At 71.6% G+C, this 55,530-nt stretch carries 51 protein-coding genes and 2 pseudogenes (2 of these 53 only partly in view); 22 read left to right on the plus strand and 31 right to left on the minus strand.

The genetic code is table 11. From position 1 onward, the window contains the following. From ACIQWA_RS17000 to ACIQWA_RS17025, 6 genes are all read right to left on the minus strand, one after another. Positions 1–2,053, minus strand: the 5' portion of a protein-coding gene (locus ACIQWA_RS17000) for a glycoside hydrolase domain-containing protein (protein WP_402483138.1). 170 nt of this gene lie to the left of the window's left edge; only the first 2,053 of its 2,223 coding nucleotides appear in the window; it begins with the start codon at positions 2,051–2,053; the stop codon falls past the left edge of the window. A gap of 114 nt (positions 2,054–2,167) precedes the next feature. Further along, complete coding sequence (locus ACIQWA_RS17005; RefSeq protein WP_402483141.1) at positions 2,168–3,391, minus strand: ABC transporter permease; 1,224 nt, start codon at positions 3,389–3,391, stop codon at positions 2,168–2,170. Further along, entirely contained in the window at positions 3,388–4,062 is a 675-nt protein-coding gene (locus tag ACIQWA_RS17010) for an ABC transporter ATP-binding protein (protein WP_402483143.1), read from the minus strand. Before ACIQWA_RS17010 ends, ACIQWA_RS17005 begins: the two co-directional genes overlap by 4 nt. Next, the gene (locus ACIQWA_RS17015) at positions 4,059–5,399 is read right to left on the minus strand and encodes a peptidoglycan-binding protein (RefSeq protein WP_402483146.1); all 1,341 of its coding nucleotides are present in this window, start codon (positions 5,397–5,399) and stop codon (positions 4,059–4,061) included. Before ACIQWA_RS17015 ends, ACIQWA_RS17010 begins: the two co-directional genes overlap by 4 nt. An 11-nt stretch (positions 5,400–5,410) precedes the next feature. Continuing rightward, positions 5,411–6,097: a hypothetical protein gene (locus ACIQWA_RS17020; protein ID WP_402483149.1), complete on the minus strand. Its 687-nt coding sequence runs from the start codon at positions 6,095–6,097 to the stop codon at positions 5,411–5,413. 308 nt (positions 6,098–6,405) lie between these two features. Then, positions 6,406–6,927: a hypothetical protein gene (locus ACIQWA_RS17025; protein ID WP_402483152.1), complete on the minus strand. Its 522-nt coding sequence runs from the start codon at positions 6,925–6,927 to the stop codon at positions 6,406–6,408. Positions 6,928–7,445: 518 nt separating this feature from the next. Here ACIQWA_RS17025 and ACIQWA_RS17030 point away from each other — a divergent pair. Together ACIQWA_RS17030 and ACIQWA_RS17035 are read left to right on the plus strand one after the other, a co-directional pair. After that, a pseudogene (locus ACIQWA_RS17030) lies at positions 7,446–8,021 on the plus strand (transposase); the annotation flags it as partial. A 41-nt stretch (positions 8,022–8,062) separates the two neighbouring features. Then, positions 8,063–8,206, plus strand: a pseudogene (locus ACIQWA_RS17035) (hypothetical protein); the annotation flags it as partial. 289 nt (positions 8,207–8,495) lie between these two features. Here ACIQWA_RS17035 and ACIQWA_RS17040 read toward each other — a convergent pair. Beyond that, positions 8,496–8,942, minus strand: a complete 447-nt coding sequence (locus ACIQWA_RS17040) for a hypothetical protein (RefSeq protein WP_402483154.1) — start codon at positions 8,940–8,942, stop codon at positions 8,496–8,498. A 98-nt stretch (positions 8,943–9,040) separates the two neighbouring features. On the opposite strand from ACIQWA_RS17040, the gene ACIQWA_RS17045 reads away from it, so the two are divergent. The 6 genes from ACIQWA_RS17045 to ACIQWA_RS17070 all read left to right on the plus strand — a co-directional run bounded on the left by ACIQWA_RS17045 (position 9,041) and on the right by ACIQWA_RS17070 (position 19,508). Beyond that, a complete protein-coding gene (locus ACIQWA_RS17045) occupies positions 9,041–9,559 on the plus strand; it encodes a helix-turn-helix domain-containing protein (RefSeq protein ID WP_402483156.1) in 519 nt (172 codons plus the stop codon). Between the two features lie 71 nt (positions 9,560–9,630). Continuing rightward, positions 9,631–11,208, plus strand: a complete 1,578-nt coding sequence (locus ACIQWA_RS17050) for a hypothetical protein (RefSeq protein WP_402483158.1) — start codon at positions 9,631–9,633, stop codon at positions 11,206–11,208. Beyond that, complete coding sequence (locus ACIQWA_RS17055) at positions 11,205–14,372, plus strand: SNF2-related protein (protein ID WP_402483161.1); 3,168 nt, start codon at positions 11,205–11,207, stop codon at positions 14,370–14,372. The genes ACIQWA_RS17050 and ACIQWA_RS17055 overlap by 4 nt, the downstream gene beginning before the upstream one ends. Before the next feature lie 53 nt (positions 14,373–14,425). Next, positions 14,426–14,704: a helix-turn-helix domain-containing protein gene (locus tag ACIQWA_RS17060; RefSeq protein WP_402483163.1), complete on the plus strand. Its 279-nt coding sequence runs from the start codon at positions 14,426–14,428 to the stop codon at positions 14,702–14,704. Between the two features lie 431 nt (positions 14,705–15,135). Further along, positions 15,136–18,528, plus strand: coding sequence for a DNA polymerase III subunit alpha (locus ACIQWA_RS17065; RefSeq protein WP_402483166.1), 3,393 nt, complete (start codon positions 15,136–15,138; stop codon positions 18,526–18,528). Next, entirely contained in the window at positions 18,525–19,508 is a 984-nt protein-coding gene (locus tag ACIQWA_RS17070) for a DNA polymerase thumb domain-containing protein (RefSeq protein WP_402483169.1), read from the plus strand. The genes ACIQWA_RS17065 and ACIQWA_RS17070 overlap by 4 nt, the downstream gene beginning before the upstream one ends. Here the strand turns inward: ACIQWA_RS17070 and ACIQWA_RS17075 are convergent. Genes ACIQWA_RS17075 through ACIQWA_RS17090 form a run of 4 tightly spaced genes read right to left on the minus strand, consistent with a single transcriptional unit; the run spans position 19,441 to position 26,130 of the window. Further along, the gene (locus tag ACIQWA_RS17075; protein ID WP_402483170.1) at positions 19,441–22,113 is read right to left on the minus strand and encodes a TniQ family protein; all 2,673 of its coding nucleotides are present in this window, start codon (positions 22,111–22,113) and stop codon (positions 19,441–19,443) included. The genes ACIQWA_RS17070 and ACIQWA_RS17075 overlap by 68 nt on opposite strands. Then, on the minus strand, positions 22,110–23,240 hold the full coding sequence (locus tag ACIQWA_RS17080; RefSeq protein WP_402483173.1) for a TniB family NTP-binding protein: 1,131 nt from the start codon (positions 23,238–23,240) through the stop codon (positions 22,110–22,112). Before ACIQWA_RS17080 ends, ACIQWA_RS17075 begins: the two co-directional genes overlap by 4 nt. After that, positions 23,237–25,384, minus strand: coding sequence for an integrase (locus ACIQWA_RS17085; RefSeq protein WP_402483175.1), 2,148 nt, complete (start codon positions 25,382–25,384; stop codon positions 23,237–23,239). Before ACIQWA_RS17085 ends, ACIQWA_RS17080 begins: the two co-directional genes overlap by 4 nt. After that, entirely contained in the window at positions 25,381–26,130 is a 750-nt protein-coding gene (locus ACIQWA_RS17090; RefSeq protein ID WP_402483178.1) for a TnsA-like heteromeric transposase endonuclease subunit, read from the minus strand. The genes ACIQWA_RS17085 and ACIQWA_RS17090 overlap by 4 nt, the downstream gene beginning before the upstream one ends. A 127-nt stretch (positions 26,131–26,257) precedes the next feature. On the opposite strand from ACIQWA_RS17090, the gene ACIQWA_RS17095 reads away from it, so the two are divergent. Continuing rightward, positions 26,258–27,832 (plus strand): OB-fold nucleic acid binding domain-containing protein, encoded by a 1,575-nt coding sequence (locus tag ACIQWA_RS17095; protein WP_402483181.1) that lies wholly within the window; start codon positions 26,258–26,260, stop codon positions 27,830–27,832. A gap of 14 nt (positions 27,833–27,846) precedes the next feature. Here the strand turns inward: ACIQWA_RS17095 and ACIQWA_RS17100 are convergent, their stop codons facing one another. Together ACIQWA_RS17100 and ACIQWA_RS17105 are read right to left on the minus strand one after the other, a co-directional pair. Next, positions 27,847–28,404 (minus strand): Uma2 family endonuclease, encoded by a 558-nt coding sequence (locus ACIQWA_RS17100; RefSeq protein WP_402483183.1) that lies wholly within the window; start codon positions 28,402–28,404, stop codon positions 27,847–27,849. A 65-nt stretch (positions 28,405–28,469) separates the two neighbouring features. Then, entirely contained in the window at positions 28,470–29,303 is an 834-nt protein-coding gene (locus ACIQWA_RS17105) for a TIGR03084 family metal-binding protein (protein ID WP_402483186.1), read from the minus strand. Positions 29,304–29,474: 171 nt separating this feature from the next. Here ACIQWA_RS17105 and ACIQWA_RS17110 point away from each other — a divergent pair, with 171 nt between their 5' ends. Next, positions 29,475–30,311, plus strand: a complete 837-nt coding sequence (locus ACIQWA_RS17110) for a LuxR C-terminal-related transcriptional regulator (protein ID WP_402483189.1) — start codon at positions 29,475–29,477, stop codon at positions 30,309–30,311. Positions 30,312–30,327: 16 nt separating this feature from the next. Here the strand turns inward: ACIQWA_RS17110 and ACIQWA_RS17115 are convergent, their stop codons facing one another. The 3 genes from ACIQWA_RS17115 to ACIQWA_RS17125 all read right to left on the minus strand — a co-directional run bounded on the left by ACIQWA_RS17115 (position 30,328) and on the right by ACIQWA_RS17125 (position 33,129). Then, entirely contained in the window at positions 30,328–31,863 is a 1,536-nt protein-coding gene (locus ACIQWA_RS17115; RefSeq protein ID WP_402483192.1) for an AMP-binding protein, read from the minus strand. A 51-nt stretch (positions 31,864–31,914) separates the two neighbouring features. Continuing rightward, positions 31,915–32,280, minus strand: a complete 366-nt coding sequence (locus ACIQWA_RS17120; protein ID WP_360237350.1) for a MerR family transcriptional regulator — start codon at positions 32,278–32,280, stop codon at positions 31,915–31,917. A 78-nt stretch (positions 32,281–32,358) separates the two neighbouring features. Beyond that, positions 32,359–33,129 carry an SDR family NAD(P)-dependent oxidoreductase gene (locus ACIQWA_RS17125; RefSeq protein WP_402483194.1) on the minus strand — a complete coding sequence of 257 codons (771 nt, stop codon included), beginning with the start codon at positions 33,127–33,129 and terminating at the stop codon, positions 32,359–32,361. Positions 33,130–33,258: 129 nt separating this feature from the next. On the opposite strand from ACIQWA_RS17125, the gene ACIQWA_RS17130 reads away from it, so the two are divergent. From ACIQWA_RS17130 to ACIQWA_RS17140, 3 genes are all read left to right on the plus strand, one after another. Further along, a complete protein-coding gene (locus ACIQWA_RS17130) occupies positions 33,259–33,831 on the plus strand; it encodes a GNAT family N-acetyltransferase (RefSeq protein ID WP_402483197.1) in 573 nt (190 codons plus the stop codon). Positions 33,832–33,835: 4 nt separating this feature from the next. Further along, on the plus strand, positions 33,836–34,222 hold the full coding sequence (locus ACIQWA_RS17135; RefSeq protein ID WP_402483199.1) for a VOC family protein: 387 nt from the start codon (positions 33,836–33,838) through the stop codon (positions 34,220–34,222). A gap of 163 nt (positions 34,223–34,385) precedes the next feature. After that, positions 34,386–35,036 carry an NAD(P)-dependent oxidoreductase gene (locus tag ACIQWA_RS17140; protein WP_402483202.1) on the plus strand — a complete coding sequence of 217 codons (651 nt, stop codon included), beginning with the start codon at positions 34,386–34,388 and terminating at the stop codon, positions 35,034–35,036. An 18-nt stretch (positions 35,037–35,054) separates the two neighbouring features. Here ACIQWA_RS17140 and ACIQWA_RS17145 read toward each other — a convergent pair whose 3' ends face one another. After that, the gene (locus ACIQWA_RS17145) at positions 35,055–35,837 is read right to left on the minus strand and encodes a dioxygenase (RefSeq protein WP_402483205.1); all 783 of its coding nucleotides are present in this window, start codon (positions 35,835–35,837) and stop codon (positions 35,055–35,057) included. A 113-nt stretch (positions 35,838–35,950) separates the two neighbouring features. On the opposite strand from ACIQWA_RS17145, the gene ACIQWA_RS17150 reads away from it, so the two are divergent. After that, entirely contained in the window at positions 35,951–36,418 is a 468-nt protein-coding gene (locus tag ACIQWA_RS17150) for a MarR family transcriptional regulator (protein WP_360237449.1), read from the plus strand. Positions 36,419–36,435: 17 nt separating this feature from the next. Here the strand turns inward: ACIQWA_RS17150 and ACIQWA_RS17155 are convergent, their stop codons facing one another. The 3 genes from ACIQWA_RS17155 to ACIQWA_RS17165 form a co-directional block, all read right to left on the minus strand. Beyond that, the gene (locus ACIQWA_RS17155) at positions 36,436–37,716 is read right to left on the minus strand and encodes an RNA polymerase sigma factor (protein WP_402483208.1); all 1,281 of its coding nucleotides are present in this window, start codon (positions 37,714–37,716) and stop codon (positions 36,436–36,438) included. A 62-nt stretch (positions 37,717–37,778) separates the two neighbouring features. Then, positions 37,779–38,150, minus strand: coding sequence for a YciI family protein (locus tag ACIQWA_RS17160; protein WP_360237364.1), 372 nt, complete (start codon positions 38,148–38,150; stop codon positions 37,779–37,781). 171 nt (positions 38,151–38,321) lie between these two features. Continuing rightward, a complete protein-coding gene (locus ACIQWA_RS17165) occupies positions 38,322–39,821 on the minus strand; it encodes a PucR family transcriptional regulator (protein WP_402483211.1) in 1,500 nt (499 codons plus the stop codon). A gap of 394 nt (positions 39,822–40,215) precedes the next feature. On the opposite strand from ACIQWA_RS17165, the gene ACIQWA_RS17170 reads away from it, so the two are divergent. The 3 genes from ACIQWA_RS17170 (at position 40,216) to ACIQWA_RS17180 (ending at position 42,621) form a co-directional block, all read left to right on the plus strand. Continuing rightward, positions 40,216–40,701 (plus strand): molybdopterin-dependent oxidoreductase, encoded by a 486-nt coding sequence (locus tag ACIQWA_RS17170; RefSeq protein ID WP_402483214.1) that lies wholly within the window; start codon positions 40,216–40,218, stop codon positions 40,699–40,701. Between the two features lie 133 nt (positions 40,702–40,834). Continuing rightward, on the plus strand, positions 40,835–41,353 hold the full coding sequence (locus tag ACIQWA_RS17175) for a GNAT family N-acetyltransferase (protein ID WP_402483216.1): 519 nt from the start codon (positions 40,835–40,837) through the stop codon (positions 41,351–41,353). 230 nt (positions 41,354–41,583) lie between these two features. Further along, entirely contained in the window at positions 41,584–42,621 is a 1,038-nt protein-coding gene (locus ACIQWA_RS17180; RefSeq protein ID WP_402483219.1) for a sphingomyelin phosphodiesterase, read from the plus strand. Here ACIQWA_RS17180 and ACIQWA_RS17185 read toward each other — a convergent pair. After that, positions 42,614–43,693 (minus strand): LacI family DNA-binding transcriptional regulator, encoded by a 1,080-nt coding sequence (locus tag ACIQWA_RS17185; protein WP_402483222.1) that lies wholly within the window; start codon positions 43,691–43,693, stop codon positions 42,614–42,616. The genes ACIQWA_RS17180 and ACIQWA_RS17185 overlap by 8 nt on opposite strands. A gap of 156 nt (positions 43,694–43,849) precedes the next feature. Between ACIQWA_RS17185 and ACIQWA_RS17190 the strand changes: the two genes are divergently transcribed. Then, entirely contained in the window at positions 43,850–44,812 is a 963-nt protein-coding gene (locus ACIQWA_RS17190; RefSeq protein ID WP_402483225.1) for a DUF4436 family protein, read from the plus strand. Positions 44,813–44,841: 29 nt separating this feature from the next. Here ACIQWA_RS17190 and ACIQWA_RS17195 read toward each other — a convergent pair whose 3' ends face one another. From ACIQWA_RS17195 to ACIQWA_RS17215, 5 genes are all read right to left on the minus strand, one after another. Next, positions 44,842–45,597: a GNAT family N-acetyltransferase gene (locus tag ACIQWA_RS17195; RefSeq protein WP_402483227.1), complete on the minus strand. Its 756-nt coding sequence runs from the start codon at positions 45,595–45,597 to the stop codon at positions 44,842–44,844. 182 nt (positions 45,598–45,779) lie between these two features. Continuing rightward, positions 45,780–46,874, minus strand: a complete 1,095-nt coding sequence (locus ACIQWA_RS17200; RefSeq protein WP_402483229.1) for a WD40/YVTN/BNR-like repeat-containing protein — start codon at positions 46,872–46,874, stop codon at positions 45,780–45,782. Between the two features lie 154 nt (positions 46,875–47,028). Then, a complete protein-coding gene (locus ACIQWA_RS17205) occupies positions 47,029–48,474 on the minus strand; it encodes a dihydrolipoyl dehydrogenase family protein (RefSeq protein ID WP_402483232.1) in 1,446 nt (481 codons plus the stop codon). A 109-nt stretch (positions 48,475–48,583) separates the two neighbouring features. Next, a complete protein-coding gene (locus ACIQWA_RS17210; RefSeq protein ID WP_402483235.1) occupies positions 48,584–49,318 on the minus strand; it encodes an alpha/beta fold hydrolase in 735 nt (244 codons plus the stop codon). An 87-nt stretch (positions 49,319–49,405) separates the two neighbouring features. Continuing rightward, positions 49,406–49,795, minus strand: a complete 390-nt coding sequence (locus ACIQWA_RS17215) for a thioredoxin family protein (RefSeq protein ID WP_402483239.1) — start codon at positions 49,793–49,795, stop codon at positions 49,406–49,408. A 161-nt stretch (positions 49,796–49,956) separates the two neighbouring features. Between ACIQWA_RS17215 and ACIQWA_RS17220 the strand changes: the two genes are divergently transcribed. The 3 genes from ACIQWA_RS17220 (at position 49,957) to ACIQWA_RS17230 (ending at position 51,906) form a co-directional block, all read left to right on the plus strand. Further along, on the plus strand, positions 49,957–50,535 hold the full coding sequence (locus ACIQWA_RS17220) for a hypothetical protein (RefSeq protein ID WP_402483241.1): 579 nt from the start codon (positions 49,957–49,959) through the stop codon (positions 50,533–50,535). 61 nt (positions 50,536–50,596) lie between these two features. Beyond that, positions 50,597–51,157 carry a sigma-70 family RNA polymerase sigma factor gene (locus tag ACIQWA_RS17225; protein ID WP_402483244.1) on the plus strand — a complete coding sequence of 187 codons (561 nt, stop codon included), beginning with the start codon at positions 50,597–50,599 and terminating at the stop codon, positions 51,155–51,157. Further along, entirely contained in the window at positions 51,154–51,906 is a 753-nt protein-coding gene (locus tag ACIQWA_RS17230) for a zf-HC2 domain-containing protein (protein WP_402483247.1), read from the plus strand. Before ACIQWA_RS17225 ends, ACIQWA_RS17230 begins: the two co-directional genes overlap by 4 nt. Before the next feature lie 46 nt (positions 51,907–51,952). Here the strand turns inward: ACIQWA_RS17230 and ACIQWA_RS17235 are convergent, their stop codons facing one another. From ACIQWA_RS17235 to ACIQWA_RS17245, 3 genes are all read right to left on the minus strand, one after another. Then, entirely contained in the window at positions 51,953–52,657 is a 705-nt protein-coding gene (locus tag ACIQWA_RS17235; protein WP_402483250.1) for a hypothetical protein, read from the minus strand. A gap of 137 nt (positions 52,658–52,794) precedes the next feature. Continuing rightward, on the minus strand, positions 52,795–53,385 hold the full coding sequence (locus tag ACIQWA_RS17240) for a DUF1990 family protein (RefSeq protein WP_402483253.1): 591 nt from the start codon (positions 53,383–53,385) through the stop codon (positions 52,795–52,797). Then, a complete protein-coding gene (locus ACIQWA_RS17245; protein WP_402483256.1) occupies positions 53,382–54,224 on the minus strand; it encodes a YndJ family protein in 843 nt (280 codons plus the stop codon). Before ACIQWA_RS17245 ends, ACIQWA_RS17240 begins: the two co-directional genes overlap by 4 nt. Positions 54,225–54,381: 157 nt before the next feature. Between ACIQWA_RS17245 and ACIQWA_RS17250 the strand changes: the two genes are divergently transcribed. After that, positions 54,382–54,651, plus strand: coding sequence for a DUF1876 domain-containing protein (locus ACIQWA_RS17250; protein ID WP_360237401.1), 270 nt, complete (start codon positions 54,382–54,384; stop codon positions 54,649–54,651). A gap of 379 nt (positions 54,652–55,030) precedes the next feature. Here ACIQWA_RS17250 and ACIQWA_RS17255 read toward each other — a convergent pair whose 3' ends face one another. Next, positions 55,031–55,471, minus strand: coding sequence for a PPOX class F420-dependent oxidoreductase (locus ACIQWA_RS17255; RefSeq protein ID WP_360237405.1), 441 nt, complete (start codon positions 55,469–55,471; stop codon positions 55,031–55,033). Between the two features lie 29 nt (positions 55,472–55,500). Further along, on the minus strand, positions 55,501–55,530 hold the end of the coding sequence (locus tag ACIQWA_RS17260; RefSeq protein ID WP_402483260.1) for a cytochrome bc complex cytochrome b subunit. It continues 1,584 nt past the right edge of the window; 30 of the gene's 1,614 nt are visible here — the last part of the coding sequence; the start codon falls outside the window, past its right edge; the stop codon is at positions 55,501–55,503.

The following is a 55,530-nucleotide window of genomic DNA, read 5'->3' on the forward strand; positions in this document are numbered from 1 at the left end:
CGTCGCCGAGCGGCTTGCCCGCGATGTCCCACATGTGGACCAGGAAGACGCTGGTGATGTCAAATGTCTCGGAGTCGTACGCGCTCTTCCAGAGGTTGTACTTGTCCTGGTCGCTGGTCGGATCGGAGATGGCCCGACCAGTTATGAGGCCCTGGCGAAGGCAGTAGTTCCATGCCCCGACGAGCGCTGCGCCGCGCTGCTTGGCGATCCCCGTCGATGAGTCCTCGAAATGGCCGGTCGTGTTGAACGTCACAATGATGGTTTCCCAGAAAGCCTGGTCCGCCGGGTTGATGTGCCGCATCTCCCAGTACGCGGATGTCTGGACCAGAGCCTTTCGCAGGTTGTACCTGTTCGACAGCTCGGTGATGAGGTCGTCGTGGTCCACCACGGTCGACTGGAAGCACTTCCAGTGCTGGTAGGAGTAAAGACCGCCGTCGTTCGCGTAGCCGATGGACTCCATGTACTTTCCGACGTCCGTCTTCATGGCCTCGATGACGGAGGCGTCGAGCCGGGTATCGGGCTTCACTGGGCGAGGCGGATTGAAGGAGCCCTGGCCAGTGTCGCGGCCGGAGGCGATGTTGTTGTCGATCTCGATCTCGCCGGCTCCCGTCCCGACCTTGCGCGTCACGATCTGGTCGTACGCCCAGTCCGCCGGCAGGGGGTAGCCATAGTTGCCGGAGAAGCCGTAGGACATGTCGGAGACGAAGGAGGCTGTCGAGTGGCCGGCTTTCGCAACTCGGGCACACACGTTGCGTGGTCCGTACACGCCGATCTGGAAGCGATTGCCGTCGTCTGCGAGGGCATCCTGGATGCCCTTGAAGTGTGGCAACACACTCGAGGTGATGTCGGAGTCCATGGCGTCGAAGTCGACGGCGAAGAAGATCCGCGTACCGAGCTTGAACCCGTGGTCGAGCGCGGCGTTGACGGCGGCCTGGCCGGCCGTGCGGCCGGCCATGTAGGTGAAGTTCGAAGCGTTGCGTCCGTAGGTCTGGTAGATGGGGAAGCAACGCAAGCCGGCATCGACGATGGTCTGGAGTTCGCCTTCCTGGATCATCTTTTCGGGCAGGTGGTCGGGACTGGGCACCAGGGGGTTGGTGAGGTAGCGCCCGACGTAGGTGATGCCCTCGGCTTTCAGCGCCGCCGCCCGCGCGGGGGTGATCCGAGTGACGCAGTCGCACGCCGCACCCTTGCGGGCCTGGTCGCCGTAGGAGACCAGAAGAGAGGCCCAGGTCGAGAAGTCGCCGTTGCCGGTAGCCGGTAGACCGACGAACGACTGAAAATTGCGCACGACGCCCGCCATCGCGCTGTCGAAAGTGTCGGTGAAGGCGACCGGCTGGTCGTTGAGGATCATGGCAGCGGAGAACAGGGAGACCCAGGTGCCGCTCGTGCCCGGCGACACCGGGTGGGACTTGACGCCAGCCTGGCTGCCAGGGCCGAAGACGCCGTTCGCGACCCCGTCGGCCATCCCCAACTCGTATTGGATCGCCAGGAGCATGGACCTGGCGACGTCGCGGGAGTTGTGGCCGTCACAGGGGATGACGAAGAAGTCCTTACGGTTCAGGTACCGGCTGTTGAGCCATTGCTGGACGCTACGGATCGCATTCGAGCCGGAGTTCACGCTGACGTACGCGTCCATGTTCAGCAGCGCCTTGAAGACCTTGGGCGTCAGGTCGCTGCCGGGAGACAGGCCGGTGATCCCCATGTCGGTCTTCAGCTTCGTGATACCCGCTTGGACGCCCGGGTTGTAGACGCCATCCAGGCTGCCCCCGTCGTACCCCTTGCAGTACAGGGCGGACTGAATGATCTTGCAGAAGTTTTCCGAGGGTATGTTCCCGCTGTTCAGCGAGGGGTACTTGGCCGCCAACGCGGACAGAGTGGTCGGACCGAAGCTGTTCGACAGGCTCGTGATGCCAAGCTCGAGCTGCAGGGCTCGGGTGAGCGCGTACATGGTCGGCCAGCCGGTCTTCCCGTCCTCCTCCACGGTCATACCTATGCGGCTTCCATAGAACGCGTTCACGAAGCTCTGCGCTCGTCGCACCATTTCGTCGGCCACTGCCGATTCCTCCTTCGTCTCACTGTGAGAGGTATCGCCCTTCCAAGGGCGGTTCGGGTTGATGGGTGCTGCGTTGGAACGGAGGGCGTCTTGGGCCGCACCTCGGGGAAGGCGCTATCGCCTCAGTGCCTCGGCAGGCTGGATCCTGGAAGCTCTCCACGCGGGGTAGGCCCCGGCCAGCAGCCCGGTGACCAGGCCGACGAGTGGGGCGGAGGCGATGGTTGCCGGATGCAGTACCGGGGTCCACTGTTTGACGGCGGCAACGGCGACGATGGTCACAGTTCCCAGCGAAGCCCCGACCAGGCCGCCCAGCAGGCCAAGCGCCATGGATTCGGCGAGGAACTGGGTGGTGATGTGCCGGGCTCTGGCTCCAAGTGCGCGGCGCAGGCCGATCTCACCGCTGCGCTCGAGGACGGCGACCAGGGTGGTGTTGGCGATGCCGACGGCGCCGATCACCAGGCAAACCGCCGCGAGGAGCAGGAAGAGTTGCCCGAGGTCGTTCTCCACGCCTGAGCGCAGGCTCCGAGGATCGGGCGGCGGGGTGGCGCGTAGATAGTCCGGGTGGTCCGGACGCAGGGCGAGGGGCACCTCGGAGGCGATCTGGGTGGCCGCGCCGAGCTGGGTGGTGATGAGCATTTTGGCCGGGTCGTCGGTGGGCGGTCCCCACAGGTCTTGGGCGGCGGTGCGCGGGACGATCACGGACGTCAGGAGATCGGGGCGGCGTTGGACGTCGGCGAGGATACCGACGACGACGAACGGTGTACTGCCGATGAACACGGCAGGTTGGCTCTGTAGATTCGTGATGCCCAGACGAGTTGCGGTGGCAGAGCCCAGGACGGCGACGTGTTCGTGGTGCTGGTCGTGGAACTCGTCGTAGACGCGGCCTTGTTGGAGGGTGGGAGCGACCGCGCGCAGGGCTCCGGCAGAGGCTGCCGTCAGCTGGGCCTGACGGTCGGTTGCGGTGTACACGGCTCCGGGCGGGCCGCTGGCGATGACCTGTCCGGGCTGGAGCCTCACGTGCCAGGAGACGCCGGCGGCGGTCACCCCGTGGAGCCTCTCCACCTGCGCGTCGGCGTCGGCGGGGAAGGCTGGTCCTGGCTGCCCGGGCAGGCTGGGCGCGATGTCCTCGACGGTAACCTCGGTGGCCGTCAGTTGGCTGAAGCGAGCATCGATCTGGGAGGCGGCTGTGCTGGTCAGACCCGTGACCGCGATGAGCGCCCCGACACCGAGGACGGTACCAACGGCGGTGAGTACCGAGCGGGCCGGACGCTGCAGCACGCCGGCTACGGCCTCTGAGGCGAGGTCTCGCAAGGACATGCGGGATCGAGGAAGCCTCATGCCAGCACCCTGCCGTCGCGGATGGTGACGGTCCGTTGGCCTCGACAGGCGACCTCGGGGTCATGGGTGATCACGACGATGGTCATCCCCTCCCGATGCAGACCGTCGAGCAGGTCGAGGACGGAGGCGGCGGTCTGGGAGTCGAGGTTGCCGGTTGGCTCGTCGCACAGCAGCAACGACGGTTCGGCCGCAAGCGCCCTTGCGATAGCGACCCGCTGACGCTCACCACCGGACAGCCGGGTGGGCAGCGCGTCCAGCCGGTGACCCAGCCCGACCCTGCGAAGGGTCTGTTCCGCACGCTGCTTGCGCGCTCCCCGCGGAGTGCGTTGGTAGACCATGGCCAGTTCGACGTTCTCGCGGGCGGTGCGGTGGGAGAGCAGGTGGAATGCCTGGAAGACGAATCCGATCCGCATGCCACGCAGCGCGGTGCGCTCGGCGTCCTTCACGGCTGCGGTGTCGATCCCGTCCAGCAGGTAGCTGCCGGAGGTCGGTTCGTCCAGGAGGCCGATGATGTTGAGGAAAGTGGACTTGCCCGCGCCGGAAGGGCCGACGATCGTGACGTACTCACCCTGCTGGACCGTCAGGTCGCAGGGGCGTAGCGCCACCACCTCGGGCGGGCCCGGGTAGGTCAGACCGGCTTGGCGGAGTTCGATGACGGGTGGTGTGCTCACGGAGTCCTGCCCACCACGACCTTGTCACCGGGGGCCAGCGCCGCACCGGCCTCGGGCGTGACCGCGACGAATCCCCCTCCCGAGGCCCCGGGCCGCACCGGGACACGGCGAAGGCGCCCGTCGGAACCGAGCGCGGTCACGCTGGTCTGGCCGTCTGCGCCCGCCGAAATGGCTGCGGACGGTACAGCGAGGACTGGCCCGTCCGTGGAGGAGGCAGTGATCGAAATCCGCACTTCTTTGCCGGTGAGATCGGCGGGCAGAGGGCTGTTGGGGGCTATGCGCAGCAGATAGCCGGCGGCCGGGCCTGGCTGCTCACCTTTGCCGACTGGTGGAGCATCGGTGACTGCTTGCACGGCTCCTGGCACTTTCAGCCCGCTGTCCTCAGAGAGGATCTCGGCTTGCTGGCCCGCTTTCAACAATGCCTTCTCTTGCGCGGACACCTCGGCGACTACGACGGGGGCGCCGGTGGAGAGGGTCAGCATCTTGTCACCGGGGGCCTTGCCCACGGTGGCCACGACCGTGTCCGCCCGTACGGGCAGGGTGCTCAGAAACACCACTTCCGACATCGGCACGGTCACGACGGTTTGAGGTTCTTGAGCAGCGGCGGGTGCGCCGGTCGGAGTCGCTTTCGCATCGGCGCCCTTGTCGCCGGCACTCGGCGGAGGGGTCCTCGCCGCGCCTGCCTTGTCGTCGGGGCCGCTCGTGGCCAACCGGACAGGGCTGTACCCGATCGACTTGTAGAATGCGAGCACCGCCCGCTCCGTACCTGCCCCGAACGCCCCTGCAGCGTCCGGAGCCGTGCGGTACCCAAGCGAGGCCAGAGCCTTCTGGAGCTGTGCGACGTCCTCGCCCTTGGCTCCGGTCTGCAAGTCTCGGTACGCCGGCATCGCGCCCGCGAGCGTGAACACGGGCCGACCAGAGATTTCGAACAGAACTTTGCCGTAGGAGACCTGATCTCCGGACTGGACCTTGACCTTGGTGACCACGGGGCGTGATCCCGGGACCCCTGAAGAGGCCGGCACTGAGATCTCCGCGGTTGACGCGGCGGCGACCTTTCCGCGGGTCACCAGGGTGTCCGCGATCACTCTCTGCTCTACCTGCGCGGTCAGAGTGTCCGGGGCCGGAGGAGCGGTCTCCGCCGCGATCTGCGCCGGTGACTTCAGCAGCGTGGCGGCCGCAACTCCCGCCGCACCGACGAGAGTCGAGCCGATCACGACGGCGACCAGCCATCCTCGCCGACGCGTACTGGAACGCTCCCGGCGGCCGGTCGTCTGAACCGTCGAATGAGAATTCCCCGAGTCGTTCTCGTCGGGGGCGGGAGTACTGCCGTATGCCATCGACCGCTCCTCTAACGCTTGCCGGCCAGGATGGCGTTCACGTTCTTCATCGCCGCGTCGAGCTTGCCGCGCCCCTCCTGCAGGGCCTGGGCGTTCTTCTCCAGGGCGGCCTTCTGCAGGCGCGCCTCGGCCTCGTACCAGACGAGTGCCACATTGCTTCGGCTGCGGCACTTGAGGTCGGCCGTCGCGGTGTCGATCTCCGTCTTCGTCACGTCACGGCCGAACTTCGGGTCGTCCACGGCGTCCAACGGCTCGCGGTAGCTGTAGCCGCTTTCCTTCATGCACCCCGACCACTGTGTGAACGCAGCGGCGACCTCCGGTTCCTTCTCCGCTTTGGTGAAGGCGTCGTTGGCAAGCTGCTCGGCGAGCCGGAAGGCGGCCTGGGCGTCACCGATCTTCTGCTTGCTCTGCTGACCACAGCTGTTCTCGGCCGCTCGCGCCGCACCGCGGGGGTTTCCTGCGACCGCGGCCTCTACCGCGGCATCGTGCGCCGCCTTCTCCGCGGCGTCAGGGTGGTAACCGTTCTTCGAGACGAGCGCGGCATCGTGGATGCCGTACCGCAGGTCCGTGAGGGTCTTGGGGCCTACCTTGGGAAGCTCTGGCGGCGGGGCCCAGTTGCCGTACCCGGCCTTGTGCATGCAGTCCTCGGTGAGCGCGCTCATCGCCCGCCCCAGCTGGCTCTGCTCGTCGTCGGTCATGAAGTACGCCTCGAGCGGCAGCTTCCACGTCGCCGGATTTCCACGGTCGAAGTCCGCCGAGTGTGGCTGCGTTCCGCCCGGAGTATTTTTTGACGACACCGCAGAGCCTGATTGATTCTCCGGCGAAGGGGATTCGCGAGAGCATCCCGCAGCCGCGACGCACACCAGAACAGCGCCCACCGCCGCTAAACCTCGCCGCCCGATCATCATGATGGTTCCTGATATCTCGCTAGAATCAACAAAGGCATGTCCATAATTACCCGATAAGGTGTTGTGCCGGGCGGCGATACCGCCCGGCACAATCTCGGTCAGCTCCGCCAGTCGAAAGAGGCGTTGTTGTTGTAGGTTTCCTTCAGCCTGAACCAGCTCGACATCGGAGTGAGCGTGTCCCGAGCGCCCTGGCCCCAGCTGCGGTAGAAGACCACGGCGTTGTACCGGGTGTTGCGGTTCTGTGCAGAGGCGGCGTTGTTCTTGACCCCGACGTTCGAGCCGTTGCCCCAGTCATTACAGAATCGGAGAGGCATGGGAATGGTGCCCGGATCGGATCCTCCGATCGGCTCGTCCGCAAAGTTGTTCACACCGGATTCGAAGTTTCGGTGCGACCCCGAGTACGAGGAGTTGTACCAGAGAGTGAAGTCGAAACTAGTGTCGGTGTGAGCCTTGCATGCCTCCGGACTCAGTTGGTTGCCTGCACCGCTCGCCTGAGCGGCCGGCGCCGAAAGAGCTCCGATCGCCAACGCCGCAGCGGTCCCGGCAAGGACCGTGCGAAGAGATCGCGAAATTGCCATGGTTTCCCCCTTCATGGTGTGCGGAAGTTCTTCGCAGTCCATGGAAATGGACAGACTAATCCCTTGGGGATGATTTGCCCATATGTGGCGTAGTGCCGCCAAGCCCCCTGCAGCCCGAAGCTGACATTTCAACCCCCCGGAAGAAATCACCATTGATTAGATCACATACAGATCGGGCAAAAGCTGTCGTTTCACTACTTCAGTTGGTAACGATCAGGTCTCTTTCATGCCAATCGGCCGATTAGTAATCCGCAAGGATGAACCAATCACCCGACTGGCGGGCGTGGAGGGCATGCAAACCAGCTGACCAACGGGTAGACAAACGACCTAGAGCGTCGTACCCTCCCGTCATTGCGCCCGCGGTCGGCACGGGGACGGTCGTAGTAGCGCCCCCCGGAAGCCGAAGCAGGGGCCGCAAGCTTCCAATCGCATAAGACATCGGCGCCCCGCAATACCTGGGTCTTGCCGGGCGCCGGACGAACTGATGAGCCAGAGCGCGAGGCTGGGAGCGTGTCTCGGTAACGGGCAACCCGGCTGCGTCTCGTGATCTTTCGTGCGGGATGACGATCGAGCCGCTCGAGGTGAAGCGGACGCCGGGTCGTGCGGCAGCGGCGGACAAGACGTTCCGGACGTTCGATCCACACCAGGTCCTGCTGCTGCCGTCTCTGGACGACTGGCTGCCCGATGGCCACCTCGCCCGGTTCGTGGCGGACCTGGTCAACGAGGTACTCGACCTCTCCCCGATCCTGGCCGGCCACACCGAGAACCGGGGCTACCCGCCGTACGAACCCTGGCTGACGGTGCGTCTACTGTTCTACGGCTACACCACCGACGTCCGCTCATCACGGGCGTTCGTGCGCAAGTGTTCCGACGACGTCGCGTTCCGGGGCCTGGCAGCCGACCAGGCCCCGGACTTCCGCTCGGTCGCCCGGTTCCGCCACCGCCTCGACGCCCTGGCCGACCTGTTCACCCAGTCGCTGTACCTCGCGACCAAGCTCGGCGTGGTCAAGATGGGCCGCGTCGCCCTGGACGGCACCAAACTGGAGGCCAACGCCTCCAAGCACAAGGCGACGAGCTACGGCAGCCTCCTCGACAAGGAAGAGCAGGTCGAGGCCGAGATCCCCGCGTTGGAGGCGGAGGCCGAGCCCGGCGAACCCTCGACGAGGCCGCCGCCCGCGAACTCAAGGAGGAGACCGGCTTGCTCTCGTCGACCCGGCCGACCTCGTCCTCGTCCACGTCATCCACGTCGAACAGGGCCGGGACCAGGCCGGGCAGTTCGTCCTCTCCGTCTTCACCACCGACACCTGGACCGGCGAACTAACCAACACCGAGCCGGACAAGCACCTGGCCGCCCCGTGGGTCGCCGCTGACCACTTCCCCGGGTCGGCATTCCCGACCACCGTGCAGGCCCTGGCCGCGTACCGGCAGAGCGGTCCCTCCTTCTCCCACTACGGCTGGCCAGCCTCAGCGGTGTCATCGGGCGCCCCGGAGTAGGGCATCACCCGGATCAATCTGGTGGGGCAAGTGCTGGAGGCGCTGTTCCGCGGAACTGAGGCCAACTGCTAGCTAGCTGGCTGTCTGGCCGGCACCCACCAAGCCCACCTCCGTGGTCATTCGAGAGTGATCTCACCGTCGGGGATCCATCCGTCCCAGTAGCCCTCAAGCAAGATCGGCAGTTCTCCCGGCTCGACGTCAACGCTGCCCGCCTTGAGTTCTTGCAGCGTCCACCAACGGGCCAGGGGCCCAAGAAGGCCGGGCATGTTGTCAGGCCACGGAGGACTGGCCTCCCTGACCAGCACGATGTACTGCACCGGCGGCAGGTCCGGCCCCGGTCTGATCAGTCCGACGACAGGGGTGATGTCGAGGGTGGGCAACCCCCTGTCGTGCCGCAGGCAGCGCACCACCGCACTGCGATAGCTCTCTCCCGGCAACGCCTCGAACGACGGTGGGCACCACAGGCTGCGGCTTCCTCCCGCAGGCACGAGAAGGAACTGGTGGTGCTGCGAGTCCAGCAGGACGGGTCGCACCACCACGGGATCGGCGGGCGCACCAGCCATGGGGCCATTGTCCCGCCGTGCCCAGGTCCGGTGCTCCCTGAACGGCACGTGCTGTTCAGGGAGCACCGGACCTGCACTTCCGTGCATGGTGCCGCCGCTTGGGGGCCGTCGACGCTGATACCACCAGCAAGGCACTCGGAGGGCTTTCGATGTCGCGCGGCTCGGTCCGGATAGACGGGGAGCTGCTGCGGCGCGCCCGTCTCGGGCGGCAGTGGAGTCTCGATCATCTGGCCCAGGAGGCGGGTCCTCCCGTCACCCGGCAGCAGTTGGCTGCCTACGAGCGCGGCAGCCGCCATCCGGACCCCGTGTCCCTGGCGAGGATCACCCGGGCGCTGCAGGTGGAACCGGCTCAGGTGGCGGGGCCGGGCGTGGTGACACTCGCCGATCTTCGGCACTGGGCCGGGCTGACGGCCGAGGAGGCTGCCCCTGCCTTCGGCATGTCGCGGTGGTCGCTGTTGCGGGCGGAGGCTACGGGCCGACTGCCGGCGCAGTGCACACGCGAGGAGTTCGTCCAGGCCGCTGCCCGGATCTACGGGCGTTCCGACCGTTTGGTGGGCGCTGCCCTGCGGTGGGCCGAGCGCCCGCGTAGTCTGCAGGCCGCCCGTCCAGCGCCGTGAAACCTAAATGTTGTGTATTCACCTGGATTGCGTAGCGTGAGGGTGAGGACTTCATCTTTCTGGGAGTTCGGATGCCCAGCCCGAACACGCCGTACGTGAATCTGCCGGATCTTCTCGACGAGATCGAGGACGGGAGCATCGACGTCGTGGACTTCGGGCGTCTGTGGGCCCCGCGGTTGGTGTGGATCGCGGAGTTGTGGCAGTCCTTGGCGCTCGCTCCTCAGCGGCCGATCGGCTCGATACTGCTGTGGCTGCCGGACGGTGAAGGCCAGAAACGCCCGGGGCGTTACGGCAGGGCGGCCGCGCCGGTGCGGATCCTGGACGGCCAGCACCGGTGCCTGGCCCTGGCGGCGGGGTGCGGGATACGGCCGGCGTGGTTCACCGACCGGCAGTGGGACCGCCTGGGAGGCAAGGGCCTGCAGGTGTCCGTCGTGCTGGAATCGACCCGGCGTGTGCACATCGGACCGTACCGGCGGCGGCGCCATCCCCAGATCCCGCTGCGGGAGCTGCTGTACTCGGACACGGCGACCCGTCAGCAGCTGATCACGGACAGCGGGGTGGGGCCAAACGAGGTCAACAAGTACTTCTCGGCGCTCACCGAGATGCAACACCGGTTGCTGAACACCCGCATCCTGCTCGAATGGCTGTCGGGGACGGCGAAGCAGGCGGCGGAGGTCTACCGCATCCGCGGGCGTCACGCCTCGACCATCGTGATGACCGACGGCGAGATCGAGACGACCATGGTGGCGCTGGTCAGTCCCGGGGTGCGAGCGGAGATTTTTGATCCGGCGGTCGATGAGGCGGCCCGAATGGGCTTCTCCTCCGCGGTGACCCCCACGGGCCTGAACGAGGTCGTGCAGTTCGAGCTGCCGCCCGAGGCCCGCCACAAGGGTGTCGTCGACGCGGACCCCGCCGTCGTGCGTGCCGCGTGCGAGCGCGGGGTGAGGGCATGCACGGAGACACTCGCCTACCTTGCCCAGCACGGGATGTCCGGCTCCGACTTCGTGTGCATGCCCTCCTCGGTGAGAGTGCTGATGAAACTCTTCGCCCGCTTCCCGCACGCCGCCGAGGACGACTTCGCCTGGCGCTGGCTCGCCCGTGCCCTGGCAGCCAACCGCTACCGCGGAGCCCCCAAGCTGGCGCGCGCCGACAGCGCCGTCATCGCCTCCAGTGACAGCTACGAACAGGCCACCTCGCTTCTCAGCGACGCCTTGAACGGCACGGGCCGGCGGCTGGCCCCGGACGGGCTGCACCGGCGGGGCCTGGGCGGCTTCGGTCCCGGGGCCGCACTGATGGCCTTGGCTCTGTCGGGGCCCGGCCACCCGCTGGTCCGCGACCTGGCCCGGCCCGAGGTGACCACACCGGATCCATCCATGCGACTCGTCCGGTTGTGGGATCCGGATCCGCCGGTGGAGACCCTTGGCAACTACATCCTGGCCACGGAAGCGACCAGCCGGGTGCTGCGCGGCGCCCACGGCTGGACACCCGCAGCCGCCGAGGAGCTCCAGTGCCCGCGTACCGCGCTGGACGCGCAGTTCATCCCCCAACCCCTCGGCCGTGAAGGCCGTCCCACCGTCCAGAAGTGGATCAAGGAACGGGACCAGAAGCTCCTGTCACTGATCAACTCCTTCCTCGAGGCGGCAGTATGAGGAACGGGCGAAGCAGCCCCGCCGACGGGGCAGACGAGGAGATCTGGACGAACAGCGCCGACCGGAGCGTCTCGCGCAGCCTCGCTAACTGGTGCTCCGCCCACCCGGGCAGGGACGTGACGCTCGTCAGCGGCTATGTGAGCCTACGCGGCCTGCTGTCGATCGTCCCGGCCATCCGGCATCGGGTCGCCCGGCTGCGGCCCGTCCGGCTGCTCATCGGTGTCGCCCCTCCCGACGAGGCGATGGTGATCCTGCCCATGAGCGAGGAACCGGCCCCCACCCTCGCCGGCCTCCCCCCACCACCGGCCACGAGCCTCGATCGGGAAGCCCTGCAGCAGCTTCGCCGACGCGGCGACCGCGCGTTGTACGCGGAGCTGAACACGATCCCCGCGACACGGCGCACCGGCCTGCTCCTCGAGGACCTCTCGAGACTGCTCGACGGCGAGGCCGTGGTGTGCCGGCGTCTGGAGGACGGCTTCCTGCACGCCAAGGCCGCCGTCGCGGCTGGCACCCCGCCGCAGGTCGTCGTCGGTTCGGCGAATCTCACGTACACCGGGCTGCACGTCAACCAGGAGCTCAGCGCGCCAGCCACGACGGCTGCTGCGGAGCAGGCCGTGGAGCAGGTGGAGCAGTGGTGGCAGCGGGCCGTCCCCTACGATCTCGGGGCTTGCATCAGGGCCCGGCGGGCCCGGCACCCGGCCGAACTCATCCTGCTGCGGATGCTGCTGGAAGCTTTCGGTGACGAAGTGAACGCCCCGCCGTCCGACATCGGTCTGGTCGGCTTCCAGCGCGACGGCGTGGCCCGGCTGCTAGCGATCATCGACCGGTTCGGCGGGGCACTGGACGCGGATGCCGTGGGTCTGGGCAAGACACTCGCCGGCGGGGACATCGCCCGGGTCTTCCTCGAACGCGGCGACGGCCCAGTCCTCATCGTCTGTCTCGCCTCGCTCGTCCCGATGTGGCAGCGCTACCTGACCGACTGGGGTCTGCGCTGCGACATCATCAGCTACGAACGTCTGGCCAGCCACTTCACCGACGTCCGCGACCACGGGCACACCTGGCCGAGGTACGGGCTCGTCATCTGCGACGAAGCCCACCAACTCCGCAATCCCCTGACGCTGCGGATGCTCGCCGTCCGGTCGCTGATCGACGCTCACCTCCCGCGCCCCCGGGTGCTGCTGCTGACCGCGACCCCCGTCAACAACGACGCCGGCGACCTGCTGGAACTCCTGCTCCTGATCGACCCCGCGCTGGAGGAGGAGTGGCAGCGTGGGGGAACCTTCAGCCGCACCCGGCTGAACAAGCGGTCGCAGACAGGCCAGCGGCTCACCCTCGACCTGTCCGATCCCGTCGTGCTGTCCCCGGCGGAGCACTCGTGGATGCTGCGGTGCCTCGGCGAGTACATGCTCCGCCGCGACCACAAGTTCCTGGCCGCGCACTACCCGGCCAGCCCCTACCCCGGCCGCTTCCCCGTCCCCGAGCACAGACGCGTCACCTACCGGCTCTCCCCGGCCATGCGCCGCCTGTTCGCCGACGTCATCCACGCGGTCGGCTACACCGGTCATCTGCCCCCCGAGCTGGCGGGCGAACTCCAGCGGCTGCTCGAAGGCCACACCCCGCCCAGGCCACTTGCCCTCGCCGTCTATCAGCGCGAGCGCTACGGGCTCTCCGGACAGCTCCGCCCGCGCAATCCCGCGCTCCTCGCCCTCATCCGCATCCTGCTCCTCAAACGCCTCGAGTCGTCCCCGGCCGCCTGCCGCAGCACCCTGAAGCGCATCCGGGAGGTCGTCGTCCAAGCCCTGGCCGACCTCGACCGCGGCATCGTCCGCCTGCCTCGCCACCACCTCAACCTCTCGTTGAAACGCAGCCTGGTGCGCGAGACGGGAGAGGATCTCGAGCCGGACGACGTCGACGACATCCTCGCGGCCTACGCGCGGATCCCCGAGACCATCGAACTGCCGGCCGACGGGTTCGACACGGGCCGGCTGCGCGCCGACCTGGAGCACGACCTCGACGTGATGACCGGGCTGATCAACGATGCCGAGCAGGCCGTCGGGGACGACGCCAAGAAAGCCGTCCTGCCGGACATCCTGGCCGGCATCGTCCACGACCCGCGCGGCCAAAAGATCGTCATCTTCTCGAGCGCCCGCACGACGACGGCCGACCTCGGCCCCTGGCTCGAGCAGACCGTCAACACCGACGCCCGTCTCGCGCCGCTGCGCGGCCGCCTCGCCAACCTGGGCTCCGCCGTGGCCCCCAGCACCTGGCAGACCCAGGACGTCGTCGCCCGCTTCGACCCCGAGCACAACAAGCCCCCGCACCGCGGACTGACCACCCCGCCGGCACGGGACGAGATCGACGCCCTCCTCACCACCGACGTCCTCGCCCTGGGCGGCAACATGCAGGGAGCCGCCTTCTGCCTGCACTACGACCTCACCTGGAACCCCCAGATCCTCGGCCAGAGATTCGGCCGCGTCGACCGTCTCGGCAGCCGGCACGAGACGGTCACCTGCTGGACCGTCCAGCCTGACGCCGGCCTCGACGTCGCCCTGCACCTCATGGAGATCATCGCCCGCAAGGCACGGATCGCCGCCGCCACCGTCGGCCTGCCCACCCCCCTGTACCCGGGCTCCCCGACCCGCGCGGCACCCGATCACCTCGACATCGGCCCGCCGCAGCCACTGCCGGGCCCCAGCCTCAGCGACCGCCAGCATGCCTGGCTCGGCATCGCACTGCGCGAACCCGCCATCCGCAAAGCCATCGAAAACCTGCCCGCCGCGGCCGGCGGCGCCTGCACCGGCAGCGTCACCACCCCGAGCGTCCTGTTCTGCTTCCGTCTCACCCACCCCGGCGCAAGCCCCACGAAGACGGCCTTCATCCGCCTCAGCACCGCCGACCGCGACGGCGCCTACTCCCTCGACCCGCTCCGCTGCCTCGCAGAACCGGACCTCGATCCCAGCGACTGGATCCGCACCGCAGCCCGGCAGGACGGGTCACCCCCAGCCGCGCCCACCCCCATGCCCTCCTCCTGCCTCAAGACCTTCCACGCCCTCATCGACAACGCCCGCACCGTGGTCGCACGCCACAACGGCATCAGCGAGTCCGACACCGTCCGGCAGGTCGAGCTCGTCGCCTGGCTCCACCTCACCCCTCACGGAAAGTGATACTGAACTATCGTTCATGGTGCCTGATGGGGGACCGCTGCTGGCATCGCTAGGTGCCGATCTCCGTTCCTGACCAGCGACTGCAAGCCTTCGGCTTCGCCGTCCGCGACGCCCGGGAGCACGTCGGCATGAGCATCGAAGCACTGGCCGAAGCCGCCCTCCTGTCCGCCCGCATGGTTATCGACATCGAGCACGGCAAGCGCAATCCCTCCCTGCTCACCATCCTCGCGCTCGCCAGAGGGCTGGACATCGAACCGCGAAAGCTCATCGAGCCCGCGGCCCGGCATGACCCACCGGCCACCAGCACCGACATCGCGCGACCGGCCCGCTGACATCCCGCCACAGGACACTGCGGCCCGCTCACGAAGCCGCCGCCGTACCGAACGACGAGCATCCTGGGACGCCAGCTCCACCACCCCATCAGTACGACCCCCCCGCTGCGCCACTGCAGGCTGACCACGATTCACCCTGCCCTCCGGCTGGCACCCCACCCCGGAGACGGCAGCCGACTCGCCCGCGCCCCGGCCGCCTACGGGTCGCCGCACGCCGACACGGCCACCGCAGGTCCGGCCCGGGTATCGCGACTTCCCGGAGTGCGAGCGATCTGCCGACAGTCGCACACCCCGTCACACCCCCGCCACCTGCAGTAATGCCTTGACCAGTGAGTCGAACAAGCGATCGAATACGGTCTACGCTGGAAGGGCCGGAGGGGAGCCGGGTGTCGACGAAGGGGGCTGATCGCAGGAGCTGGAGGTGATGTCGGATGTTCGCGCATCTGCATGTCGCCTCCGGCTACTCGGTGCGCTACGGCGCCTCGACGCCGGCCCGGCTGGTCGAACAGGCGGCGGAGGCGGGCCTGCGGGAGCTGGCGCTGACCGACCGGGACACGGTGGCCGGGGCTGTTCGATTCGCACAGGCGTGTGCCGGGGCCGGGATCCGGCCGCTGTTCGGGGCGGACCTCGCCGTCCCGCTCCTGGGCCGGGCGCAGCCGTCCCGGCGGGTCCGCACGCCTGCCCGAGGCGGGGCGTTCGTCGCCGACTCCGCACCCCGGGTCACGCTGCTGGCCCGGGACGGGCAGGGCTGGGCGAACCTGTGCGCGCTGATCACGGCCGCCTGGGCCGCCCGGCACCGGGCCGGCGGCGGGCAACCGGTCGTGCCCTGGAGCGCGATCGAACAGCACTGCGAAGGCCTGACCGTCCTGCTGGGCCCGGCCTCCGAACCGGTGCGGGCACTGGCCGACGGCCGTACGGACCTGGCGACCGAACTGCTGGCGCCGTGGCGCGACGTCTTCGGGCAGTACCTGCGACTGGAAGCCGTGCACCACCGCCGCACCGGCACCGGACCGGGTTCGCTGCGGCTGGCCGCCCGTACCGTGGGGCTGGCTGCCGAACTCGACCTGCCCGCCGTTCTCACCAACGCCGTGCGCTACGCGACCCGCGACCGCGCACCCATCGCCGACGTCCTCGACTCGGCCCGGCTGCTCACCCCGATCCAGCCCGGCCGGGTCTGCAACGGGGAACGTTCCCTGAAGGGAGCGGCCGAGATGGCCGGTCTCGCCGAGGAGGTCGTCCGCGCGGCCGGCCAGGAGCAGGGGGCCACAGCACACCTGCTGGCCGCCACCGCCCGCACCGCCTCCGAGTGCCGCCTCGATCCGTACGCCGACCTCGGGATCGGCCGGGTGCACTTCCCCGAGGAGCACGTCATCGACGTGGCCCCCGGGCGGTCCGCCCGAGTGCTGCGCGAACGGTGCGAGGCGGCGATGGTCCGCCACGGCTACGACCGCTCCGCCACGATGCGGGCCCGTCTGGAGGCGGAGCTGCAGGTCCTCAACACGCTCGGCTGGCCCTCGTACGCGCTCACCGTCGCGCGGATCGTCGACGACATCAAGGAGATGGGCATCCGGGTGCAGGCGCGCGGTTCCGGCGCGGGCTCCCTGGTGGTGCACCTGCTCGGCGTCTCCTTCGCCAACCCGCTCGATCACGAACTGCTGATGGAGCGGTTCGTCAACCTGCGCCGCCGTTCCCTGCCGGACATCGACATCGACGTGGAGTCCGCCCGCCGTCTGGAGGTCTACCGCCGGATCATGGACCGGTTCGGCACCGAGCGGGTCTGCACCCTGTCGATGCCGGAGACCTACCGGGTGCGGTGGGCGATCCGTGACGCCGGGCTGGCCCTGGGCCTGCCCCCGGACGAGGTCGGCCGGCTCGCCAAAGCCTTCCCCCACATCACCGCCCGCTCGGCCCGCACCGCGCTGCGCGAACTCCCCGAACTGCGGCAGGTCGCCGCCGCGGCCGACCGGTACGACAGGTTGTGGGACCTGGTCGAAGGCCTCGACTCGCTGCCCCGCGGCACGGCCATGCACCCGTGTGGCGTCATCCTCTCCGACGCCACCCTGCTGCGGCGCACGCCCGTTGTGCCGACCGCCGGCGAGGGTTTTCCCGCCACTATGTTCGATAAGGAGGATGTCGAAGGTGACGGTCTCGGTCTGCTGAAGCTCGATGTGCTGGGCGTGCGCATGCAGTCGTCCATGGCGTACGCGGTGCGCGAGATCGAGCGGACCACCGGGGAGCGGCTCGACCTGGACGACCCCGCGCAGGTCCCGCTCGACGACCCCCGGGCGTTCGAACTGCTCCGCGAGGGCGAGTCGCTGGGCGTCTTCCAACTGGAGTCGCCCGGCCAGAAGGACCTGCTGGGCCGCCTCCAGCCGGAGACCTTCGCCGACCTGGTCGCGGAGATCTCGCTGTTCCGCCCCGGTCCGGTGCAGGCGGACATGATCCGTCCCTTCCTGCTCGGCCGGCACGGCAGGAAGCCTGTGACCTACCCGCACCCCGATCTGGAGCCGTGGCTGCGCTCCACTTACGGCGTGGTCATCTACAACGAGCAGGTGGCCGGTCTGTTCGCCACGATGACCCACACCGATCTGGCGATGGGTGAGGAGGCCCGGCGCGCCCTGGCCAAGCCCGAGCGCCTGGAGAAGCTGCAGGCCTGGTACCGGCGGCGCGCCGCTGCAGCCGGATACCAGCAGCAGGTGATCGACCAGGTGTGGCGGATGCTGGAGAACATGGGTGCCTACGGTTTCGCCCGCGCCCACGCGACCGCGTTCGCCCTGCCGACCCTGCAGAGCGCCTGGTTGAAGGCGCACTACCCGGCGCCGTTCTACGCCGGGCTCCTCGAACACGACCCCGGCATGTACCCCAAGCGGCTCGTGCTGGCGGACGCCCGCCGCCACGGCGTCCCGATCCTGCCGCTGGACGTCCAGTACTCAGCCGTCGGCTATCGGACCGAGCGGCTCGCGGACGGCCGCCTGGCCTTGCGCATCTCGCTGTCCGATGTCCGCGGCATCACCGATGAGCAGGCCGCACGCATCCAGCAGGGCCAGCCGTTTCACGACCTCGCAGACTTCTGGGCGCGCGCCCGGCCCAGCCACCCGGTCGCCGACCGCTTGGCCCGGATCGGTGCGTTCGCCACCCTCGCCCCCGGCTGTGAGCGCCGCGACCTGCTGCTGCAGATCGACGAGCTGCACCGCCAGCAGCGCACCGCTGTGGGTCCTGGCCAGCTCGTCCTCGCCCCGCCCGCCGCCCCGGCAGCTGGGACGAGCGGGCTGCCGAAGATGACGCTGGCTCAGGAGTTGGAGGCCGAGCTGGAGGTGATCGGCCTGGATGCCTCTCGGCACCTGATGGAGCCGTTCCACCCGCTGCTGGACGAACTGGGCGTCACCCGCTCGCACCTGTTGCGGGATCAGCCGACCGGCGCGACCGTGCTGGTGGCCGGCGCGAAGGTGGCCATCCAGACCCCGCCGATGCGCTCCGGGCGGCGCACCATCTTCGTCTCGCTGGACGACGGCCACCAGGGCGGCCAGGTCGACCTGACCTACTTCGACGACACCCACGAGCAGGCCGCCTACCCGCTCTTCCACCACTTCCTGCTGCTCGCCCGCGGCACCGTTTCGCGCCGCGGCAAGTCCGTCACCGTGATCGGCACCCACGCCTGGAACCTGGAGGAAGTCGCCGAGGCCCAGCAGGTCGGCCCCGCCGCCGTCCGAGCCCTGCTCGCCACCGAACCCGCACCGCACGCCGAGGCCGCCGACGCCGCACAGCGGCCGAGGCCCGGCGGCGCGGGCCGGCTGTGGCACGCCAGCCAAGGGAGCGCCGGATGACCACCAGCAGCACGATCCTCCACCTGCGCGTGCACCGCGCCGGCTTCGAGACCTACCGCGAGCTGTTCACCGTCCTCGGCGACACCACTCCCGTCGCCCAGGCGCTCCCCCCGGACAGCGCGCTGCTCGACCTGGCCGGCGCCACACGCTACTTCGCCCTGACACCAGCTCAGCTCGCGGACCGGCTGCAGACCCGGCTCGCGGCCCGGTACGGACTGGCCAGCACGGGAGGGATCGGGCCCAACCGGATGCTCGCCACCCTGGCCGCCGACGCCGCCGCACCCGGCACCGTCCACGTCCTGCCCGAGGCTCCGGCCGAGTGGGAGCAGTTCCTGCGCGGCCGCCCCCTTCGCGCCCTGCCCGGCATCGGCCCCGCCTTGGAACGCACCCTGGCCCGCTACGGCATCGAGACGGTAGGCGACCTCGCCGACCTCCCGCTCGCCACCGTGCAGCGCATCGCCGGCACCTCCACCGGCCGCCTCCTGCACGAACGTGCCCACGGCACCGACCGGCGCACCGTCGCACCCGCCGGACCGCCCGCCGCCCTCACCAGCACCCACCGCTTCGACCGCGACGTCCTCGACCCCGCCGAGATCCGGCGGGCGCTGCTGGCCGCCGCCATCGATCTCGGTGCCCGGCTGCGGGCGGCCCGGCAGATCGCCCGCACCCTGGAACTGCAGGTCACCTACGCCGACCGCTCCAGCACCACCCGCTCGCGCACCTTGCGCGAGCCCACCGCCCACACTCCCGCCCTGCAACAGGTGCTGTACGAGCTGTTCGCCGCACTCGCCCTGCAACGGGCACGCGTACGGGCGGTGACAGTGAGAGTCGGTGAACTCACCGCAGCAACGCAGGTGGCAGAGCAGCTGACCTTCGACCGGCTCATCGAGGACGCCCGCACTCTGGAGCCGGTCATCGACCAGGCCGGCCGCCGCTTCGGGCCCGGCGCGGTGCGACCGGCCGCGCTGCTGGGGAGGTGACAGCAGGCGTTCCGTGGGCCGTGGTGTCGGCGTCCAGGAGGTGAAGGAGGCGTCGTGCTTCGGCCAGGAACTCCCGCCCCTGGACGGTGGGCATGAGGGGATGGACGCGTTCGACGATCCTGAATCCGGCCGCCTCCTCGACCGCATTGAGCTGGTAGCGCAAAGACTTGTAGGGAACGTCCATTGCCCTGCTTGCCGTGGCGAGGTCGTGGTGCCCGGGAAGCTGGATGAGGTGCCGCATCCGCTGGACGTGGTTGCGCATCGCGACGATTGCGGTCATGGCGGGCGAGAGGGGAACCTGAAGGCGGGCGAAGCGGTTGGCGGTGGCGAACAGCGGGCGCGCCGGGATGCCGAACCGTTTCATCATGTGGGAGACCATCGCATTGTGGCAGCCGAGCTCCGAGGCGATGTCGGGGGTGTCCCGGCCCCGGTCGACGTACTCGCGCCTGAGCCACTCGGCGGTGACCGGTGCTCCCTCTGCGGTGAGCATGGGGCCTTGGCGCCGGCGGGTGGGGATTCCGGCTTCCTTCATGATCCGCCCGACCGTCGCGGAGGTGCAGCCGGCCATCTTGGCGATCTTCGGCGTGGACAGGCCCTCGTCGACATACAGACGCCGCAGTTCAGCGGGTTCCAGTACACCGACGAGTGCCACTCGTATGCCTTGACCGGTTCTTGCCCGGGGAGTGCTCGGCCGGCTGACAGGGGTTCGCCGACGGCTCCGCTCCGTAGCGGCAGGAGGCGGTGGTGGGATGGAGACGTCAGCGGATTCCAGGTAGAGGCGCAGTTGTTCGGTGCCCGTCCCGGTCATCGCGGCCAGGTCGTGGAGAGAAGGCCTCTTGGCCACCAGTGCGCTCATGGCTTTGTGGTCCACGCGTTCGGGTACCAGGCCGGGCCAGTCCAGCTCAGGGATCCAGTCGGTGGGCGGCTCCCACACCAGCGGTTCGTCGATGCGTTGGTACCGCAGGTTGGCGCAGGCCTGGTCGCGCAGGAGGGCCGCGAGATCGGAATCGATCAGGTGGGCGGTGCGCCGGTGCCAGACGGGGGTTCTGGAGTAGGTGCCGGGGTCGGCGCCCAGGAGCAGCCTGCGCACCCGCCAGCGGAGATGCTTGGTGCGGACCGCCTCGCTGCCCGGGTTGATCCCGTTCTTTCGGCAGTACTGCACCACTGCGCTGTCGTCGATCACGAGGTCACCGTGGGCGAAGAGTTCGCGGCGCCGGCGGTAGTCGATCGGTGATCCGTGTTGGTCCATAGCTCGGGCGAGATGGACGAGCAGGGTGACCAGAACTGTTTCCTGACTGGCAGTCACCACTTTGAGGGCATCCCAGTTCGCCTTGATGCGCGTGTTGCCGAGCATGCTTGCTGCCTTGGGATAGGTGCAGGCCGAGTCCGGCAGGAGCAGCAGGCTCGCCGCGGCGCGCTGAAGGCCAGCCACCAGGTTCGTCATCGGGCCTGTCGGCGGCAGGATCCGCGCGGTCCACGACGGCCAGAGCATCGAGGGCAGGCACGCGGCTCGCCGCTCGACATCCGCTGAAGTCAGGGTGGGCCAGGACGGTGCACCGGTGGTCGTGCCGTAGCGCAGGCGCGTCATCAGGCTCACACCCTCGTCCACCTCCGCGACCACCCGCGCAGCCAGTTGTGGGCTGCCCTTGGCCCACCGGTGTGCCCAGGTGATCGGATACGTCTTCTCAGCGCGCGGCTTGGTGCTCAGGACCCAGGTCAGGACGCCTTCGTCCGTACCTGCTCCTTCACCGAGGGCAGATGCAGCGATGGCGAGTCCGACCGCCATGTGGTGCCCGGAGGGGAGGTCAAAACGGTGGCCTGTGCGGACGGCCGGCACGGACCCGCCCGCGTCATCGATGATGTCGCGCACCCGGGGCGGTACGGTCGCCAGATGCGTGAGCAGACCGGTCAGCGCTCGCCGGGAGAGCAGCGCCAACTCGCCCGAGCGCTGCAGGGCTTCCTGGCGGTCCCGGGTGAAGTCCAGCACAGTCTCGTTCACCCAGCGCTGAGCCCACACCACCGGTCCGTCGGCGGCCGAGGACGTGGCACTGGCTTGGGCATAGGGGAAACCGCACCGCTGGTCTCCGGTTCCCTGCAGGCACCGGCCGGGCTCCGGCACCACCAGGTGTTTGTGCAGGATCGGAGGCTTGTGGCAGGCCGGGCACAGATCCGCCAGGATGAAGTGGTGGCGGAGGCAGGCGAACGTCCAGGCCAACCTCCAGGAAGTCTGCCAACGGCCCCCGTTCTCTTCCAGGCACGCCGGGCAGAACCTCGTATTGCTGCCGGACGACTTGGAGAACGCGGACTGTCGAAGACTACGGGTAGAGGGGTCAATCGCCACGGCAAGTCCGTCCCACGGCTCCAGGGTCCGGGCGGCGAGCTCAGGCCCCGCAAGACTGGTACGACTCGAAATGACCTTCCGCTCGTGAGCGCTGAGCAATCGCATCATCCGCGCCAGGTCGGCGTCTGGCAGGCCCAAGTACCGCAAGAAGGATCCCATCGGAACGGTCAGCCGGGCGGCGTAGGCGGCCAACCAGCTATCCAGCGCCTCCCCAGGCAAGGGAGGCACCCAGATCGGTATCCTCTGCGGGCCCCAGGCAGTCATGACTCTTTCCTCTTACGGGACTTGGGGGCCCGCGACTTGGGCTTTGCGCTCAGCAGGCCAGCCTCGATCGCGGCAACCAGCTCCAGCCGGGCCTCCTCGGCCGCGGCATCGTTCTTGACGGAGTTCATCAGCTCAACGTCCAGCCGCTCGGCACCGGTGCGGATGGCCCGGTAGCAGCCGCGGTTGATCAGTGCCATCAGGGAAGCGAAGTGACCGCTGGAGCGGGCCAGCAGGTAGTCGGCGAGGTCGTCGGCAAGCATGCCCGGGTATTTGTCCGCCAGGATGAGTTTCTGTTCGACCGTCAGCAGCAGTCGGCGGAACTCCTGACGCCCTTTCTCGTTCTCCACCTGGAACGGCAGCAGGGTCAGCTCAGTGGTGCGGCGCCCGAACTGCGCGTGCAGGGTCTTGCCTTCGCTGAGGATGCCGCGCTCAGTGACCCCGACCCCGACGTGGATCAGGGTGACGGGGAACGTGTTCGACAGGAATTTCAGTTGGTTCACCATCCGGACCGTGTTCGAGGTGCCGGAGGCCAGGAAGTGGATGTCGTCGATGATGAACACCGAGGTCCTCATGCTGAGCACCGCGTCCACTGCGCGCGCTGCCAGGGTGTCGGCGTCCCCGGTGGTCGGCAGGCCGTAGAAGCGGCAGATCGAGGCGTTGAGGCCGCGGATCTGGGTGTTGCCGGTCAGTGCGATGTAGACCACTGGCACCCGGCGGTGCCCCGTGCCGGTCGTGTCTCCGCGTAGTTCGATCTCCTGCAGGTGGAAGTCGCGCCCGAACTCCATGACGGCGGTGCTCTTGCCGATGCCCGGGTAGGCGTCGACCAGGGCGGCCGGCTTGGCTTTGTCACCGTCATGGCGGTTGGAGCCGACGATCTCGGAGAGGCCCTCGTGTAGTTGCCGAAGCTGCGCGGTCTTGAACGGGCCGAGGTTGGCGTGCCACACGTGGCGTCGATCGTTGTACACCAACAGTTGGCGCGGTGTCAGAGCTTTGATCTGCACGCGGGTCAGAGCCTCGGGTTGCTCGCGGGCGGGCCCGTTCACCATCTCCAGCCAGCCGTCCAAGCGGGTCGGCGAGTACTGCCGGTCGTCACCGGGGATCGTGCCTCGGTTCGGTGTCGTGGTCATCGGCTCTCCATGACGTCGGCGTAGAAGTCGTCCTCGTCCACGTCCTGCTCGTCGAGGTCCTCGTCGGGGAAGGACGCCCGGCGTTCGTCGTCCTCGTCATCGTCCCCGCCTTGGACCTGCAGCGCCTCAAGCTCCGGGGACGGGGAAGCTTGCTGCTGGATAGCGGCGAAGCGGCGAAGCGTCGGCAGAGCCGGCACAGTCGTCGACTCCTCCTCGCTGTCGCCCACCAGTTGGAACCGTTCTTGGGAGAGCCTGATCGCCATCCGCCGCTCCGTGCGGTCGGCGGTCAGCCCAGCGCCCCAGCGCTCCAGCAGTTCGATGAGTGCGCGTTTGGTGTCCGGGAACCGGTGGGTTTTCACGGCGAGCCGGCGGGCGTACACGAGGGCCTCTAGGCTCGCCGGGCCGCCCAGGGCCGGTGCATGCTCCCAGTCCAGGGCGTGCCAGTTGCGTGACTTGGGATGCTGGAAGTAGACCTTGCGGATGTCGTGGCGGTCCACCGCCACCGGCCACTTCCCCTCCCCCCGGCCCCGATGGTCGCTCGGCCGGTTGCCCAGTTCCTTGAGCACCGGCCCGTTGTAGCGCAGCCCGTTGACTTCGATGCCGTAGTGCTGGAGCGTGCACCACTCCTCCTCCAGGAACTCGAAGGCGAGTCCCGGGCGTGAGGGGGCACGCATCGGGCCGGAACGCATGACCCCGTGCTCGTACATCTCCAGCGGAGTGAGTTTGAGACCGGGCACCTCCGGCACGGACAGCCCCCGGTGCGGGCGCCGATGGTACACCAGGGTGATCCATTCTCGGATGATCGCTTCCAGCTCCTCGATGAAGAAGTAGGCTTCCTCCTCCACCTTTGCCCCTCGGCTGTAGACATCGGGGCCCTTGTAGCCGGGAAGCGCGGCCAGCAGCCCCTGGTTCAGGGTCTTGAACCAGCGCTCGATCGGCTTGTCGGTCGGCGTGTAGGGCCGGGCCGGCTGCAGCGAGATGTCGAGCTTGGCGCACACGCTCTCGATGTGATTCGAGACGTACACCTTGCCGTGGTCGTAGACGATCGTCTCTGCGGCCACGTTGGGCAGCAGGTAGTTCCCCCGCGAATCCACCAGCTTGCGTGCGTCGAGGATGACGTTGGACGGCACACCGCAGTAGGGAAGGGGCTCGCCGGCGCCGGACGGTTCCAGCGGCCGGACCGTCTCGAACAGCACGCCGGCCACATCCACCGACTTCGTCGACACCGGGGTGAGCCGCAATCCGCAGATACACCGGCTGTACAGGTCCATGGCGACAGTGAGTTCGCATCGCACCCACCTGCAGGTGACCGACTCCATCGCGAAGACGTCCAGGCTGGTGGTGTCGAGGACCACATACTCGCCGGGGTGGGTTGCCCTGAGTCGGCCGTAGACGCCTGTGGGACGGTTAGCGATCGACCGCTTGCCCTTGGTGCTGCCCTTGAACGCGTTTGTTCCCTTGGTCAGGTCGCGCAGCAGGTCGTACCCGAGAGTGCGCCCGGGAAGCCGGACCGTGTCGCGGCCGTACTCCTTGGCCAGGCGTTCCTCGATCTCTGCCAAGATCAGGTTCCCGACGGGGCGGCTGGCAGGCGTGTACGCGGCCAGCACGGATCGGGCCATGTCCACCCACCGCGTGTCCGCCCGGTCAAGAGCGGTGCCTGTCACGCGTTTTGGCACCAGGCCAACCGGCCCGTTGTCCTTGACCTGGGCCACCCATCGGCGCACGGTGGCCGGATTCACTCCGAGTTCCGCCGCCTTGGCCGCATAGCGGCGCAGCAGGGGTGTCCCGGGAGCAAATGCAGGACGCGGTTCTCCCGGCAGCGCGAGGGCGGCAGAGCCCAACTTGTAGCCGCACCGCACTTCCTGGATGTGCTGGAACCGCTCCGTGAGCGCCTCGTTCTCCGCATCACTCAGCCCTGCGAACGTGATACTCGCAGATTCCTCCTCCGGCGGCACCTTCACGTGGAACACCGTGGACGGATGACTCAGGAGCACCGCCAGATCGACCTGCCGCCAGCGGGACGGCCCCTCAGCCACCACCTGCTGCAGCAGAATGCGCCGCCCGTCGATCTCGGCGATGGAGAACCGCTCACCGTCGTACGTCAGCGGCAATCCCGGCCGCAGAGTCGTTGTCCACCCACTCATGCCGCCCTCCGCAGCACCCAGTCCCCGGATAGCGGCTGGGCCAGGTCCGTCACCAGCCGCCCCTGCCAAACCAGTGCCAGCAGTGCCGGGCGCGCGTCATGTCCGGGCCGACCAGCGGCCAACCGGTGCTCAGCGACCCTCAGTTGGTCCCCGTCCTGCACGCATCGCCAGGCCGCCTCGACTTCCTCCGGGAGAACCACCCCGGGGCGCCGATACGCGGAAAGGAACCTGACGTTCTCCAACACGATCCGGTCGGCGCCCGACCAGATCTCGTACTCCCAGCCGTGCCGCTCGACCAACGCCCCCGGCCACCTCAGCGCCTCCACGATCTTCGGGTCAGCCAGCCGATCCTCCGGCTTGACGTTGACCACTCGTGCCGTCCCGGTCTCAAAGACCAGAAGGTAGTCCGGGACATGGCGGCGAGCCTTGCCCTCAACCTGCGAGGTGAGGAGGCACGGCTGGGCGAAGATGGCCTTTACGGTCGGATCCATGTCGGCCAGCATCAGCCGCGCCAGCTCCAACCGACTCTCGTACACCACCTTCCCACTCGTCGCCGAGGCGTACTTCCCCGGATAGTGCTTCTGCCCATGCACCGAGCGGAACTCCCGCCAGGGCACCGCCCCGACGAAGTCCCGCAGACGGAGCCGCTCAAAAGGGACTTCCCGAACCGAACCGTCGTCATACCGGATCGACACTCGGGGCCCGCTGGCCTTGCCCACTCTCCCGACGACACGTTGATCTGCCATGCCCCGGAACCTAGTCACGTTCAGTAAGTCCCTGCGCAAGCTTCACGGAACTGCGCATCCACTGCGCAATTATCGCGTACAGTGCGCACGGAGCTGCGGACCCTACAGCCCGACCGAGTGGGCACGGATGCCCGGGCGTTCCGTCCTCCAGTGGGACAAGGAGTCCACCGCGGGCGCCGGGCTGGTGAAGATCGACCTGCTCGGCCTCGGGATGCTCGCCGCGCTGCACGACGCCTGCGACCTGATCGAGCAGCACCACGGCCTGCGCTACGACCTGGCGACCATCCCGGGCGACGACCCGGGCGTGTACGCGATGCTGCGCCGCGCCGACACCGTGGGTGTCTTCCAGGTCGAGTCCCGGGCGCAGATGGCCACCCTGCCCCGGCTCAAGCCGGACCACTTCTACGACCTGGTGGTCGAGGTCGCGCTGATCCGCCCCGGCCCGATCCAGGGCGGCTCCGTCCACCCGTACCTGCGCCGCCGCGCCGGGGTGGAGCCGCCCGGCTGCCCGCACCCGCTGATGGAGAACGCCCTCGGCAAGACCCTCGGGGTGCCGCTGTTCCAGGAGCAGATGATGCAACTCGCCATCGACTGCGCCGGGTTCACGCCCGCCGAGGCCGACCGGCTGCGCCAGGCGATGGGTGCCAAGCGCTCGCACGAGCGGGTCGCCCGGCTGCGCGACCGGCTGCTCACCGGGATGGCCGAGCGCGGCATCCCGCCCGAGGTCGCCGAGGACGTCTACGGCAAGATCGAGGCCTTCTCCAACTACGGCTTCCCGGAGTCGCACGCGATCAGCTTCGCCTACCTGGTGTACGCCAGCGCCTGGCTCAAGCACCACTTCCCGGCGGCCTTCACCTGTGCCCTGCTGGCCAACCAGCCGATGGGCTTCTACTCGCCGCTCAGCCTGGTCGCGGACGTCCGCCGGCACGGCGTACGGGTGCGCGGGGTGGACGTCAACGCCAGCGGGCCGCGCCCCACCCTGGAGCCGTACCGGGGCCCGACCCCCGCGCCGCCGCTGACCGCCGGCCGCCCCCAGCCGGCCATCCGGCTCGGCCTGGAGACGGTGCGCGGCATCGGCACCCCGCAGGCCGAGCTGATCGCGGCCGGGCAGCCGTACGCCGACCTGGAGGACTTCGCCCGCCGCACCGGCCTGCCCGCGCCCGTCCTGGAGGCGCTGGCGACGGCCGGGGCCTTCGACTGCTTCGGACTGACGAGGCGTCAGGCGCTCTGGGCGGCGGGCGCGTTCGCCGGGATCTCGGCCGAGCTGCTCCCCGGCACCACGCCCGGCACCGAGGCACCGGAACTGCCCGGGATGAGCCCGGTCGAGGAGACCATCGCCGACCTGTGGGCCACCGGCACCTCCGCCACCAGCCACCCGCTCCAGCACCTGCGCGCCCACCTGGACCGCGGCGGGGCGCTCAGCGCCGCCCAACTCCCGGACGTGCCACCGGGAACGGCCGTGGTGGTCGGCGGCCTGGTCACCCACCGCCAGCGCCCGCCGACGGCCGGCGGGGTGCTCTTCCTCAGCCTGGAGGACGAGACCGGTCTGATCAACGTGATCTGCAACCGCCCGGTCTGGGAGTCCCAGCGCCGCACCGCCCTGGACCGGGCGGGCCTGCTGGTGCACGGCCACATCGAACGCGACCGCGGCGCCACCAACCTGATCGCCACCCGCCTCACCCCGCTGCGGATCGGCCTGTGAGACCCCGGGCGTACTCAGTCCGGGTAGCGCACCAGCCCGCTCAGGTCCAGGTCGAAGTCGAACGGCTCGGGAATGCGGATGCTGTCCCCGAACTTCCGGTCGTGCCGCACGTGGTAGCGGTCGTGGTTCGGTTCGGAGAACAGCGTGACCGTGCCCTCCCGCGGATCGATGATCAGGTAGAGCGGGACGCGCATCACCGCGTAGTCGCGGAGCTTGTCCACCCAGTCGTTCCCCGCGGTGGAGGGTGACACCACCTCGACCGCGATGAGGGCTTCCTCGGCGGGAGTGGTGTTGCCTTCCCGAGTGAAGGAGGCGATCGGAAGATAGGTCAGATCGGGGGAGCGCTCCTTCGACACGTCGGGGGTGGTCAGCGCACTGTTGCCGCTGAAACCGTAGTCGTCCGGGACATGGCGCTCGAACTGCCGCTGGACGAGTCCAAGGTTCAACTGGTGAATGTTGGGTGGAGTCGTCTGCATGACCAACATGTCGCCGGACCATTCGACCCGGACGCCTTCGGGGGCCGTGCGCAGCACCTCCTCGACGAAGTCGCGGTGCCGCTCGTAGAAGCTCATGGTGCCTTCTCCGGTAGGTGCGTTCGGCCGCCTCGCAGTCTATGCGCGAAACCACCCCGGGCCGTTCAGGCGCCGGGGGCCGGCTGCCGCCCCTTGCCGGGAGGGCCGGCGAAGGCCTGGGCGATCGGCAGCCAGATGGTGGCGATCGGGCCGGTGGCGGTCAGGGCGAGGTCGTCGCGGTGGCGGCGCTGGGTGACCAGGAGGCAGAAGTCCAGGGCGGGACCGGTCACCACGTCCGTCGCGTCCGTGGGGCCGAAGGCCCACGAACCCCCGTCGGGCGCGGTCAGTTCGAGCCGCACCGGGCGCTCCGGGGCGGGCAGGCCGTGCGCCGCGAAGGCGAAGCCGAGGGTGCGCAGGCCCAGGTGGGCGATGTGCCGCAGCCGGTCGGTGGGTTCCCGGGTCGCGCCCAGCGCGTCCGCGACGTCCTGGCCGTGCGCCCAGGTCTCCATCAGCCGGGCGGTGGCCATCGAGGCGGGCTTCATCGGCGGGCCGAACCAGGGCAGCCGGACGTCGGCGGGGGCGGCGGCCAGGGCGGCCTGCACCTGCGCCCGGCCGGCCCGCCAGCGGGCGAGCAGGGCGGCGGGTTCGGCGGCCGCGCCCTCCCTGGCACCCTCCTCGACCGGGTCGGCGCCGGCGGCCAGCAGCTGGGTGAAGCGGCCGCCGAGCGAGGCGGTGAAGTTCTCCGGGGCGCGGGCGGCCAGTGCCGTCCAGTCGTCGGTCCAGGCCAGGTGGGCGATCTGGTGCGCGACCGTCCAGCCCTCGGCAGGGGTGGGCGCGGCCCAGTCCGCGGCCGACAGTCCGGCCACCAGCCCGTCCAGCACGGCGCTCTCGGCCCGCAGGTCGGCCAGCAGGCCGTGCAGGACGTCGCCCGGGGCACCCGGGGTGTTCGGGTCGGTCATCGGTTCTTCCCTCCGGTCCGGGCGGCTACCACTCGTCCACTACTCGTCCACTACTCGTCGGTAGCCCCGCGGCGGCACCCTACGCCCCGACCGGCGTCGGCGCCCGCCACTCCACGGAACACGCACGTCAGGACTCTCGCCTCCGCTCGCACCACGTGTGACAATTCCGCGATGACCAGGGCTGCGGACCCCCTCACCGCCGTGCCGGACGGCGCCCCCGACCACCCTTTCCACCCCTCCCACCGCGAGTACGCCGGCCGTCCGGAGCACCCCGACGACCCCGAACTCGCCGCCCGCGCCGCCGAGCTGGTGCGCCGCGCGGTGCTCGGTGACCTCGCCCGCCGGGTGGTGGCCGAGTGCGGCGCCGACGTCGGCCTGGTCGGCGTGCCCGAGCCGCTGCCCGGCAGCCGCCCCGGCAGCGAGGGCATGGTGCTGCGCCACTGGGCCGGCACCCGGGCGGACCTGCTGCACGACGTGCCGGTCCCGGCCGGTCTCGGCCTCGGCGGCCGGGCGCTCGCCGAGCGCGCGCCCACCTGGGTGTCCGACTACCGTGCGGCCACGACCATTTCGCACCAGTACGACGCGGCCGTGGCCGCCGACGACCTGTACGCGATGCTCACCGTCCCGCTGCTGGACGGCGACACCGTGCACGGCGTGGTGTACGCCTCGCTGCGCACCGTCGTCCCGTTCGGGGACGTCCGGATCTCCGCCGTCGGTCGGCTGGCGGCGACGGCCGCCCGGGCGCTCGCCGGGGCGGCGGCCTGGAACCGTACGAAGCCCGAACCGGTGGTGCCCGAACCGGTGGCGCCCGCACGGCCGTTGACCCGGCGCGAGCACGAGGTGCTGCGCTGGGCGGCGACCGGCCGGACCAACCCGGAGATCGCCGCCCACCTGGGCCTGACCTGCAACACCGTGACCGGCTACCTCAAGTCCGCGATGCACAAGCTCGGCGTCCGCAACCGGACCGAACTCGCCCTGGCGGCCCGCGCCTCGGGCCTCGTCGGCTGAGGGCGGACGGCGGACGTCAGTTGACCTGGCGCTCCCGCCCGCTCCAGTACGGCTCGCGGAGCCGGAACTTCTGCAGCTTCCCGGTGGCCGTGCGCGGCAGCTCGGTCCGGAACTCCACCGAGGTGGGCGACTTGTAGCCGGCCAGCCGCTGCTTGCAGTGCGCGATCAACTCCGCCTCGGTGACGGCCGCCCGGTCCTCCCGGAGCACCACCAGGGCCTTGACCGTCTCGCCCCACTTCTCGTGCGGCACCCCGATCACCGCGACCTCGGCCACCGCCGGATGGCCGTACAGGCAGTCCTCCACCTCGATCGAGGAGACGTTCTCCCCGCCGCTGATGATGACGTCCTTCTTCCGGTCCGAGATGGACAGTTGGCCGTCGGTGAGGGTGCCGCCGTCGCCGGTGTGGAACCACTCGTCCCGCAGTGCCTCGGCGGTCGCCTCCGGCTGCTGCCAGTACCCGTCCAGCACGGTGTTGGAGCGCACCAGCACCTCGCCCTGGGCGTCGACCCGCAGCTGGGTGCCGAGCGCGGGGGCGCCGGCCTGCACCAGCTTCTCGGCCCGTTCGGCGGCCGGCAGGGTGTCCCACTCGGCGCGCGAGCGGTTGACCGTGACGATCGGCGCGGTCTCGGTCAGGCCGTAGAGCTGCATGAACTCCCAGCCCAGCTGCTCCTCGACCTGCTGCACCACCGAGGTCGGCGGCGGGGCGCCGGCCACGATCATCCGCACCCTGTCCCGGCCGGGCACCGGGCCGTCCCAGTCGGCGGCCGCGTCCAGCACCATCTGCACCACGGCGGGTGCGCCGGACAGGAAGGTCACCCCGTGCCGCTCGACCCGGCGCAGGATCTCGGCGCCGTCCACCTTGCGCAGCACGATGTGCCGGGCGCCGAGTCCGGTGAGCGAGAACGGCAGGCCCCAGCCGTTGGCGTGGAACATCGGCAGGGTGTGCAGGTACACGTCCCGGTCGTTCGCGCCGTAGTGCAGGCCCATCAGCGTCGCGTTCAGCCACACGTTGCGGTGGGTGAGCTGAACGCCCTTGGGGCGGGCGGTGGTTCCGCTGGTGTAGTTGATGGTCGCGGTGTCGTTCTCGGAAACGGCGTACCGGCGGGGCGCGTTGTCGAAGTCGTACAGCAGCGCGTCACTGTCCGCGCCGAGCACGAACTTGTGCTCGGCCACCACCCCGTGCAGGGCGTCGGCGAGTTCGGGGTCGACCAGCAGCACGGAGGCGCCGCTCTGCTCGACGATGTACGCGACCTCCTCGGCCCGCAGCCGGAAGTTGACCGGCACCAGTACCCGGCCGTACCCGCTCACCCCGAAGAAGGAGGTGAGCAGCCGGGCCGAGTTGTGCGAGACGATCGCGACCCGTTCGCCCGGGCCGACGCCGAGCCGGTCCAGCCCGGCGGCCTGGGCCCGGGCGAGTTCGGCGACCCGTCGGTAGCTCAGCTCGCCCCAGGATTCGGCTGGTTGCACCGGCTCGTCGACGATGCCGACCCGGTCGCCGTAGACCAGCTCGGCGCGGTCGAGGAAGTCCATCGCGGAGAGTGGAATCTGCATGCGCCCACTGTGCTATCCCGCGCGCCCGCTGCACACCCCCGATCGGGGGTGTCACCCGTTCGAACGCAGCCGCTCGGCCGTCGTCAGCGCCGCGAGCAGCCGGTCCCGGGCCTCGGTCTGGGCGGCGATCCGGCGTTCCAGCGCGGCCAGCCGCTCCCGGACGATCTCCAGCACCTGCTCGGACGGCGGGCGGGACAGCACGTCCCCGTCCAGGCAGCCGAGCAGGGGCCGGAGGTCCTCCATGGTGAGCCCGGCGGCGACCAGGGCGCGGATGTTGCGGACCCGCGGGACGGCCGAATCCCGGTACTCCCGGTAGCCGTTGGCCGCCCGCTCGGAGTCGATCAGCCCGGCCTGCTCGTAGTGCCGCAGCGCCCGGGCGGTACTGCCCGTCCGCCGCGCCAGTTCACCGATCCGCACCGCCGCCCCGCCCCGTTCCTGCTCCGCCGCATCCCTGTTGCGCCGCGTCCGTCCCTGGCCCGTCCCTGGTCCGTCCGGTCAGGCCACCAGCGCGCCCCCGTCGACGGACAACACTACGCCGGTCACGAACGAGGCCTGCGGCGAGGCGAGTCGGGTGATCGCCCAGGCCACCTCGGCGGGTCGGCCGATCCGGCCCAGCGGGGTGATCCCCAACTGCCACTCGCGGATCGCCGCCGACTGCTCGGGGCTGAACCCGGAGTGCTCGCCGATCGGGGTGTCGATCGCCCCGGGCGCCACCGCGACCACCCGGATCCCGCGCGGAGCCAGTTCCACCGCCCAGCTGCGGGTGATCGTCTCCAGCGCCGCCTTGCCCGCCGCGTACACCGAGTTGGTCGGCCAACCGCGCTGCCCGACGGCCGTGCTGACGTTGACCACCACGCCCCGGGTGGCGGCCAGGGCGGGCACCGCGGCCTGCCCGAGCAGCACCGGGGCGACCAGGTTGGTGGCCAGCAGCGCTTCGATGCCGGGCCGGTCGAAGTCGCCCAGGGCCTGCTCGCTCCGCACGATGCCGGCGTTGTTCACCAGCACGTCGAGCCGCCCGTACCGCTCCAGGGCCGTTCCGACGATGGTCTCCGGGGCGTCCGGTCCGGTGATGTCGGCGACCAGCGGCTCGATCAGGCCCGGGTGCGCCTGCGCCGTCTCCGCCAGCGGTCCGGGGCGCCGTCCGACCGCCACCACCCGGGCGCCCTCGGCCGCGAAGGCCCGCGCGGTCTCCCGCCCGATCCCCGTCCCGGCCCCGGTGACCACCACGACCCGACCCGCTCCGGTTGCTTCGTTCGCTTCGCTCATGGGGGAAGTCTCCGACCCTGCCGCCAGCGTCAGGGTCAAGCCGCAACCGTCGAGCAGCAACCGTCGAGCACCGGCTGTTCGTCCGTCAGGAAGATCGCGACGCGGTTCCGAACCCACGGGGAGAGCACCATGAGCCACCACCGACCCGACCCGGCCCTGACCACTTTCCCTACGGCGGACGGCCTGCTGCTGCGCCCCTTCGAGGACGCCGACGCGCCGGCCCTGATCGAGGCCTACCGGGACGGGACGCTGCGCCGGTTCAGCCGGACCTGGCCGGACGACCCGGAGCGGGCCGCGCACTGGCTGGCCGTGCAGCGCGAGGGCCGGGCGAACGGCACCCGGTACGCCTTCGCCGTGGTCGAGGACGGCGGGCTGGTCGGCAACGTGGTGCTCAAGCGCGGTGCCCCGGGCGGGGAGCGGGCCGAGGTCGGCTACTGGACGGTGGCCGCGGCGCGCGGCCGGGGCGTCGCGCCGCGCGCGGTGGAGGCGCTCACCGTCTGGGCCTTCGAGGCCTTCGCCGGGGACGGCCTGCTCCGGATCGACCTGCTGCACGAGGGGGACAACGAGGCCTCCTGCCGGGTCGCGGAGAAGAGCGGCTACGCGTTCACGGAGATCGTCCCGGCCTTCCCGCCGTACCCGTCGGACGGTCACCGGCACTCCCGGAAAAGGCTGGACACGACCGAACGGCACCGGTCAGAGTGAGCGCATGGCTTCTCTGGTGCGTCATGTGACGATCGACTGCGCAGACCCGTTCGCCCTCGCGGACTTCTGGGCGAAGGTGCTGGACGGCACCGTCGGCGAGGACGACAACCCGGGTGACCCGGAGGCGGTGGTGGACTCCGCCGGTGCCTCGCTGCTGTTCATCCAGGTGCCCGAGGGCAAGACGGTGAAGAACCGGGTCCACCTGGACCTCCAGCCGCAGGACCGCAGCCGTGACGAGGAGGTCGAGCGCCTGCTCGCCCTGGGCGCCACGGTGGTGTCGGACCAGCGCCGCCCGGACGGCACCGGCTGGGTCACCATGGCGGACCCGGAGGGCAACGAGCTGTGCGTCGAGCGCAGCCGGGCCGAGCGCATCGCCACCGGCGCGTCCTGAACCCGCCGGGGCCCTGAACCCACCAGCGCGTCCTAACGCACCAGCGCGTCTGAACCCGCCGGGGCGTCCTGCGCGGGCGGCCGTTCGCACTTCCGTCCGATAATCGACCTGTCTGAGGCCAGTGACAAGCGAGGCCACCCTCCGAGCACCAGGCAGGTACCCCATGGCCAGAATCGCCGTGATCGGCGCCAACGGCAGCATCGGCAGTGCCGTCGTCGCGGAGGCGGAGGCCCGCGGGCACGAGGTCACCGCCGTGGTCCGCGAGCCGGACCGCTACCGGGGCACCGCCGCCCGGGTGGAGCGCGGTGACGTGCTGGACCCGGCCGACGTGGCCCGGGTGGCGGCCGGCCAGGACGTCCTGGTGAGCGCCGTCGGCGGCGGCGACGGCCCGGGCCACCTGGCGTTGATCGAGCCCGCCGCCCGTTCCCTGGTCGAGGGCCTGCGGGCGCTCGCCGACGGCACCGCGCCCCGGCTGATCGCGGTGGGCGGCGCGGGCGGCCTGGAGACCGCCCCGGGCGTGCGGGTCTGGGACACCCCGGGCCTGCCGGAGCCGCTCCTGCAGATCATGCACGCCCACGGCGAGGCGCTGGACTACTACCGGACCGTCTCCGACGTCCGCTGGACGGTGCTCAGCCCGGCCGCCGAGATCGGCCCGGGGGAGCGGACCGGCCGCTACCGGACGGGCCTGGAGCAGCTGCTCACCGACGCCGAGGGGCACAGCCGGATCTCGGTGCCGGACTTCGCGGTCGCCCTGGTGGACGAGATCGAGCAGCCCGAGCACATCGGCGAGCGCTTCACCTGCTGCTCGCTGTAGCGCGCCGGGCTCACCCGTTCAGCCCAGCTGGACGGACCGCTTGGCCAGTCCCATCCAGAACCCGTCGATCACGCTGCGCTGGCTGCCGAGGTCGGCCTCGCCGGCGCCGAGGGTCACGAACAGCGGCGCGAAGTGCTCGGTGCGCGGGTGGGCGAGTCGCCCGGCCGGGGCCTTGTGCTCGAAGTCGAGCAGCGCGTCCACGTCCTGGGCGTCCAGCGCGCGCCTGCCCCAGTCGTCGAACTCGGCCATCACCGAGCTGATCCGGCCTTCCCTGCTGAGCGCCCGCAGGTTGTGGGTGAAGAAGCCGCTGCCGATGATCAGCACGCCCTCGTCGCGCAGCGGGGCGAGCCGGCGGCCGATCTCCAGCAGGCGCTGCGGGTCCAGGGTGGGCAGGGAGATCTGCAGCACCGGGACGTCGGCCTCCGGGAACATCTCCACCAGCGGCACGTACGCGCCGTGGTCGAGCCCGCGGTCGGGGATGTCCTGGACGGGCGTGCCGGGGGCGCGCAGCAGCTTGCGCACGCGCTCGGCCAGCTCGGGCGCGCCGGGGGCGGCGTACCGGACGGCGTAGTAGTGCTCGGGGAAGCCCCAGAAGTCGTAGACCAGCGGGACGGTGGTGACGGCGCCGACGGCCAGCGGGGCCTCCTCCCAGTGGGCGGAGACCATCAGGACGGCCTTGGGCCGGGGCAGGTCGGCGGACCAGGCGGCCAGCTGGCCCGGCCAGATCGGGTCGTCGGCGAGCGGCGGCGCGCCGTGCGAGAGGTACAGGGCGGGCATGCGCTCGGGGGCCGCGGTGCTCAAGGCGTCCTCCTCAAGGGGAACGAGTGGGTAGTTCAAATTTGAACCTCTACTTCGGGACGGTACACCTTCGTTCGAATTTGAACAACAGGAGTAGGCTTCACCCCATGTCCTCACTGAACGAACCCCGCTGGCTCGACCAGGACGAGATGGCCGCCTGGCGGGGCTTCGTCGTCGCGAGCAACCTGCTCAACCGGCGGCTGGAGCGCCAGCTCAAGGACGACTCCGGCCTCTCGCACCAGCAGTACGAGATCCTGGTGCACCTGTCCGCCGCCCCCGGCGACTCGCTGCGGATGACCGAGCTCGCCGACAAGCTGGTCACCTCCAAGAGCGGCCTGACCTACCAGGTCACCCAACTGGAACGGATGGGCCTGGTCGGCCGCCGCTCCTGCCCCAGCGACGTGCGCGGCGTCATCGCCGAACTCACCGACCAGGGGCGGGAGACGCTCCGCCAGGCCGCCCCCGGCCACGTCGCCCTGGTGCGCGAGCTGCTGATCGACGTGCTCACCCGCGAGCAACTCGCCGTCCTCGCCGAGGGCCTGGGCGCGGTCAGCGCCCGCCTGCGCCAGGACGACACGCCGTAGGGCGTTTCCGACAACCCCTAACCGTCCCCCGTCCGGGCCCCGGTCGCCCCCTGGCCGTCACCCCCGAGTCCGGCCGCCCGCTCCAGCAGCAGCTCCCGCTCCCGCTCGTTGCGGGTCAGCCCCGCCGCCCGCTCGAACTCCGCCCGGGCCTGCGCCGTCCGCCCCAGCCGGGCCAGCAGGTCGCCCCGTACGCTCGGCAGCAGGTGGTAGTCGCGCAGCGCCGGCTCCGCCGCCAGCGCGTCCACCAGCTCCAGGGCGGCGGCCGGGCCCCGGGCCATCGAGACGGCCACCGCCCGGTTCAGCGCCACCACCGGCGAGGGCGTCAGCACCAGCAGCCGGTCGTACAGCGCGGCGATCGTCGCCCAGTCGGTGTCCTCGTAGCGCCGCGCCCTGGCGTGGCAGGCGGCGATCGCGGCCTGCACCGAGTACGGCCCGCCGCCCGCCCGCCCGAACGCCTCGAAGCCGCGCCGGATCAGCAGCCCGTCCCAGCGCGCCCGGTTCTGCTCGGCCAGCAGCACCGGCCGCCCGTCCGGCCCGGTGCGGGCGGCCGCCCGGGAGGCCTGGAACTCCAGCAGCGCGGCCAGCCCGTGCGCCTCCGGCTCCCCGGGCACCAGCGCGGCCAGCACCCGGGCCAGCCGCAGGGCGTCCTCGCACAGCTGCGGGCGCAGCAGGTCGTCCCCGGCGGTGGCCGAGTACCCCTCGTTGAAGATCAGGTAGACGACCTCCAGCACCGAGGACAGCCGCTGCGCCCGGTCCTCGCCGTACGGCACCTCGAACGGCACGTCCGCCTTCGCCAGCGTCCGCTTCGCCCGGACGATCCGCTGGGCCACCGTCGCCTCCGGCACCAGGAAGGCGCGGGCGATCTCCGGGGTGGTCAGCCCGCCCAGCAGCCGCAGGGTGAGCGCGATCCGTGCCTGCGCCGACAGCACCGGGTGGCAGGTGGTGAAGATCAGCCGCAGCAGGTCGTCGTCGATGTCATCCGGGCCGGACGGCTCCGCCGGCTCCGGTACGTCCTCCAACGACCGCCCCACCTCCGCGAGTTTGCGGGCGTAGACCTCCCGGCGGCGCACCAGGTCGACCGCCCGCCGTTTGGCGGTGGCCGTCAGCCAGGCGCCCGGGTTGTCCGGTACGCCGTCGCGGGGCCACTGCTCCAGCGCGGCCACCAGGGCGTCCTGGGCCAACTCCTCCGCGAGGCCGACGTCCCGAACGATCCGCGCGGCCGCGGCGATGATCCGCGCGGACTCGATCCGGAACGCCGCCTCGACGACCGCCGTCGCCTCCCTCTCCGTCACGGCCACCCATCAGAGCAGTCGGAGCGGCGGGAGGCAACGAACGCCGCGGTCCTCACCTGGCGAGGCCCTTACTGCGGGGGCTGCGGCATCTCCTCGATCTGCCGGACCTCCGCCTCGACCTGCCAGTGCGCCGGGTGGGTCTGCAGGAAGCGGCGGGTCCACTCCAGTGCCTCCGCCTTGTCCTTGCACTGCAGGATCGCGTACCCGCCGACGACCTCCTTGGTCTCGGTGAACGGCCCGTCGGTGTAGCCGATCTTCCCGTCGGTCCAGCTCACCCGGGTGCCCTGGGCGGTCGGGGTCAGCCCGGCGGTCTCCAGCATCACCCCGGCCCTGGTGATCTCCTCGAACAGTGCCCCCATCCGCTGCTCGAACCCGGGGTCGGGCTCCCAGCCGTCCCGGCCCTTCTCGTCGATCCGGACCAGTGTCATGAAGCGCGGCATGGTGACTCCTCGGTCGTGCGGGCGGGGCCGTTCCCCGCCGCTCACCCCTGCGTCGATCGGGCCGGCGCCGGATCGACATCCGCCGGGAGGAATCTTCGAAGAATTTTCCGCCGATCCCCGGGTGCGCCCCGCGGATCTCAGCGTCCCGCCGGCCGCAGTGCCCCGCGGGTCTCAGCGCCCCGCCGCCCCCGGCGCGCACAGCAGTGCCGCGCGCAGGTCGGTCCGGTCCCGGAGCCGGGCCAGGTTGCGGCCGGTCAGCTCCTCGATCCGGCGGATCCGGTAGTGGACGGTGTTGACGTGGATGTGGAGCTGCTCGGCCGTCCGCGCCCAGGAGCCGTCGTGGTCCAGGAACACCGCCAGGGTGCCGAGCAGCGAGACGCCGTTCTCGGCGTCGTGGGCGGTCAGCGGGGCCAGCAGCCGGGCGTGGAAGGCGGCCGTCACCTCGGGCGGGATGCCGCGCAACAGCCCGTCCAGGGAGTCCAGTTCGGCGGTGCTGGCGATCGGGCCGGCGGCGCCCGCCAGCACGTACCGGGCCTGCACCAGGGCCGCCCGCAGCGCCTGGGGGGTGGCCGGGGCGGCCGGACCGACGCCGATCCGCAGGGTGTGCCGGCCGGTCAGCCGGGCCTGGAGGGCGGGCCGGGCCCGGCGCAGCCGTTCGGCGACCCGCTCGGCGGGTGCGGCCACCAGCGCCGAGGTGAGCCCGGTGCGGTCGGTGCCCGCCGCGTACGGGGCGTCCAGCGGGTGCAGCGCCTCGGCCAGCGCGTGCGCCGCCCAGTCGGCCGGGGCCTCGTCGCCGGCCCGGCCGGGCTCGATCCGCGCGGTGACCGCCACCAGCGGTCCGGTCTCGGCCAGGCCGCAGGCGGCGAGCGGTTCGGCGAGTCCGGCGTCGTCGGCCAGCGCGTCCAGCAGCCGTCCGGCGGCCCGCCGCCGGGTGCCCGCCGCGGCCCGGGCGCGGGCGGCGAGCGGGGCGAGCAGCTCGGCGAGGCCCTGGAGCGCCGGTTCCACGGCGGGGGTGTGCGGGTGGGCGCGCAGCCGCCAGCCGTCGAACGGGGAGCCGTCCTGCGGGCCGACCGGCAGCCCGGGCCCGCCGCGGCCGGTGGCCGGTGCGGGCTGGGGCGGGCCGGCCACCGGGCGGCCGCCGGCGGTGCCGATCGAGCACTCGGGCAGCCCGAGCCGGCCGACCGCGTGGGCCAGCACCTGCCCGGGCGCGGCCTCGGTGCGGACCAGGTCGAGCAGTTCGCTCCGGACGGTCTCCGGGATCGCCGCGGTGTCCTGCGCCCCGGCCCGCAGGTCGCCCCAGAGCCGCAGGTAGACCCGGTCGGTGACGGCCCGGAAGCTCACCCCGGCGGGCACCGCGAGCAGCGGGATGGCGTGGGTGCGGCAGGCCTCGGCCAGGCCGTCCGGGATGCTGCCGTGGGTGCCCTCGCCGGCCAGCAGGGCGGCCACGCCGGCGCTGCGCAGCGCGGTGGCGAAGCGCAGCGCGCCGGAGGCGTCGGCGGGCTGCCACCAGACCAGGCCGGTGAGCACCAGTTCGCCGGGCTGGAGGTAGCGGGCCGGGTCCTGGAGGTCGGTGGAGCTGACGCCGGTGACCGGGCGGTCGAGCAGGTCGGGGGTGCCCCAGGCCAGCCGGATGGACAGGTCGTCGAGGTGCAGCAGGTCGCCGACGATCATCTCTCGCTCGCTCTCGCCCGGGTGTCGCTCTGGTGCGTCGCGTCGCTTCCTCTCGCAGATGAGAGGGTTGTCGACGCATGGGCATCGTAAATGCCAGTGGAAGCGCCGTGAATCTTCTTGTCGGATCATCCAGCGGAGGGCCCGGTGGCCGGTGTGCGGAACCAGTGGTCCGCCCGATTGCCGGGCTGCTTGGATCGGTGTGCGGGGCGCACCGGACCTTCTCCTCCCGGCGCGCACTGTGACCGGCCTCGCACTTGCGAGCTGAACCATCGCCCAGTCATCTCAGCTGCCGCTGAATTAGGGCATTCAGCACCGCAAACGCGAATGCGGGAGCTGCCCCTCGGGTAGTCCTCCTCCCGGGCCGCAGTGGCGCGGCCCGGGAGGAAGGAGCGCCATGACCCCGGCCGGCCCCGGCGTGACCCCGGCACCACCCACCGTCCGGCTGCACGGCCACCTCGAGGAGCCGGCCGAGCTGACCGTCGAGCAGCTGCGCACCCTGCCCGCGCACCGGGTCGAGGTCAGCTTCGACTGCCTGACCGAGGGCGAGCAGCGGCACGGCTACGAGGGCCCGGCCCTGCTGGACGTCCTGCTCGCCGCCCGGCCCCGGATCGACTTCTCCGGCCGCAAGCAGCGGCTGCGCTTCCTGCTGAACGTGGTCGGTGCGGACGGCCACCGGGCGGTGGTCTCCTGGGCCGAGATCGACCCGGACTTCGGTGGCCGCCGGATCCTGCTCGCCACCAGCATGGACGGCGCCCCGCTGGACGCGGACGGCCCGCAGCTGGTCGTCCCGGACGACCACTGCGGCGCCCGCTACGTCAGCGCCGTCACCGCCGTCTGGCTGGGCCCGCTCGGTGACCAGGAGCGGCCCGCCGCGGACTGACCGCCCACGGTTGCCGCCGTCGCGGCCCCGGTCCGCCCCGGTCCGCGGCCCCGGCCCGCCCCGGTCGCAGGGCCGGGCGGGACCCCCGGAAAATCGCTGGCCGGGGGCGGCTTTCCGTGCCAACATGCCCCATATGGGGACGATTCTGCACGGCACCCTGGTCACCCTCCGCCCGGCCACCGCCGACGACATCCCGGCGCTGGTGGCGATCCGCAGTACGCCCGAGGTGTTCGCCCGCTGGCGGGGCGGTGACGATCTGGTCGACGCGGTCGCACGGGACTTGGAAGCGCCCGAGACCGAGACCTTCGCGATCGATGTGGGCGGCCGGGTGGTCGGCGCCGTGCAGTGGTACGCCGAGAACGACGACGAGTACCGGCACGCCGGGATGGACATCTTCCTCGACCCCTCGGTGCACGGCCTGGGCCTGGGGACGGACGCCGTGCGCACCATGGCCCGGTACCTGGTGCACGACCACCACTACCACCGGCTGGTGATCGACCCGGCCGCGGACAACCTGGCCGCCATCCGCTGCTACACCAAGGTCGGCTTCCGCCCGGTCGGCACCATGCGCCAGTACGAGCGCGGTCCGGACGGCACCTGGCACGACAACCTGCTGATGGACCTGCTCGCGGACGAACTGTCGGACGGCTGACGGCCGTTCCCCGGCACCCGGCGGCGGATGCCAGGGTGTACAGACATCTTGTCAGCCGACCGCCCTGAGCTGTACAGACACCTCAGCGCCACAGGAGCGATCGCAACTGATCGCCTGGAGTTCTTCCCTGCGTACCGAGCAGTAGCTAGCGTTCCCCCGCCAATCACCGGCGGCCGGTCACCCCGGCCCGTCCGGACCCCACCGGTTGACGGACCCCCAGGAGAACGCCCATGCTCTCGCGTCGCACGGCGACCGCCCTCACCTCGGCGGCCGCCGCCGCACTGCTGCTCGGCGGCACCGCCCCGAGCGCCTCCGCCACCACCGCGGCGAGTCCCACCACGCTGTCCGTCCTCGCCTTCAACGTCGACCTCGGCACCGCGATCGTCGACAGCACCCAGAACGAGCAGGCCGCCCGCCGCACCCCGGTGATCGAGCAGATCGTCCGGCAGCACAACGCCGACGTGGTCGTCCTGGACGAGCAGTTCAACAACAGCTCGACCGCCGACATCAACGCCAAGCTCGCCGACCTCTACCCGTACCGCACCCCGGTGGTCGGCGGGACCTGCTCCGGCGGCGGCTGGACGGGCATCAGCGGCAACTGCTCCAGCTCGTGGTTCGTCATCAACGGCGGCACGATGATCCTCTCCAAGTACCCGATCACCGCCCAGTACGCCCATGTGTTCAGCAACTCCACCTACGGCACCTGGGACTACCACGCCAACAAGGGCGCGGCGCTGGTGCAGGTGAAGAAGAACGGCAGCACCGCGTGGGTGGTCGGCACCCACCTCCAGGCGGACGAGGCCGACACCTCCACCGACACCACCCAGTCCACCCGGCTCGGCCAGCTCGCCGAGATCCGCGCCTGGGTCGACGGCATCGTGGGCAGCGGTGCGCCGGTGCTGATCGGCGGCGACCTCAACGTCGAGTACTTCCACGGCCAGGCCCGCGGCGACTACGCCAACGCCCAGAACGCGGTGAACGGCGTGCTCGGCACCCCGGCCACCGTCCCGAACCAGGCCCGCACCACCATGGACTGCCCGGTCTCCTCCTGGTGCCAGTACATGGCGGGCGTGGAGACCTTCCCGACCGACTACCGGGACGACCTGGACTACATCGGCTACCTCAACGCCCCGGGCCGCCCGGTGCCGAGCTCGATGTCCGACGTGAAGATCGACTTCGACCCGCAGGCCGGCTGGGTGCCGGGGCAGCCGGACACCGTCGCGCCCAGCGACCACTACCCGGTCGAGGCCACCTTCCAGCTCAACTGACCGAGTCTCCAAGGCTGTTGTTCAGGGGCGCCGACAGGGTCGGCGAGTCGGCAGGGGCGCCGGCCGGGCAGCCGCAGGAGCGCCGCGCCACCAGCCGGGCCGGGAAGGTCCGGGCCCCGGCGGCGCGGCGCTCCGGTCCGCCGAGCACCAGGTCCACCGCGGCCCGGGCCATCTCGTCCTGCGCGGTGGTGACGGTGGTCAGCGCCGGTCCGGCGATCACCGCCTCGGCGATGTCGTCGAAGCCGGCCACCGCGAGCTCCTCGGGCACCCGGATGCCCAGGTCGTCGGCGGCCCGCAGCAGGCCGATCGCCTGGTCGTCCGTCGCGCAGAACACGGCGGACGGCCGGTCGGGCCGGCTCAGCAGGGTGAGCGCCTCGGCGTGCGCCCGGACCCGGTCGAAGGGCGCCGGGGTGAGCCGGCCGTCGGTGGACAGCCCGGCCTCGGCCAGGGCCGCGGCCCAGCCGGCCGTCCGCCCGGTGACCGGGTCGAGCGGGCTGAGCGCGAGGGTGCCGCCGAAGCAGTGCACCTCGCGGTGGCCGTGGTCGAGCAGGTGGCGGACCACCTCGCGGGCGCCGCCCTCGTCGTCGGCCACCACGGCCACGCCGTCGACGCTCTCGGTGCGGTGGTGCAGCAGCACGACCGGGGTGCCGTCGGCCGAGTCGAAGCCGCTCAGCCCGGGGGCGGCCGGGTCCTGGGTGACCAGGATCAGCCCGTCCACCTGCATCCCCAGGAAGGCCCGGATGTAGTGCGCCTCGCGCTCGTCCGCGTAGTCGGAGTTGCCGATCAGCAGCAGCCGGCCGTGCTCGGTGGCGGCCTGCTCCACGGCGTGGGCGAGCCCGGCGAAGAAGGGCTGGCGGGCGTCCGGCACGACCATGCCGAGCAGGTCGGTCCGGCGGCGGGCCATCGCCTGGGCGACCCGGTTGGGCCGGTAGCCGAGCTCCTCCACCGCCGCGAGCACCCGGGCCCGGGTGGCCGGCGCGACCGGACGCGGTCCGTCGTTGATCACATAGCTCACGACCGCTGTGGACGTCCCCGCCACCCGCGCCACATCGTCCCGTGTCACCCTCGCCATGACCGATGAGCCTACACAGCGGCTCCGACCAGCGCGTTTCCGCGTCCGGGGAAGCCCCGATCGGCCCGCCCCGGTTGCGGGCCGGCCGCCACCGCCCGGAGGGTGGCGGGACGGGCGGCACCCGTTGCCGCCACCGCCGACCGTGGGAGCAGGCCGATGAGCGCGCCTCCGCAGCGGCGGGCCGGTCGGAGCGCACGCCCGGCGGCCCGGCCGAGGGTCCGGATCCACTCCCGGGCGCGCTCCGCCGTCGCGGGCACCGCCCGGCCGAGGGTCCGGCCCTGGCGGGCGTACACGGTGGTGGTCGCGATCGTCCTGTCCGTCACCGCGGGCCTGCTGCTCTACTTCGACGAGCGCTCCAGCCGCAGCCATGCCCAGGTGGTGGGCGCCACCGCCCCCGGCCCGGACTTCCTGGAGGTCGACGTGACGCTCCAGCGGGTGGACGCGGCCGCGCAGACCGTCACCGCGAAGATCGTCACGCAGCTCCGCGGCGCCCTGCAGACCGCGGACAACCCGCTGGTGCCCACCGGGGACGTGGTGCTGGAGACCACCTCGCTGGAACAGACCGTGCTCAAGTACCCGGCGGGCCAGCAGATCGGCTCCAGCACGGTGACATTCAGCCTGTTCGACGGACGGATCTCGGACTACCCCTTCGACCGCTACTACGCGATCATCGGCTTCGCGGCGACCGTCGGCGGGCGGTCCGTCCCGCTGGTGATGGGGCTGACGGAGGGCGACCCCTTCTTCGTCTTCAAGCAGGACGGGAAGCTCAGCGAGGGCAACGGCGTCGCGGTCACCGAGCGGATCAGCCGCTCGCGCAGCACCTTCATCCTGGCCTGGTTCATGATGGCGGCGATGTGGGCGCTGGCGCTGTCCGTCCTGGTGGCGGCCTGGCTGATCGTCCGGCAGCGGCGCGGGATCATCTGGCCCGCCCTGAGCTGGATGGCGGCCACCCTGTTCGCCCTGGTCGGCATGCGCAACGCGGCTCCCGGCAGCCCGCCGATCGGCTCGCTGCTGGACTACGCGGCGTTCTTCTGGGCGGAGCTGCTGGTCGCGGTGGGCCTGACCATGGTGGTGGCGCGCGGCGTCCGGGTCGAGGGCGGGCGCGGGTCCGGCCCCTGACGCACGGCTCGGCCTCGGCACCGGAGGACTCAGCCGGCGTCCGGCACGAGCACGGTCAGCGAGGTCTCCCGCAGCTCGAAGCCCAGGGCCTCGTAGACCCGACGGGCCGGGTTGCCCTCGGAGACCACCAGGTGCACGTCGGCCAGCCCGCGCCCGGCGGCGTCCGCGACCGCCCGGCGGAGCAGGTCGGCGCCGAGCCCGCGGTAGCCGCGCCGCGGGTGGCGGAAGACCTCGGCGACCCAGGGCAGGCCGTCACGGTCGGTCAGTACGGCGGCGCCGACCACCCGGTCCTCGGCGTCCACGGCGAGCAGGCTGGACGGCAGCACCGGGCCGATGGCCTTCCCGGCCAGCAGCGGGCCGATCCGCTCGGCCAGGGCCCGGGCGTCGTCCCCGGGGAAGTGGTCCACGTGCGCCGGGTCGAAGGCGGCCCGCCACGGCTCCAGCAGCTCCTCGGGCGAGCGGTCGCAGGGCACCGCCCGCAGCCCCTCGCGCAGCGGCGCGCCGGCCCAGTCGGCGGGCGGGGGATCGGCGCGCAGGTCCCGCCGGAGGGTGTGGGCGTGGCGCAGGGCCGTCGCCCCCTGGGCGAGCAGCCGCTGCCCGAGCTCGGGGCTGCCGGAGACCACCCAGCCCGCCAGTTCGGCGCGGATGTACGCCACGGCGTCCGCCGAGTCGTCCAGCACCTCCAGCAGGTCGGCCCAGGGGCGCCCCTCCCGCTCGCCCGGCTGGTACCGCAGCACCGGTGCCCCGGCGCTGTCGTGCCTGACCACCCAGTCCGTTTCGGGCATGGCCCCACCCCATTCACGAAAGTCGCGAGAGTCACGCGAGTCACGAGTTCGTTCGTCGACGGCCCATGCTCACCAGAACCGGAGCGCCCCGGCAACCGGTTTTCGAGCGGCGGATCCACCTGTCGGGCTGATCCATCTGCCCGGCGGATCCCCTGCCCGGCGGATCCCCTGCCCCGCGGGGCTCAGCCCACCACCGCCGCCCGGACGCAGAGCACGTCCGGCAGGTGGGAGACCAGCAGCGACCAGGTCTCGCCCTCGTCGCGGCTGCCGTACACGTCGCCGGTCCGGTTGCCGAAGTAGATCCCGGCCGGGTCGGCGTCGTCGGTGCGCAGCGCGTCGCGCAGCACGATGCCGTAGTGGTCCTCGCCGGGCAGCCCGTGGGCCAACTGCTGCCAGCTGGTGCCGCCGTCGGTGGTGCGGAAGACCCGGCAGCGGCGGCCCGGCGGGATCCGGTCGTCCGAGCCGCCGAGCGGGAAGAGGTAGGCGGTGTCGCCGCGGCGCGGGTGGGCGGCGATCGCGAAGCCGAACTCGGCGGGCAGGCCGTCCGCGATGGAGCGCCAGCTCCCGCCCCAGTCGTCGCTGCGGTAGACCCCGCCGTGGTTCTGCAGGTAGAGCCGGTCGGGGTGGACCGGGTCGGCGGCGATCTTGTGCACGCACTGGCCGAACTCGGGGTACTGGCGCTCCTGCGGGAAGAACTCGGCGCGCAGGCCGGTGTTGGAGGGCTCCCAGCTGTCGCCGCCGTCCTTGCTGCGGTAGACGCCCCCGCTGGAGACCGCGACCAGCAGCCGCTGCGGGTCGCGCGGGTCGGTGAGGACGGTGTGCAGGCCCTGGCCGCCGTAGCCGGCGCCCCACTCGGGCCGCTGGGGGTGGTTCCAGAGCGGTTCGACCAGGGTGAAGCTCTCGCCCCCGTCGATGGAACGGAACAGGGCGGCGGGTTCGGTGCCCGCGTACACCACCCCGGGGGCCTCCGCGCCGGCGGGCTGGAGCTGCCAGACCCGGGTGAGCGAGGCGCCGGTGGACTCGGGGAAGCGGATCGCCGGGCGGGCCGGCTCGTGCCAGTGGGCGCCGAGGTCGTCGGAGCGCCACACCGAGGGCCCCCAGTGACTGCTGTCGGCGCCGACCAGCAGTCTGGTGCGGCCCTCACGGCGGTCGATCGAGACGGAGTAGATCGCGTTCATCGGGAAGTGCGGCCCGCTGAACTCCCAGTCCAGCCGGTCGCGGCTGCGGCCGAGAAAGAGGCCCTTCTCGGTTCCGACGGCCAACAGCACCTCGGTCATGCCTCACACCACCTGATCGCGAGCGGCCCCCCTGGACGGCCCCCCGGGGCGCGGCGGACGCGGCCCCTCCGCCCAGTGTCCCGCCGTCCACCGGCGGTCACATCTCGCCGCGCCGCGTCCCCCGCGGAGGGGGAGGGGGTGCGCGGGGGAGGGGTCAGCCCCGGCAGCCCTCCAGCAGCCGCAGCCACACCTCGCTGATCGTCGGGTAGGCGGGGACGGCGTGCCAGAGCCGGTCGATCGGCACCTCGCCGACCACCGCGACGGTCGCCGAGTGCAGCAGTTCGGCGACGGCCGGGCCGACCAGGCAAGCGCCGATGATCACCTGCCGGTCCAGGTCGTAGACCACCCGGGCGCGGCCGCGGTAGTCGTCGGCGTAGAGCGAGGCCCCGGCGACCTTGCCGATCTCGTGGTCGACGGCCTTGACCCGCAGGCCGAGCCGCTCGGCCGCGGCCAGGGTCAGGCCGACGGCCGCGACCTCGGGCCGCGTGAACACCACCTGCGGCGCTCCGGCGAGGTCGGCGGACGCGGAGTGCGCGCCCCAGCGCGAGGTGTCCAGTGCGCGCCCCTCGGCCCGGGCGGCGATCGCCGCACCGGTGATCCGGGCCTGGTACTTGCCCTGGTGGGTGAGCAGTGCCCGGTGGTTGACGTCCCCGGCGGCGTACAGCCACTCGCCGTCCACGCCCAGCACCGTGCAACTGTCGTCCACGTCCAGCCAGTTCCCCGGCCGCAGCCCGACCTGCTCCAGCCCGATGTCGGCGGTACGCGGGGCCCGGCCGGTGGCGTACAGCACCTCGTCGACGGTCAGCCGCTCGCCGCCGGAGAGCGTCAGCACCACCGGCCCGGTGGCGTCGGCCCGCTCCAGCGCCCTCACCTCGGTGCCGAAGCGGAGGTCCACGCCGGCCTCCCGCAGCCCCTCGGCCACCAGCTCGCCCGCGAAGGGCTCCATCCGCGGCAGCAGCGCGTCACCGCGCACCAGCAGCACCACCTCGGAGCCGAGCGCCCGCCAGGCGGTGGCCATCTCCACGCCGACCACCCCGCCGCCGACCACCGCGAGCCGCCCGGGGACGGTCGGCGAACCGGTCGCCTCCCGGTTGGTCCACGGGTGCGCCTCCGCCAGCCCGGGCACGGTGGCCGGCAGCACCGGGCGGCTGCCGGTGCACACGACGACGGCGTGCCGGGCGGTGAGCACCCGCTCGGTGCCGTCCTCTTCCTCCACCGTGACCGTCCGTACGCCCGCCAGCCGGCCGTGGCCGCGGACCAGCTCGATGCCGGTGTCCCGCAGCCACTGCACCTGGCCGTCGTCCTTCCAGTGCGAGGTGAAGGAGTCCCGCCGGGCCAGCACCGCCGCCGCGTCCAGCCGGCCGTCGCCGACCGCCTGCCGGGCGCCGCCCACCGCGCGGGCGTCGTCCAGTGCGGCGGCCGGGCGCAGCAGCGCCTTGCTCGGCATGCAGGCCCAGTACGAGCACTCGCCGCCGACCAGTTCGGCCTCCACGATCACCGTGCTCAGGCCCGCGGCGACGGTCCGGTCGGCCACGTTCTCGCCGGTCGGCCCGGCGCCCAGGACGATGACGTCGTACTCCCCGGTGGTGCTGCTGGTCATGTCCCGTCCTCCGTGGTCTCGCGGGTCGCCCGGCCCCTGGCCGGGTGCGGCGTGCGCCCCATCCTGCGACGCGGACCGGCCGGAGCGCGGGCGAACACGCCAACCGTGATCAGATCGCCGCGAGTTCCGCGAGCAGCGCGGCGGTGTCGGCCGGGCGGGAGAACATCGGCCAGTGCCCGGTGGGAAGTTCGCGCAGTTCCCAGTTCGGCCCGGCCATCCCGACGAACCACGGGTGGCCGGACGCGATCATCTCCCGCACCCGGTCGAGTGGGAAGGAGCAGGTGACCAGGGCCTGTGGCAGGGCGGCCCCGGCGCCGGTCAGCCGGAGCCGGTCCCGGTACGCCCCGACCGGGTGCGGGGTGAGCCGGGTGCGGATCCGTTCCAGCGCGGCCCCGTCCAGGCCCTCGGTGCTGGAGCCGTGGGCGGCCATGTACTCCCAGGAGGGCATCGGGAGCCGGCCGTCGACCGCGGTGGCGTCGGCCTCGGCCCGGAAGTCGGGCTGCCACAGGTCGTACACCGAACCGCCGTCCGCCATCGGCCCGCTGTCCAGGTAGACCACCCGCCGGATCCGTTCCGGCATCCGGTCCGCGACCCCGCCGACGGGGGCGCAGGCGCCGCTGTGCGCGACCAGCAGCACGTCCCACAGGTCCTCGCGCACCAGCAGGTCGGCCAGGTCCGCGATGTGCTCCTCCAGCCCGAAGTCGCCCTGTTCACCGGCCCGTTCGGCCAGCCCGGGCAGGCTCACCGGGAAGACCCGGTGCCCGGCCGCGCGCAGCGGCGCGGCCACCTCGTCCCAGGCCCAGGCGCCGAGCCAGAATCCGGGAACCAGTACGAACGTGGTCATGGTGGACCGTCCTTCCGCGGTGGGGCCCCCGTCCCCGGTGCTCCCGGCGCGGCTCAGGGCTCAGGTTCGGGGCTCAGGGCTCAGGGCTCAGGCCTGGCCCTCAGCCGCCTGCTCCTGCGCCACCTTGCGCTTGACCTCGGTCATGTCCAGCTCGCGGGCCTGGCCGATCAGGTCCTCGAACACCGGCTCCGGCAGCGCCCCGGCCTGGGAGAAGATCAGCACGCCCTCGCGGATGATGGCCAGCGTGGGGATCGACTGGATGCCGAACGCGGCGGCCAGCTCCTGCTGGGCCTCGGTGTCGACCTTGGCGAAGACGAGGTCCGAGTGCCGCTCCGCGGCCTTCTCGTACACCGGGGCGAACTGGCGGCACGGCCCGCACCACCCGGCCCAGAAGTCGATCAGGACGAAGTCCTTGCCCTCCGGGCCGGGGATGATGTCGTCGAAGTTCTCGGTGGTCAGCTCGACCGTGTTGCTCATCTCGCGGATCCTTCCCTTCCGAAGGTGCCGGTACGGATCATGCGCCCGGGACAACGGTGATGCCCGACGGGGTATTCCGGGCCCGGCCGGGACTGAGCACCGGGCGGCCACCGTCCGTACTGAGGGGTGTCCAGTCCGTTCACCGACGCGGGAGGCTCCCCATGCGCAGCACCACACCCCGCAGCCGCCGGGCCGCTGTGCTCGCCGCCTCCGGCCTCGCCGCGGCGGCCCTGGTCGCCGGCTGCGGGTCGTCCGGATCGGGCAAGTCGAGCGCACCGAGCCCGTCGAGCAGCGCCGGCGCCCCGGCCGCCGCCACCCTCCGGACCGCCGACGACCCCAAGCTCGGCACCATCGTCACCGACAGTGCGGGCTTCACGCTCTACCGCTTCGACCAGGACCAGAGCAACCCCTCGGACTCGTACTGCAACGGTAACTGCGCCACCCTCTGGCCGCCCGAGCACGCCAACGGCGACATCACGGTCAAGGGCATCGACAGCAAGCTGGTCGGCAGCTTCACCCGCGACGACGGCACCAAGCAGGTCACCGTCAACGGCTGGCCGGTCTACCGCTACTCGCCGGACACCAAGCCCGGCGACACCAAGGGCGAGGGCGTGGCCGGTCAGTGGTTCGCGGTGACCCCGACCGGCGGCAAGGCGATGCCGGGCGGCACCCCGGCGCCCGCCACCCCCGCGCCGAGCACCCCCACACCGACACCCACCCCGCCGTCGTCGGGCTACTGACCGACGGCCGCCCGACCACCACCACCCACTACCGACCACCGCCCTCGACCGGGAGGCCCGGGTGCGCAACGATGAAGTGGTGACCGATGAGCACCCCGCCGCACACGGCCCGGGGGCCGCGGACGAGGAGCTGATGCGGGCCCTGTACCGCGAGCATGCCGGTCCGCTGTTCGGCTTCGTGCTCCACCTGGTCGCCGGGGACCGGCAGCGCGCCGAGGACGTCGTCCAGGAGACCCTGGTCCGGGCCTGGCGCAACATCCACCGGCTCGACCCGCAGGCCGGCTCGCTGCGCCCCTGGCTGGTCACCGTGGCCCGCCGGATCGTGATCGACGACCACCGCAGCGCCGCCGCCCGCCCGCACGAGGTGGACGCGTCGGTCCTGGAACAGCTGCCCGCCGAGGACGAGATCGACCGGGCGCTGCGGATGATGACCGTCGCCGACGCGCTCGCCGACCTCTCGCCCGCCCACCGGGAGATCATCGTCGAGACCTACCTCAAGGGCCGCACCGCGAAGGAGGCGGCCGCCGTCCTCGGCATCCCGGCCGGGACCGTCCGGTCGAGGGTGTTCTACGCACTGCGCTCGCTCAGGCTCGCGCTGGAGGAACGGGGAGTGACATCGTGATCGAGCGGCCCGCCCCCGCCCCCGGCCCGCCCGGTGGCCCGTCCGGTGGCTCCGAGCACCTGGACGTCGCGTCGTACGTCCTCGGCCTGCTCGAGCCCGCCGAGCGCGCGGGCTTCGAGCTGCACCTGGCGGACTGCCCGCAGTGCACCGGACAGGTCGGCGAACTGGGCTTCGTGGAGCCGATGTTGGGCGAGTACGTGGCGTCCGCGCGGGCCGCCGGACTGGACCCGGCCGACTTCGCGCCGACGCCGGACGGGCGGCTCCTGGACCGGCTGATCGCCGAGGTCACGGCCGGCCGGCGGCGTGGCCGGGTGCGGCGGCTGGTGCTCGCCCTGGCCGCGACCGCGATGGTCGCGGCCGGCCCGGCCGTCACGGCCGCGGTGCTCACCGCGGAGACCACGCCCGCCGTGGTCGCCGTCGCCGAGCAGTTCAGCGCCAGCGACCCGGCCACCGGGGCCAAGGCCACCGTCGGTGTCGACGGCACCACCTGGGGCAGCCGGGTCAACCTGCAACTCTCCGGCGTGCAGGGCCCGTTGACCTGCCGGCTGGTCGCCGTCTCGCACGGCGGCGAGCACCAGACGGTCACCACCTGGTACGTCCCGGCGGACGGCTACGGCGAACCCGACGCCCCGGGTGTGCTGCGCACCACCGGCGGTGCGGCCATGCAGCCGGGCGCCATCGACCACTTCGAGGTGCGGGTCCAGAACTCCGACACCCTGCTGGTCTCCGTCCCCGCGCACCGGGGGTGACCGGGCACGGGGCACATGACCGGGTACGGGGCACCGGCAGGGCGGCTCAGCACCCCGGGTGCGGCCCGTCGTACCTGACCAGGCGCTCGATCCGGGCCGTGCCCAGGTGCTCGGGCCAGTGCGGGCGGGGCTCGCCGTCGTCGGTCGTGTGCTCCCGCCGCCAGGTCCGGCCCCAGTCGACCCGCAGCTCCGGCCGGAAGCTGTGCCTCCGGCCGCACGGGCAGGGCACCAGCACCCGGGCGCAGGTGCGGCACAGTTCGGCCCGGTCGTGGCCGGTCGACACCTCCACCGCGGGTCCCTCCTCCCCGCAGGCCGGGCAGCCCGGCAGTGTGGCCCCGTCCAACAGCGCGTTCTGCCGTCGGACGTAGTCGGGCAGGCTCAACGCCGGGTGCAGGAAGGGGTCGTGGCGCCAGGCGTCGTTCGGCGAGGTCCACCGGGGCTGGTTCCACCACACCGGCGTCGCCGCCCGGCGGCCGTCCCGCTTCTCGGCCCGCCGCTGCGCCGCGTACCGCTCCGCCCGGGCCAGCCACAGCTGCCGCGCCTCGTGCAGTTCCTCCACCGCCCGCACCAGGGACTGCGGGTCGGCCTCCAGGCGCCGGGGCATCCGGGCGCTGAGGGTCAGGTGGTGGTAGGTCGCCCGCAGGCCGTACGGGGCGAAGCCGGTCAGGCAGGTGCGCAGGGCGCTGTGGCGTCGGTGGACGGGCAGCGCGGTGTCGAGCACCAGGGCCCGGTGGGTGTGGAAGCTGGTCACGGCGTCGGCTCCTCGCCGTCCTCGGGGGCGTCCGCCCGGGGGCCGGAACCGGCACCGTGGGCGGCGGTGTCATCCGGCGATCATGCCGCAGGCCCGGTTCGGACGGCAGGCGGATTCGGGCCGCCGCCGGGTGGGGCTCAGCGCGGTCCGCCCTGCACCGCGTCCGCCGCGACCGCCGCCAGCACCCGGCCGCAGCGCCGGGCGAAGGCGTGCTGGAGGAGCGGGAACAGCGGGCCGACCAGCCGGGCCCACCAGGCGACCGGCCGGCTGAACGCGGTGACGCCGAACCAGACCGTCCCGTCGGGCGCCAGCTCGACCAGGAAGGTCTCCTCGCCCCGGCCGAGGTGCCCGTGCCTGGTCCCGTAGGTGAATCCGTACCGGTCCGGGCCGTCGTCGACGGCCAGCACCCGGTTGGGCGCGCCCGCCCGCAGCGGGCCGACGCCGATCGCGCAGCGGACGGCGACGCCCGGGGCCGCCCGGTCGGCCTCCGCGTCGATCCGGACGCCGGCCAGCCGGTGCATCCGCCAGCCGAGCAGCGCGGCCCCGGCGACCTCCAGGGCGGCGCGGCCGTGGCCGATCGGGGCCCGGTGCCGCAGGTGGTGGTAGCCGGCGGGCAGCTCGCCGGTGCGGCTGGCGCCCTGCTCGGGGTAGCTGTAGTCGGTCGTGGGGTGGCTGTGGCCGGTCCCGGGGTGGCCGTGGCCGGTCCCGGGGGTGCTGTGGTCGTTCATCGGGCGTCCTCCGCGGTGGTGATCCGGCGCCAGGCGAGGAGCGCGCAGAGCGCGAAGCCGAGCGCGTTGCCGAGGCCGTGGGTGGCGGCCATCCAGGCCAGGGTGGGGTGGGGGAGTCCGGCGGCCCGGCCGAGCGCCCACCACAGGGCGAGCAGCATGGTGAGCGCCAGCACGCCCGAGGAGACGGTGAGCAGCCCGGCGGTGACCGGGTCGGCCGAGCGGGTGCGCAGGTCGCGCCAGCTGACCAGGCCGACCAGCCACATCCCGCTGCTCAGCACGACCGCCCCGGCGAACTGCCACCAGTTGCCGAGGAAGTACCCGGCGAGCACCAGCAGGGTGCCGGCCGGGACGCTGAGCGCCGCGCAGCGGGCCGCCGTGGAGCCGGGCGCCGAGGCGCGGCAGACCAGTCCGGCGACCAGCGCGGCGGTGAATCCGGCGTAGTGGAAGTGCGGGACGGTCAGTGCCAGGATGTGCGGTTCGAAGCCGAACAGCGGGTAGCCGGAGCGTTCGGCGACCAGGGCGACCCCGGCCACCGAGGGCGCGGCGAGTGCGGTGAGCACGGCGATCTCGGCGGGGGCGAGCGAGCGGGTGCGGGCCAGTCGCCGGGGCGCGTGCAGGGCGACGGCCAGGGTGCCGAGGGCGTAGAGGACGGCGGTGGCGGTGGCGAGACCGCCGCGCGGCAGCCAGAGCGACAGCGCCCCGGGGACGGCGGCGAGCGGCCAGAGCCGGCGGATCCGGGCCAGCCCGGGTTCGTCGACGAGGGCCAGGCCGAGCGGCAGGACGGCGCCCATACCGAGCAGGACCAGCAGGTCGACCAGTTCGGTCGTGCCCTTGTCCATGGCGGGCACACCCCCTCTTGAACGCGTTCAAATACCCTTCGTCCGCGACTCTACGTCGCCGAGTTGAACATGTTCAACCTGGCCCCGGTCCGGCTGGCCTGGTGTTCACGCTGGGTGCGGCGCACTCTGGAGGAGTAACCGATGGAGGTGATCCGCCATGCAGACTCTGGTCGGTTGGCACATCGAGATGGAGTTCCGCGAGGAGGGCGCGCGGACCAGCGCCGCCGCCCTGCTGAGGCTCGGCGACGGTACGGAGGTGCGGGCCCACGGCTACAGCAGCCGCCACCCCTCCGACCCGGAACAGCTGCGGGTGGGCGAGGAGATCGCGGGCGCCCGCGCACTCAACGACCTCGCCTCGCAGCTGCTCACCAAGGCCCACGGCGAGATCCAGGACGTCAGCCCGGTCCCGACCCACCCGCTCTCGTGACCGCCCCGCACCCGGACGGCGGCCAGGGCCGAGCCGGACGGGACCCGAACCGGCCGCGCATCCCGCTGATCTGTCCGCGCTGCGGGCACGAGCAGCGGGTCGTCCCCGGCGGCCCCGAACGGGCGGTCAGGGTCGTGCACGTGGGGACCGGCCGGGAGGCCTGTGAACCGGGGGACCTCGCCCGGGCACCGGACGACGGGGCCTGATCCGCGAGGCTCCCCGCACCCCGTGCGAGGGGAGACGCGAGCGCGCCCAAGCGTGGTGCGCCCGGCAACGCCGAGCGTCCGGAAACGTCGGGTGCCGGGCCCCCGTCCCCACGGGTCCCGGCACCCGGCGGGCGCCGAGGCGCCCGAAAGCCCTTCCGCACCGCTCAGTTGACTCAGTTGACGCAGTACGTCCCCGGCGGCCGCCACTCCGGCCCGACCAGCCGCTGCTCCAGCTCGTTCGGGGTGATCCGGATCCCGACCGTGCCGGACAGCCCGACCCGGAACCGGCTGCGGGCCAGCGCGATCAGCGCCGTGAGGCCGTACTTGTTGATCAGCGAGGTGCGGTAGCGCGCGGTCGCGTCGGCGTCGCAGAGCCGGGCGCGGGCCGGGAGCCGGCGGCCGGTGGGGCGCCCGTGGGCGTCGCAGGGGCCGATCAGCACCCGTGGGTGGCGGCGGATCCGTTCGGCCTCGCCGGAGTGGGCCGGGGTCCAGACGCCGAGCGCCGGGCCGTCCGCGACCACCCACAGCTGGGAGTCCAGTCGGCTGCCGTCGTCGCCGAAGGTGGTCAGCAGGAGGTACCTGCTGTCGGCGAGCCGGTCGGTGGGGTCGTGCATGATCTCCTCCCTCGCACAGGGGGGCGGGGTCAGTGGTGACCGTGGCCCTCGGTGATCTC

Origin of the sequence: Kitasatospora sp. NPDC098652 (genome assembly GCF_044760155.1) — a bacterium.
In the GTDB taxonomy this organism is placed as follows: Bacteria; Actinomycetota; Actinomycetes; order Streptomycetales; family Streptomycetaceae; genus Kitasatospora.

Bases quoted from the DNA above. Each gene is read 5' to 3' on its own strand.
- ACIQWA_RS17055 (WP_402483161.1), top strand. From the start codon at position 11,205: ATGAGGAACGGGCGAAGCAGCCCCGCCGACGGGGCAGACGAGGAGATC.
- ACIQWA_RS17245 (WP_402483256.1), bottom strand. From the start codon at position 54,224: ATGGACAAGGGCACGACCGAACTGGTCGACCTGCTGGTCCTGCTCGGT.
- ACIQWA_RS17005 (WP_402483141.1), bottom strand. From the start codon at position 3,391: ATGAGGCTTCCTCGATCCCGCATGTCCTTGCGAGACCTCGCCTCAGAG.
- ACIQWA_RS17090 (WP_402483178.1), bottom strand. From the start codon at position 26,130: ATGGCAGATCAACGTGTCGTCGGGAGAGTGGGCAAGGCCAGCGGGCCC.
- ACIQWA_RS17015 (WP_402483146.1), bottom strand. From the start codon at position 5,399: ATGGCATACGGCAGTACTCCCGCCCCCGACGAGAACGACTCGGGGAAT.
- ACIQWA_RS17110 (WP_402483189.1), top strand. From the start codon at position 29,475: ATGACCAGGGCTGCGGACCCCCTCACCGCCGTGCCGGACGGCGCCCCC.
- ACIQWA_RS17220 (WP_402483241.1), top strand. From the start codon at position 49,957: ATGCGCAGCACCACACCCCGCAGCCGCCGGGCCGCTGTGCTCGCCGCC.
- ACIQWA_RS17095 (WP_402483181.1), top strand. From the start codon at position 26,258: ATGCCCGGGCGTTCCGTCCTCCAGTGGGACAAGGAGTCCACCGCGGGC.
- ACIQWA_RS17180 (WP_402483219.1), top strand. From the start codon at position 41,584: ATGCTCTCGCGTCGCACGGCGACCGCCCTCACCTCGGCGGCCGCCGCC.
- ACIQWA_RS17070 (WP_402483169.1), top strand. From the start codon at position 18,525: ATGACCACCAGCAGCACGATCCTCCACCTGCGCGTGCACCGCGCCGGC.
- ACIQWA_RS17140 (WP_402483202.1), top strand. From the start codon at position 34,386: ATGGCCAGAATCGCCGTGATCGGCGCCAACGGCAGCATCGGCAGTGCC.
- ACIQWA_RS17085 (WP_402483175.1), bottom strand. From the start codon at position 25,384: ATGAGTGGGTGGACAACGACTCTGCGGCCGGGATTGCCGCTGACGTAC.
- ACIQWA_RS17025 (WP_402483152.1), bottom strand. From the start codon at position 6,927: ATGGACTGCGAAGAACTTCCGCACACCATGAAGGGGGAAACCATGGCA.
- ACIQWA_RS17135 (WP_402483199.1), top strand. From the start codon at position 33,836: ATGGCTTCTCTGGTGCGTCATGTGACGATCGACTGCGCAGACCCGTTC.
- ACIQWA_RS17115 (WP_402483192.1), bottom strand. From the start codon at position 31,863: ATGCAGATTCCACTCTCCGCGATGGACTTCCTCGACCGCGCCGAGCTG.
- ACIQWA_RS17165 (WP_402483211.1), bottom strand. From the start codon at position 39,821: ATGATCGTCGGCGACCTGCTGCACCTCGACGACCTGTCCATCCGGCTG.
- ACIQWA_RS17205 (WP_402483232.1), bottom strand. From the start codon at position 48,474: ATGACCAGCAGCACCACCGGGGAGTACGACGTCATCGTCCTGGGCGCC.
- ACIQWA_RS17210 (WP_402483235.1), bottom strand. From the start codon at position 49,318: ATGACCACGTTCGTACTGGTTCCCGGATTCTGGCTCGGCGCCTGGGCC.
- ACIQWA_RS17050 (WP_402483158.1), top strand. From the start codon at position 9,631: ATGCCCAGCCCGAACACGCCGTACGTGAATCTGCCGGATCTTCTCGAC.
- ACIQWA_RS17040 (WP_402483154.1), bottom strand. From the start codon at position 8,942: ATGGCTGGTGCGCCCGCCGATCCCGTGGTGGTGCGACCCGTCCTGCTG.
- ACIQWA_RS17215 (WP_402483239.1), bottom strand. From the start codon at position 49,795: ATGAGCAACACGGTCGAGCTGACCACCGAGAACTTCGACGACATCATC.
- ACIQWA_RS17160 (WP_360237364.1), bottom strand. From the start codon at position 38,150: ATGCCGCGCTTCATGACACTGGTCCGGATCGACGAGAAGGGCCGGGAC.
- ACIQWA_RS17195 (WP_402483227.1), bottom strand. From the start codon at position 45,597: ATGCCCGAAACGGACTGGGTGGTCAGGCACGACAGCGCCGGGGCACCG.
- ACIQWA_RS17190 (WP_402483225.1), top strand. From the start codon at position 43,850: ATGAGCGCGCCTCCGCAGCGGCGGGCCGGTCGGAGCGCACGCCCGGCG.
- ACIQWA_RS17125 (WP_402483194.1), bottom strand. From the start codon at position 33,129: ATGAGCGAAGCGAACGAAGCAACCGGAGCGGGTCGGGTCGTGGTGGTC.
- ACIQWA_RS17175 (WP_402483216.1), top strand. From the start codon at position 40,835: ATGGGGACGATTCTGCACGGCACCCTGGTCACCCTCCGCCCGGCCACC.
- ACIQWA_RS17255 (WP_360237405.1), bottom strand. From the start codon at position 55,471: ATGCACGACCCCACCGACCGGCTCGCCGACAGCAGGTACCTCCTGCTG.
- ACIQWA_RS17075 (WP_402483170.1), bottom strand. From the start codon at position 22,113: ATGACTGCCTGGGGCCCGCAGAGGATACCGATCTGGGTGCCTCCCTTG.
- ACIQWA_RS17240 (WP_402483253.1), bottom strand. From the start codon at position 53,385: ATGAACGACCACAGCACCCCCGGGACCGGCCACGGCCACCCCGGGACC.
- ACIQWA_RS17250 (WP_360237401.1), top strand. From the start codon at position 54,382: ATGCAGACTCTGGTCGGTTGGCACATCGAGATGGAGTTCCGCGAGGAG.
- ACIQWA_RS17080 (WP_402483173.1), bottom strand. From the start codon at position 23,240: ATGACCACGACACCGAACCGAGGCACGATCCCCGGTGACGACCGGCAG.
- ACIQWA_RS17020 (WP_402483149.1), bottom strand. From the start codon at position 6,097: ATGACCGACGACGAGCAGAGCCAGCTGGGGCGGGCGATGAGCGCGCTC.
- ACIQWA_RS17100 (WP_402483183.1), bottom strand. From the start codon at position 28,404: ATGAGCTTCTACGAGCGGCACCGCGACTTCGTCGAGGAGGTGCTGCGC.
- ACIQWA_RS17130 (WP_402483197.1), top strand. From the start codon at position 33,259: ATGAGCCACCACCGACCCGACCCGGCCCTGACCACTTTCCCTACGGCG.
- ACIQWA_RS17185 (WP_402483222.1), bottom strand. From the start codon at position 43,693: ATGGCGAGGGTGACACGGGACGATGTGGCGCGGGTGGCGGGGACGTCC.
- ACIQWA_RS17200 (WP_402483229.1), bottom strand. From the start codon at position 46,874: ATGACCGAGGTGCTGTTGGCCGTCGGAACCGAGAAGGGCCTCTTTCTC.
- ACIQWA_RS17170 (WP_402483214.1), top strand. From the start codon at position 40,216: ATGACCCCGGCCGGCCCCGGCGTGACCCCGGCACCACCCACCGTCCGG.
- ACIQWA_RS17105 (WP_402483186.1), bottom strand. From the start codon at position 29,303: ATGACCGACCCGAACACCCCGGGTGCCCCGGGCGACGTCCTGCACGGC.
- ACIQWA_RS17065 (WP_402483166.1), top strand. From the start codon at position 15,136: ATGTTCGCGCATCTGCATGTCGCCTCCGGCTACTCGGTGCGCTACGGC.